This window comes from Arthrobacter cryoconiti, from assembly GCF_020905375.1.
Lineage (GTDB): Bacteria > Actinomycetota > Actinomycetes > Actinomycetales > Micrococcaceae > Specibacter > Specibacter cryoconiti.
The window spans coordinates 114,368-170,470 of record NZ_JAJJBU010000003.1; the positions used below are offsets into that span (position 1 = coordinate 114,368).

Annotated in this window: 56 protein-coding genes and 1 riboswitch (2 of these 57 only partly in view); of the genes, 30 read left to right on the forward strand and 26 right to left on the reverse strand. The window is 58.4% G+C overall.

Annotation, left to right across the window (positions count from 1 at the left end):
- Positions 1-131: the end of a thiamine pyrophosphate-binding protein gene (locus LOH53_RS00735; RefSeq protein ID WP_230065805.1), read on the forward strand. The gene continues 1,549 nt to the left of window position 1, outside the view; 131 of the gene's 1,680 nt are visible here — the last part of the coding sequence; its start codon lies beyond the left edge, outside the window; the stop codon is at positions 129-131.
- 126 nt (positions 132-257) lie between these two features.
- On the opposite strand, the gene LOH53_RS00740 is transcribed toward LOH53_RS00735, so the two are convergent.
- Together LOH53_RS00740 and LOH53_RS00745 are read right to left on the reverse strand one after the other, a co-directional pair.
- A complete protein-coding gene (locus LOH53_RS00740; RefSeq protein WP_230065806.1) occupies positions 258-1,007 on the reverse strand; it encodes a HEAT repeat domain-containing protein in 750 nt (249 codons plus the stop codon).
- A 37-nt stretch (positions 1,008-1,044) separates the two neighbouring features.
- Positions 1,045-1,335, reverse strand: coding sequence for an antibiotic biosynthesis monooxygenase family protein (locus LOH53_RS00745; RefSeq protein WP_230065807.1), 291 nt, complete (start codon positions 1,333-1,335; stop codon positions 1,045-1,047).
- A 112-nt stretch (positions 1,336-1,447) separates the two neighbouring features.
- Here LOH53_RS00745 and LOH53_RS00750 point away from each other — a divergent pair, with 112 nt between their 5' ends.
- Together LOH53_RS00750 and LOH53_RS00755 are read left to right on the forward strand one after the other, a co-directional pair.
- The gene (locus LOH53_RS00750; RefSeq protein ID WP_230065808.1) at positions 1,448-2,104 is read left to right on the forward strand and encodes a pyridoxine/pyridoxamine 5'-phosphate oxidase; all 657 of its coding nucleotides are present in this window, start codon (positions 1,448-1,450) and stop codon (positions 2,102-2,104) included.
- Between the two features lie 241 nt (positions 2,105-2,345).
- A complete protein-coding gene (locus tag LOH53_RS00755; protein WP_230065809.1) occupies positions 2,346-3,074 on the forward strand; it encodes a helix-turn-helix transcriptional regulator in 729 nt (242 codons plus the stop codon).
- Between the two features lie 23 nt (positions 3,075-3,097).
- Here LOH53_RS00755 and LOH53_RS00760 read toward each other — a convergent pair whose 3' ends face one another.
- Complete coding sequence (locus LOH53_RS00760; RefSeq protein ID WP_230065810.1) at positions 3,098-3,505, reverse strand: VOC family protein; 408 nt, start codon at positions 3,503-3,505, stop codon at positions 3,098-3,100.
- A gap of 191 nt (positions 3,506-3,696) precedes the next feature.
- On the opposite strand from LOH53_RS00760, the gene LOH53_RS00765 reads away from it, so the two are divergent.
- The 7 genes from LOH53_RS00765 (at position 3,697) to LOH53_RS00795 (ending at position 11,626) form a co-directional block, all read left to right on the forward strand.
- Positions 3,697-4,359: a TetR/AcrR family transcriptional regulator gene (locus tag LOH53_RS00765; RefSeq protein ID WP_230065811.1), complete on the forward strand. Its 663-nt coding sequence runs from the start codon at positions 3,697-3,699 to the stop codon at positions 4,357-4,359.
- The gene (locus LOH53_RS00770) at positions 4,356-5,246 is read left to right on the forward strand and encodes a TIGR01777 family oxidoreductase (RefSeq protein WP_230065812.1); all 891 of its coding nucleotides are present in this window, start codon (positions 4,356-4,358) and stop codon (positions 5,244-5,246) included. Before LOH53_RS00765 ends, LOH53_RS00770 begins: the two co-directional genes overlap by 4 nt.
- Before the next feature lie 84 nt (positions 5,247-5,330).
- The gene (locus LOH53_RS00775; RefSeq protein ID WP_230065813.1) at positions 5,331-7,346 is read left to right on the forward strand and encodes a DUF5107 domain-containing protein; all 2,016 of its coding nucleotides are present in this window, start codon (positions 5,331-5,333) and stop codon (positions 7,344-7,346) included.
- Between the two features lie 218 nt (positions 7,347-7,564).
- Complete coding sequence (locus LOH53_RS00780) at positions 7,565-8,272, forward strand: FadR/GntR family transcriptional regulator (RefSeq protein ID WP_230065814.1); 708 nt, start codon at positions 7,565-7,567, stop codon at positions 8,270-8,272.
- On the forward strand, positions 8,269-9,231 hold the full coding sequence (locus tag LOH53_RS00785) for an asparaginase (protein ID WP_230065815.1): 963 nt from the start codon (positions 8,269-8,271) through the stop codon (positions 9,229-9,231). The genes LOH53_RS00780 and LOH53_RS00785 overlap by 4 nt, the downstream gene beginning before the upstream one ends.
- 73 nt (positions 9,232-9,304) lie before the next feature.
- Positions 9,305-10,750, forward strand: coding sequence for an aspartate ammonia-lyase (gene aspA, locus LOH53_RS00790; RefSeq protein WP_230065816.1), 1,446 nt, complete (start codon positions 9,305-9,307; stop codon positions 10,748-10,750).
- Between the two features lie 189 nt (positions 10,751-10,939).
- A complete protein-coding gene (locus LOH53_RS00795) occupies positions 10,940-11,626 on the forward strand; it encodes an FMN reductase (RefSeq protein ID WP_230065817.1) in 687 nt (228 codons plus the stop codon).
- A 5-nt stretch (positions 11,627-11,631) separates the two neighbouring features.
- Here the strand turns inward: LOH53_RS00795 and LOH53_RS00800 are convergent, their stop codons facing one another.
- Positions 11,632-12,702: a hypothetical protein gene (locus LOH53_RS00800; protein ID WP_230065818.1), complete on the reverse strand. Its 1,071-nt coding sequence runs from the start codon at positions 12,700-12,702 to the stop codon at positions 11,632-11,634.
- Positions 12,703-12,830: 128 nt separating this feature from the next.
- Between LOH53_RS00800 and LOH53_RS00805 the strand changes: the two genes are divergently transcribed.
- Positions 12,831-13,553: a hypothetical protein gene (locus LOH53_RS00805; RefSeq protein ID WP_230065819.1), complete on the forward strand. Its 723-nt coding sequence runs from the start codon at positions 12,831-12,833 to the stop codon at positions 13,551-13,553.
- A gap of 138 nt (positions 13,554-13,691) precedes the next feature.
- Positions 13,692-14,510 (forward strand): SDR family NAD(P)-dependent oxidoreductase, encoded by an 819-nt coding sequence (locus tag LOH53_RS00810; protein ID WP_230065820.1) that lies wholly within the window; start codon positions 13,692-13,694, stop codon positions 14,508-14,510.
- On the opposite strand, the gene idi is transcribed toward LOH53_RS00810, so the two are convergent.
- From idi to LOH53_RS00825, 3 genes are read right to left on the reverse strand one after another with little or no spacing between them, the layout of a single operon-like run.
- Entirely contained in the window at positions 14,507-15,076 is a 570-nt protein-coding gene (gene idi / locus LOH53_RS00815; RefSeq protein WP_230065821.1) for an isopentenyl-diphosphate Delta-isomerase, read from the reverse strand. The two genes, LOH53_RS00810 and idi, sit on opposite strands and share 4 nt — an antisense overlap.
- Before the next feature lie 30 nt (positions 15,077-15,106).
- Positions 15,107-16,198 carry a hypothetical protein gene (locus LOH53_RS00820; RefSeq protein ID WP_230065822.1) on the reverse strand — a complete coding sequence of 364 codons (1,092 nt, stop codon included), beginning with the start codon at positions 16,196-16,198 and terminating at the stop codon, positions 15,107-15,109.
- Positions 16,199-16,258: 60 nt separating this feature from the next.
- Positions 16,259-17,356, reverse strand: coding sequence for a pyridoxal-phosphate-dependent aminotransferase family protein (locus tag LOH53_RS00825; RefSeq protein WP_230065823.1), 1,098 nt, complete (start codon positions 17,354-17,356; stop codon positions 16,259-16,261).
- Between the two features lie 224 nt (positions 17,357-17,580).
- On the opposite strand from LOH53_RS00825, the gene LOH53_RS00830 reads away from it, so the two are divergent.
- Positions 17,581-17,757, forward strand: coding sequence for a hypothetical protein (locus tag LOH53_RS00830; protein ID WP_230065824.1), 177 nt, complete (start codon positions 17,581-17,583; stop codon positions 17,755-17,757).
- Between the two features lie 94 nt (positions 17,758-17,851).
- Here the strand turns inward: LOH53_RS00830 and LOH53_RS00835 are convergent, their stop codons facing one another.
- The 5 genes from LOH53_RS00835 to LOH53_RS00855 all read right to left on the reverse strand — a co-directional run bounded on the left by LOH53_RS00835 (position 17,852) and on the right by LOH53_RS00855 (position 21,038).
- Positions 17,852-18,475, reverse strand: a complete 624-nt coding sequence (locus LOH53_RS00835; protein WP_230065825.1) for a copper resistance CopC family protein — start codon at positions 18,473-18,475, stop codon at positions 17,852-17,854.
- 9 nt (positions 18,476-18,484) lie between these two features.
- The gene (locus LOH53_RS00840; RefSeq protein ID WP_230065826.1) at positions 18,485-19,219 is read right to left on the reverse strand and encodes a YcnI family copper-binding membrane protein; all 735 of its coding nucleotides are present in this window, start codon (positions 19,217-19,219) and stop codon (positions 18,485-18,487) included.
- A gap of 234 nt (positions 19,220-19,453) precedes the next feature.
- Positions 19,454-20,080, reverse strand: a complete 627-nt coding sequence (locus LOH53_RS00845) for a hypothetical protein (protein ID WP_230065827.1) — start codon at positions 20,078-20,080, stop codon at positions 19,454-19,456.
- A gap of 186 nt (positions 20,081-20,266) precedes the next feature.
- Positions 20,267-20,671 (reverse strand): hypothetical protein, encoded by a 405-nt coding sequence (locus LOH53_RS00850; protein ID WP_230065828.1) that lies wholly within the window; start codon positions 20,669-20,671, stop codon positions 20,267-20,269.
- A 4-nt stretch (positions 20,672-20,675) separates the two neighbouring features.
- Positions 20,676-21,038, reverse strand: coding sequence for a hypothetical protein (locus LOH53_RS00855; RefSeq protein ID WP_230065829.1), 363 nt, complete (start codon positions 21,036-21,038; stop codon positions 20,676-20,678).
- A 180-nt stretch (positions 21,039-21,218) separates the two neighbouring features.
- Here LOH53_RS00855 and moaA point away from each other — a divergent pair, with 180 nt between their 5' ends.
- From moaA to purN, 5 genes are all read left to right on the forward strand, one after another.
- Positions 21,219-22,265 carry a GTP 3',8-cyclase MoaA gene (gene moaA / locus LOH53_RS00860; RefSeq protein ID WP_230065830.1) on the forward strand — a complete coding sequence of 349 codons (1,047 nt, stop codon included), beginning with the start codon at positions 21,219-21,221 and terminating at the stop codon, positions 22,263-22,265.
- A gap of 722 nt (positions 22,266-22,987) precedes the next feature.
- A complete protein-coding gene (locus tag LOH53_RS00865; protein WP_230065831.1) occupies positions 22,988-23,317 on the forward strand; it encodes a hypothetical protein in 330 nt (109 codons plus the stop codon).
- A gap of 405 nt (positions 23,318-23,722) precedes the next feature.
- Positions 23,723-23,926 (forward strand): cold-shock protein, encoded by a 204-nt coding sequence (locus LOH53_RS00870; RefSeq protein ID WP_038467205.1) that lies wholly within the window; start codon positions 23,723-23,725, stop codon positions 23,924-23,926.
- 313 nt (positions 23,927-24,239) lie between these two features.
- Complete coding sequence (locus tag LOH53_RS00875) at positions 24,240-25,541, forward strand: cell division protein PerM (RefSeq protein WP_230065832.1); 1,302 nt, start codon at positions 24,240-24,242, stop codon at positions 25,539-25,541.
- A 44-nt stretch (positions 25,542-25,585) separates the two neighbouring features.
- Positions 25,586-26,149 carry a phosphoribosylglycinamide formyltransferase gene (purN, locus tag LOH53_RS00880; RefSeq protein WP_230065833.1) on the forward strand — a complete coding sequence of 188 codons (564 nt, stop codon included), beginning with the start codon at positions 25,586-25,588 and terminating at the stop codon, positions 26,147-26,149.
- Between the two features lie 55 nt (positions 26,150-26,204).
- On the opposite strand, the gene LOH53_RS00885 is transcribed toward purN, so the two are convergent.
- The 4 genes from LOH53_RS00885 to murQ form a co-directional block, all read right to left on the reverse strand.
- Positions 26,205-26,507 (reverse strand): hypothetical protein, encoded by a 303-nt coding sequence (locus LOH53_RS00885; RefSeq protein ID WP_230065834.1) that lies wholly within the window; start codon positions 26,505-26,507, stop codon positions 26,205-26,207.
- A gap of 82 nt (positions 26,508-26,589) precedes the next feature.
- Complete coding sequence (locus tag LOH53_RS00890; RefSeq protein WP_230065835.1) at positions 26,590-27,918, reverse strand: MFS transporter; 1,329 nt, start codon at positions 27,916-27,918, stop codon at positions 26,590-26,592.
- A gap of 15 nt (positions 27,919-27,933) precedes the next feature.
- Positions 27,934-28,968 carry a serine hydrolase domain-containing protein gene (locus LOH53_RS00895; protein WP_230065836.1) on the reverse strand — a complete coding sequence of 345 codons (1,035 nt, stop codon included), beginning with the start codon at positions 28,966-28,968 and terminating at the stop codon, positions 27,934-27,936.
- Between the two features lie 79 nt (positions 28,969-29,047).
- The gene (murQ, locus tag LOH53_RS00900; protein ID WP_230065837.1) at positions 29,048-29,995 is read right to left on the reverse strand and encodes an N-acetylmuramic acid 6-phosphate etherase; all 948 of its coding nucleotides are present in this window, start codon (positions 29,993-29,995) and stop codon (positions 29,048-29,050) included.
- 128 nt (positions 29,996-30,123) lie between these two features.
- Here murQ and LOH53_RS00905 point away from each other — a divergent pair, with 128 nt between their 5' ends.
- Positions 30,124-31,008, forward strand: a complete 885-nt coding sequence (locus LOH53_RS00905) for a MurR/RpiR family transcriptional regulator (protein ID WP_230065838.1) — start codon at positions 30,124-30,126, stop codon at positions 31,006-31,008.
- Between the two features lie 75 nt (positions 31,009-31,083).
- Here the strand turns inward: LOH53_RS00905 and LOH53_RS00910 are convergent, their stop codons facing one another.
- The gene (locus tag LOH53_RS00910) at positions 31,084-32,022 is read right to left on the reverse strand and encodes an endonuclease domain-containing protein (RefSeq protein ID WP_230065839.1); all 939 of its coding nucleotides are present in this window, start codon (positions 32,020-32,022) and stop codon (positions 31,084-31,086) included.
- A 149-nt stretch (positions 32,023-32,171) separates the two neighbouring features.
- On the reverse strand, positions 32,172-33,833 hold the full coding sequence (locus LOH53_RS00915; protein ID WP_230065840.1) for a glycoside hydrolase family 3 protein: 1,662 nt from the start codon (positions 33,831-33,833) through the stop codon (positions 32,172-32,174).
- Positions 33,834-33,908: 75 nt separating this feature from the next.
- On the opposite strand from LOH53_RS00915, the gene purH reads away from it, so the two are divergent.
- Positions 33,909-35,579: a bifunctional phosphoribosylaminoimidazolecarboxamide formyltransferase/IMP cyclohydrolase gene (purH, locus tag LOH53_RS00920; protein WP_376991947.1), complete on the forward strand. Its 1,671-nt coding sequence runs from the start codon at positions 33,909-33,911 to the stop codon at positions 35,577-35,579.
- Between the two features lie 233 nt (positions 35,580-35,812).
- Entirely contained in the window at positions 35,813-36,127 is a 315-nt protein-coding gene (locus LOH53_RS00925) for a hypothetical protein (RefSeq protein ID WP_230065842.1), read from the forward strand.
- 115 nt (positions 36,128-36,242) lie between these two features.
- Here LOH53_RS00925 and LOH53_RS00930 read toward each other — a convergent pair whose 3' ends face one another.
- The gene (locus tag LOH53_RS00930) at positions 36,243-36,749 is read right to left on the reverse strand and encodes a ferritin (RefSeq protein WP_230065843.1); all 507 of its coding nucleotides are present in this window, start codon (positions 36,747-36,749) and stop codon (positions 36,243-36,245) included.
- Between the two features lie 168 nt (positions 36,750-36,917).
- Between LOH53_RS00930 and LOH53_RS00935 the strand changes: the two genes are divergently transcribed.
- From LOH53_RS00935 to LOH53_RS00960, 6 genes are all read left to right on the forward strand, one after another.
- Entirely contained in the window at positions 36,918-39,137 is a 2,220-nt protein-coding gene (locus LOH53_RS00935; protein WP_230065844.1) for an NADP-dependent isocitrate dehydrogenase, read from the forward strand.
- Between the two features lie 315 nt (positions 39,138-39,452).
- Positions 39,453-40,685, forward strand: coding sequence for a branched-chain amino acid ABC transporter substrate-binding protein (locus LOH53_RS00940; protein WP_230065845.1), 1,233 nt, complete (start codon positions 39,453-39,455; stop codon positions 40,683-40,685).
- Between the two features lie 142 nt (positions 40,686-40,827).
- Complete coding sequence (locus tag LOH53_RS00945) at positions 40,828-41,835, forward strand: branched-chain amino acid ABC transporter permease (protein ID WP_230065846.1); 1,008 nt, start codon at positions 40,828-40,830, stop codon at positions 41,833-41,835.
- Positions 41,832-43,052: a branched-chain amino acid ABC transporter permease gene (locus LOH53_RS00950; RefSeq protein ID WP_230065847.1), complete on the forward strand. Its 1,221-nt coding sequence runs from the start codon at positions 41,832-41,834 to the stop codon at positions 43,050-43,052. Before LOH53_RS00945 ends, LOH53_RS00950 begins: the two co-directional genes overlap by 4 nt.
- Positions 43,049-43,924, forward strand: coding sequence for an ABC transporter ATP-binding protein (locus LOH53_RS00955; protein ID WP_376991943.1), 876 nt, complete (start codon positions 43,049-43,051; stop codon positions 43,922-43,924). Before LOH53_RS00950 ends, LOH53_RS00955 begins: the two co-directional genes overlap by 4 nt.
- Complete coding sequence (locus tag LOH53_RS00960) at positions 43,911-44,624, forward strand: ABC transporter ATP-binding protein (protein WP_230065848.1); 714 nt, start codon at positions 43,911-43,913, stop codon at positions 44,622-44,624. The genes LOH53_RS00955 and LOH53_RS00960 overlap by 14 nt, the downstream gene beginning before the upstream one ends.
- Positions 44,625-44,809: 185 nt before the next feature.
- Here the strand turns inward: LOH53_RS00960 and LOH53_RS00965 are convergent, their stop codons facing one another.
- The 7 genes from LOH53_RS00965 to purU all read right to left on the reverse strand — a co-directional run bounded on the left by LOH53_RS00965 (position 44,810) and on the right by purU (position 53,023).
- Complete coding sequence (locus LOH53_RS00965; RefSeq protein ID WP_230065849.1) at positions 44,810-45,907, reverse strand: Gfo/Idh/MocA family protein; 1,098 nt, start codon at positions 45,905-45,907, stop codon at positions 44,810-44,812.
- Positions 45,908-46,038: 131 nt separating this feature from the next.
- Complete coding sequence (locus LOH53_RS00970; protein ID WP_230065850.1) at positions 46,039-47,136, reverse strand: substrate-binding domain-containing protein; 1,098 nt, start codon at positions 47,134-47,136, stop codon at positions 46,039-46,041.
- Between the two features lie 52 nt (positions 47,137-47,188).
- Positions 47,189-48,469, reverse strand: coding sequence for a multiple monosaccharide ABC transporter permease (mmsB, locus tag LOH53_RS00975; RefSeq protein ID WP_230065851.1), 1,281 nt, complete (start codon positions 48,467-48,469; stop codon positions 47,189-47,191).
- 23 nt (positions 48,470-48,492) lie between these two features.
- Positions 48,493-50,040, reverse strand: coding sequence for a multiple monosaccharide ABC transporter ATP-binding protein (gene mmsA, locus LOH53_RS00980; protein ID WP_230065852.1), 1,548 nt, complete (start codon positions 50,038-50,040; stop codon positions 48,493-48,495).
- Positions 50,041-50,170: 130 nt separating this feature from the next.
- The gene (locus tag LOH53_RS00985; RefSeq protein WP_230065853.1) at positions 50,171-51,430 is read right to left on the reverse strand and encodes an ROK family transcriptional regulator; all 1,260 of its coding nucleotides are present in this window, start codon (positions 51,428-51,430) and stop codon (positions 50,171-50,173) included.
- Positions 51,431-51,523: 93 nt separating this feature from the next.
- Positions 51,524-52,042 (reverse strand): gamma carbonic anhydrase family protein, encoded by a 519-nt coding sequence (locus tag LOH53_RS00990; RefSeq protein ID WP_230065854.1) that lies wholly within the window; start codon positions 52,040-52,042, stop codon positions 51,524-51,526.
- Positions 52,043-52,156: 114 nt separating this feature from the next.
- On the reverse strand, positions 52,157-53,023 hold the full coding sequence (gene purU / locus LOH53_RS00995; protein WP_230066213.1) for a formyltetrahydrofolate deformylase: 867 nt from the start codon (positions 53,021-53,023) through the stop codon (positions 52,157-52,159).
- Positions 53,024-53,116: 93 nt separating this feature from the next.
- Positions 53,117-53,204: riboswitch (ZMP/ZTP riboswitch) on the forward strand.
- A 243-nt stretch (positions 53,205-53,447) separates the two neighbouring features.
- Between purU and glyA the strand changes: the two genes are divergently transcribed.
- The 3 genes from glyA to LOH53_RS01010 all read left to right on the forward strand — a co-directional run.
- Positions 53,448-54,734, forward strand: a complete 1,287-nt coding sequence (glyA, locus tag LOH53_RS01000) for a serine hydroxymethyltransferase (RefSeq protein WP_326832729.1) — start codon at positions 53,448-53,450, stop codon at positions 54,732-54,734.
- 4 nt (positions 54,735-54,738) lie between these two features.
- Positions 54,739-55,611: a bifunctional methylenetetrahydrofolate dehydrogenase/methenyltetrahydrofolate cyclohydrolase gene (locus LOH53_RS01005; protein ID WP_230065855.1), complete on the forward strand. Its 873-nt coding sequence runs from the start codon at positions 54,739-54,741 to the stop codon at positions 55,609-55,611.
- 185 nt (positions 55,612-55,796) lie between these two features.
- Positions 55,797-56,103 carry the start of a hypothetical protein gene (locus LOH53_RS01010; RefSeq protein ID WP_230065856.1) on the forward strand. 323 nt of this gene lie beyond the right edge of the window, so only the first 307 of its 630 coding nucleotides appear in the window; its start codon is at positions 55,797-55,799; its stop codon lies beyond the right edge, outside the window.

Sequence of the window (56,103 nt, forward strand, 5' to 3'; positions counted from 1 at the left end):
TCCCGGCCCAGCGCGTCGCTCCCGAGAATGTCGGAGAAGCGCTGAAGGCGGGATTCGCTGCCGACGGGCCCAACGTCGTCGTGGTTGATGTGCTCTTGAAGATGTTTGGACCAACGCACCTGAATCTGTAGATGACGTGAGGCTGGAGAGCCTAAAAAAATTTGATGGGCGGTGAGGTCGCCGTTGAGCCAGGAACGGTTCGACGGCGGCCTTGCGGCATTCCGGACAGGTTCTTTAGGTGCGCAACCTTACGTCAGTCAGGTTGGGGTGGCAGTGCTCAGGAGCGGCTGTCTAGCCGCCAGGACCAGTGATCGCTGTGCTTCTTGGCGTATTTCTAGGACTGGAGAATCGTTAGTAATTTCCGTGAGCAGAGCAAGGGACTCGGGATGGTTGAAACTCTCGAGGGCACGCGCGATCTTCCACCGCGTCAGCTCATCGTTGACGTTGCTGCGGAAACAATCAATGAGGGTGTGCAGGGCCGTGATCTTCTGTGCGGGAGCCACAGATGCATACGAGCACATGAATCCCACTGCATCGATGACTTCTACGACCTCCTCACGGGCGCCGTCGCGAATGCACGCCAACAGAGTCGGTAGAACGTGGGGGTCCATTCGCCCAAGAATGCGGGCGACGATGTCCCGAGGCAACGGGTAGCTGCTTTTCTTGAAGGCTTCACGGGACGGGCGTTTATGTTGGTTGTTCCCGATTTTTCCCAGTAACGGAAGCAGCAACCGTGCGCTTGTTGCACCTCCGGTTTGAAGTGCCGCGCAGAGTTCGATCTTCGTGTAGAGCTTGGTTTCTCGTGAGAGCCGTTCCACGAAAAGACGCTGCAGTGATTCATCAGCTCCAGGCGTCAGCGCCAGGATGCGGACGGCCGCAGTTCTTTCCACGGCGTCGTCCGATTCAAGTAGGCGCATCAAATTCTTGGCAGGCTGTGAGCGGAAGCGCGCAAGGTCTTCCTCGCTGAGGAATCCTCGAGCAAGTAATTGGCTTGACTGGCTTTTCATCAGGCCCCAACCCTAACGTGATGACGGGCTCCGCGGCCTAGAAGACGTCCGTGAAGTGTTCCACGGCTGGGAAGGGATCATAGAAGTGGTGCAGTAGCTCGCGCCAAGTGCCGTATTGTGCTGATTCTCGAAATCCGACGGTGTGGTCTTCTAGCTGGTCCCAGTGGACAAGAAGCAGATATGTGCTCGGTGACTCGAGGGAACGTGACAGCGAAAGCTTGCGGAACCCTGGCATCGAAGAGATCAGGGACTTCGCGGTGGCGAATGCCAGTTCAAAGCCGTGTTCCTGACCAGGAATGACCGGCAAGAGTGCGTGTTCGGTAATCATCGACCAAGTCTCACACAAAGAACTTCGGGATTTCTGGCTTTCCAGTTCTACCCCGACGGGATTGTCCCAGCAATTCTTCCTGCTCCCATTCTTTTTTGTGGAGAATAGAAAGATGCAAACACTTCGTAGTCAGCTTCGGGCGATTCCGTCAATTACTGGTCAGTCTCCGGCCTTCGATTCGGCATCTGCACCGGAAGAGCCGCACGAGTTGTTCCTGGGATGGTTCCGATACGCGCTTGATGCCGGCGTGTCAGAAGGGCATGCGGCCACGCTCTCGACCGTCGATGAGTATGGCATGCCGGACGCGCGGGTGTTGATTGTTAAAGACGTGACCGACGACTGTGATTTCAAGATCGCTACAAGCGATGACTCAGCCAAAGGCCACCAACTTCGACAGAACTCAAACTGCGCCCTCACGTTTTACTGGAGCACGCTGGCCCGTTCGGTGCGTGTCCGGGGAAGCGCGCATCGGGCTTCCGCAGCAGAATCAGCGCAGGACTTCTTGGCCCGTCAGCCACAGGCCCGGGCGATCGCTCTGGCCGGGCATCAAAGTTCAGTCCTTTCCTCTGACGCTGTCCGGGAAGAAGCTATCGCCCGGGCCACGGCGGAGATTGAGGCTGATGACAGCGTTGTTCCAGCAGATTGGGGGGTCTGGACTATCGTGCCAAGCTCCATTGAATTCTGGCAAGGCGATCCCAACCGAGATCACCAACGCCTTCGTTATACCCGGCTTGGAGCCGGCTGGGACAGAGAACGTCTCTGGTCTTAAAGACGCGGAGCAGCCTGCTCATAGACGCCTGGAGCAACGTTAGACTCAACGCGGTCACACTAGCCCAACGTCCCAAATAGAACTGTGTGCTATCGCGTGAAGGCTTTCTAAATACGGGGCTGGGGAGACCGCAGAGCCAAAGATGGCCACGAGTTCCGCCCAAACCGAGGACGGCGCCCAACAGCCAACGTCTAGAGTATGGGCGAAGGAGTGTCAGGCGTGGCGGGTAAGGTCGAGGATTATGAACAGGACCGAGCGGCTGTATGCCCTTGTGGAGGAACTTCGGGCAGTTTCGCCGCGGCCGCGGAGTGTGCATTGGCTGGCTGCTCGCTTTGAAGTTAGTTCCCGCACGATCGAGCGGGACATAAACGCGCTCCAGCGCACAGGAGCGTCTATTTGGGCCGAACCTGGGCGTACCGGAGGGTACTGCCTTAACAGTGACCAGACCCTGCCTCCCGTTAATTTCACGCCACAGGAGGCAGCGGCCATGTCGGTAGCCCTGCAGAAGTTGGAAGGCACTCCATTTTGGATGGCAGCCAGCTCAGGGTTGCGCAAACTCGTCTCGGTGATGAAAAGCGAAGACGCCGCCGTCGCCCGTGACCACGCAGGACGCATTCACTTTCTCGGTGACGGCCAAATGAATGACGGCCAAACGACTGCTGGCGAAGCCCAGAGCCCTATCTCTCATCTCATCGCGGACGCGCTTTCCGCTGGACATGTCCTGCGCATTGGGTATACCGACAGCGACGGCAACACTACAAACCGTGAGATCGAGCCCGTGGGATATATAGGCTCCGCAACAGGTTGGTATCTCATCGCCTGGTGCAGGCTGCGGGATGGGGTTCGGGTTTTCCGCACGGATCGGATCACGACGGTGGTTGCCACGACTGAAAAGCCTGCGCGGCGCGAATTGAGCGCCGATGATCTAGACATTCGCTATGGAGAGCTCCGCCAAGCTACTTTGCACTGAACCGACCATAAAAGAAGGCGCCCTCACCTCTCGAAACGCGCGAACTTCGTGATGGCAACGGGAGTGATGGGGGTGAAGAAGTTCACCAGGTTACCGTCGGGGTCCCGGAACAAAACAGAGCGGTTTCCCCAAGGGAGCGTCGTCGGTGCACTGACAAATTCATCGACCCAGCCTTGAAGCTTCTTGTACTCGGCATCGACGTCCTCAACCAGGAACTCGATGATCACCGAATGGTTGTCGGCTGGGCGGGCAGCCCCTGGGCCGAAGAGGCCCACGGTACGAGTACTACCGATCGCCAAGGTGCCCTGGGGGGTTGCGAGTTCGGCAAAGTCTTCATTTGGCCGACTCGCTACAGCACCGGTGGCGCGCTCGTAGAACGTCACTAGACGCTGGACGTCATCAGTGATCACACGCAGGGAGACAAGATTCATGAGAGGCTCTTTCGACAAAAGTGGTGTGCAGCGGTCGCTGCCACCATTCACTATCCCGCCTCGCGACGACAACGCCCTGTCGGTGTTTACGAACTATTCGGGAACAAAAAGATGCGAACGGCGTCCTGCGTTATTGAACGCGTTCAAAATTTCTGTCATACTCATATTTGAACACGTTCAAATATGAGGAAGTGAACCACGTGGCTGGTGACAAGAGCGAGCAAACCAAGGATCTGGTCCTTCAGACTGCCCTCGGCATGTTAAGGACCAGGGGCTACGCGAAGACCACCATGCGGGCTATTGCGGCCGAGGCAGGGGTCTCGCTCGGTAGCGCCTATTACTACTTTGCGTCCAAAGACGAACTGGTCCTGGAGCTGTACCGCGAATCCGTTCTGGAGCAGAGAGCTGCGGCAAACACGGCATTGGCCGGCAGGAAGGGACTGTCCGATCGCCTGAAAGTTGCCTTGCACGCTGGCGTTCAGGCCTTGAATCCCTACCATCACTTCGGCGGGGCATTCATTGCCAGTGCGCTGCCACCCCATACCGCAGTCAACCCTTTTGGTGCAGCTTCTACACAAGCGCGGGAGGAAGCCATTGCAATCTTCGCTGACGTCATTGACGGCACCAAAATTCCGGCTTACCTGCGGTCCCAACTGCCGGAACTGCTGTGGCTGGCCTATATGGGTATCGTGCTCTTCTGGGTGTATGACCACTCAGAAGACCAGCGCCGAACTCACACTCTCATTGACGGTGCCGCTGCGCTCATTGCCAAGCTAGTGGCTCTTTCGCGATTGCCCGTCGTGAAGCCGCTGGTTGAAGAGGCCTTGGCGCTCAAGGCCAGGGTGCAATCATGAAAACGGTGATAATCGCAGGCGCATCCGGCTTTATTGGCCAGCATTTTCGTCGCGAGTTTGAAGCCGCAGGATGGCGGGTACGTACGGTGGGACGCGCAGCAGACGCCGTCTGGGGTGACACCGCTGGGATCACCAACTTGCTAGAAGATACCGAATTGCTCATCAATCTTGCCGGAAAGTCGGTCTCATGCCGTTATAACTTACGCAACAAAGCGGAGATTTTTCGTTCCCGTTTGGAGACCACGGAAGAGCTGGCCCTGGCGGTACAAGCGTGTCAAAACCCGCCGCGTGACTGGTTCAACGCCAGCACGGCCACCATCTACCGGGATGCGCGTGACCGTCCCCAAACCGAGGACGACGGCGAGCTCGGCTCCGGCTTTTCCGTGGACGTGGCCCGGGGCTGGGAAGCGGCACTAGATGCCGTCCCGACGCCAAAAACTCGCAGGATCCCGCTGCGAATGTCCATTGTCATGGGTGACGGCGGCGGTGTGATGCGTCCATTCGTCAACCTGGCACGGCTTGGCTTAGGTGGATGCATGGGCGACGGCGGCCAAAAATACAGCTGGATCCATGTGAGCGACCTGTTTAGTGCCGTGATGTTTATACATCAGCATCCACAGATGACCGGCCCCATGAACATTGCTGCCCCGGAAGCTGTGGCAAACTCTGAACTAATGTCCCAGGTCCGCACGGCAGTCGGAGTGCGGTGGGGGTTTCGAACTCCGGCATGGTTACTGTCCATGGGGGCCATGTTGATTGGTACGGAAACCGAACTTGTCCTCAAAAGCCGCTGGGTGGCGCCTGCCAAACTGCAGGACGCAGGATTCGAGTGGCGATATTCGTGCCTTCACGAAGCGCTCGCCGACATCCAGCCAAGGTCCCGCTGATATGGGCGTGGACGCGCACTAGACGCCATGGGCAGAACGGGCGTTCGGCGATTGCCTAGGAGTTCTTTCCGATAGGCTCTCACCATGACTGCTGCCTCTTCGATGACCGTGACTACCCGCAACGTCGAGATGGCAACGTTGGGACCGGAATCGCCGCTGCCGTCGGTGCAACCGTTGCTTGAAGGTCCCTATACGGTGGGGGACACCTTGCCGGCAGATATTGCTGGCGGTGCGCGGTGGGGGCATGCCGCCAACATGTTTCCGTATCCCCTGCAGGACGCCTACACGCGAGAGAGCAGCGCAACGGCGCTGACCGCCGTCGTACTTGAAAACGATCACGTGAAAGCGACGTTCCTGCCGCAGCTGGGTGGTCGGCTGTGGTCGCTCATTGATAAGGCCAGCGGCAAGGAGTTGCTGCACACGGGGGACCGCATTCAATTTGCCAACTTGGCGTTGCGTAATGCCTGGTTCGCTGGTGGGATTGAATACAACATTGGCACGCGCGGGCATTCACCCACCACCTGCTCGCCACTCCACAGTGCCATTGTGCGCACTCCGGAAGGCCAGGAAGTTCTGCGCATGTGGGAGTTTGACCGTCTGCGCGAAGTGGTGTTTCAACTTGATGCGTGGCTTCCCTCCGATTCCAAAGTGCTTTTCGTCGCCGTGCGCATCCAAAACCCCAATGACGTCACCGTACCTATGTACTGGTGGAGCAACGCCGCGATCCCACAGACCCCTGCGACTCGGGTAATCGCCCCCGCTACCCGCGCTTACGCCACCGATTATGACGGTTCAATGGCGATCGTGGAGCCCACATCGTTCCACGGGATCGATGCCACCTGGCCTGCACGCAATCCGCAAGCTGCCGACTTCTTCTTCGACTTGGCTCCGCAAGAACGGCGTTGGGAAGTGGCGGTGGATTGCGACGGCGACGGGCTTGGCCTCATATCCTCCTCGCAGTTACGGGGACGCAAGCTATTTGTTTGGGGCGAAAACACGGGCGGACACCGCTGGCAGGAGTGGCTCACCCCGTCCGACGGCGCTGACCGGCACTATGCCGAGATTCAGTCCGGTCTCTCGCAAACGCAGTTTGAACATCTACCCCTGCCCGCGGGGGAGTCGTGGCAGTGGGTAGAGGCATACGGCAATGCAGCCTTGGATCCTGCTCTCGCAGGAGGAAGCTGGAAAGCGGCCGTGGCCCATGGGGCGCAACGCGTTGAGGAGCTCCTCTCCGAAGCGGCTGTAGACGCCGCGCTCGCCAACGCCGCCGCGTGGGCAGATCTTGCCCCGGACGAGATGCTGGTCGCTGGCAGCGGTTGGGGCGCACTGGAACGTGAGCGGCGTGTGGCAGCCAAACTGGATTGGCTCGACGAAACCGGAACGCCCTTCGCAACGGAGACACTGACGGCCGCTCAGGCACCGTGGTTGGAACTGCTGAGAGCCAATGCCGGGATTGTGGAGAAACCGTTTGAACCCTCCGCAGCAGCAGTGGTGAGTCAGCCGTTTGCTGGGGCGGAGTCTTTTGTTCGCGGCCTGGACTGGGAAGATCTACTCACAGCCGGGCGGAATAAGAGTGCCGAGGCGCTGCTGCATCACGCCGTAATGGTCCATGCTCGGGCGGACGGCGCCAGCTTCGGCGACATGGGGACGGTGGCGTCACTTTACCGCCGTGCGCTGGCTGAGTGCTCCCTCGCCACGAGTAGTCGCGCGCTGGCTCGGCGCGGGCTCGGCTTGGCTCTGATCTCCTCAGGAGATGTGGCCGGGGGCATCGAAGCGCTCACGGAGGCGTGCGCCGTGGATCCAAGTAACCGTTGGATCTTGGTGGAAGCCATGACTTTGGCCATCGCCCACGGTTTCCCCGCGCAGGCGCTTGCTTTGGTGGAGCAGGCCCCCAAATCCGTGGTCGACGTCGGACGCGTGAAGTTCCTGAGCGCACTCGCACATGCTCGCAACGGCGAGGCGGAGTTCGCGGCCGAAATTCTTCGTGCCGGGGTAGAAGTTTTTGACCTTCGGGAAGGCGAAAACTCCATCACCAACTTGTGGCAGGAAGTGTGTCCCGGTGAAGACGTGCCGCGTGCGTACCAGTTCAGTATGCGCTGACACGGTGAACGGATAGCGAGCACACTTCCGACGGGTAGCGAGCCCTAGCAGTTGCTCGGGACTCTCCACCCCTGCGGACGCTCGGTTACTTTCGGGGCACTTTGGCCCAACGCTCGGTTAGCAAGCAACCGAGCGTTGGCCAAAACACCCCCGAAAGTAACCGAGCGTTGGGGCAGGGGGCTTTGACAACGCACCGTCAGCGGGGCATAGTCGAAACTATGAACTTGTCAGACAACTGGACAGCCGGACAGGCCCAAATAGTTCGAGTGAGTGCAGCCGAGGCTGTGTTCACCTCGATCCGTACGGCTATCGAATCTGGCGAGCTAGCCGTTGGTTCTAAGCTCAGCTCCGAAATTGCGCTCGCAGCCCAGTACGGTGTCAGCCGATCAGTGGTTCGGGAGGCCCTGAGATCCTGCACCGCATTGGGATTGACGGCTACGCAAACCGGCAAGGGAAGCTTTGTGCTGGCCAACAGAGCAGTGGGCGATCTTGTTTTGGGTCGGTTTTCTGCCCGCAGCCTCATGGAGGCTCGCCCGCACATTGAGGTGCCCGCCGCCGAGATGGCCGCCGCGCGCCGCACTGATGCACAGTTGGAGCAGATGCTGGGCATCGTCCGGACCATGGAACAAGAAGATGATCCGGAAATGTGGGTTGGTTTGGACGCCAGCTTCCATGCCGCAATCGCGGCGGCTAGCGGGAACGGCGTTTTTGAACAAGTCGTCACCGATATTCGCGATGCCATGGTCAACCAGTCCGAAACTATTAACCTCATCACCGGCCGTCAGAGCCAGTCCGATGCTGAACACCGATTGATCCTCGACGCGATCATCCGCGCCGATTCCGTAGGGGCAGGCCGCGCCATGACAGAGCATTTGGCCAAGGTTGAGACGGCACTGACCCTCATCATGGGAGAAACGAACGAATGATAATATCCCCTCTTGCCAACCATGAACCGCTAGCTGTGCAGACCCGCGGAGCCATTGTGGAGAGCATTCACTTTGGCTCATTGGCCGCCGTCGGGCCAGATGGTGGAACCCTCCTAACTCGAGGGGATCCAAGCGCCCCCGTGTACCCCCGGTCTGCTCTGAAGCCGCTCATGGCTGTGGCGATGCTGCGCGCCGGTCTGAAACTCCCCAGTGAGCAATTGGCACTCGCCGCTGCCAGCCACTCCGGATCGACGGCCCACCAACGTGTGGCGGCCGGGATTCTTGCCGGCGCAGGGCTCACGGAGGACCATCTTCATAACTCCACCGACATGCCGTATGGCGTGGCTGAGCGTGAGGCGTGGCTGCGTGCAGGCAAGGGACCCACTCGGCTCGCTCAAAACTGCTCCGGCAAGCATGCGGCCCTTCTTGCCACCTGCGTCGCCAACGGCTGGCCCTTAGAAAGCTACCTTGACCCCGCGCATCCCTTGCCGGCACTGGTCCGGGAGAGCGTCGCTGAGCTGACCGGTGAAGAACTGACCCAGATCAGCACTGATGGTTGCGGTACTGAGGTCTTCGCTCTCTCGCTAACTGGTATGGCCCGGGCGTTTAGCCATCTGGTCACGGCAAAGGACGGTACGCCCGAACGGCAAGTTGCGGACGCTATGCGAAGCCACCCCCTGCTGGTGGCTGGCGAGGGCCGTGATGTCAGTGCCCTCATGCTTGCAATCCCTGGATTGTTGGCCAAAGACGGGTTTGAAGGAATCCAGCTAATCGCGCTTGCTGACGGGCGCACTGTGGCTCTAAAAATATCCGACGGCGGTGATCGCGCCCGGATGCCGGCCGCGGTTCCTGCACTGCTGACGCTAGGCGTGGACGCCACCGCGTTGGAGCCTTTTAACAACCTGCCTGTTCTAGGTGGCGGCCACCCCGTGGGTACACTCTTCGGGCTCCCCTTCTAACTTATTCATTTCCGTAAAGACACTTCTCCAAATAACTACGGGCGCTCCGCAGCGCCCAACACCAAGGAGCACCATGACTGACATTGCCCTCGATCCCCTCTCACGCAGTTATGAAAATGATTCCTTCCCCGTGCGAAGCGAACATGATCTCATCGGCGACCGCGACGTCCCAGCAGATGTCTACTGGGGCGTGCATTCACTGCGCGCCGTAGAAAATTTCCCCATCACAGGCCAGCCGCTGTCCACAAACACCAACCTGGTCAACGGGTTGGCAATGGTCAAGCAGGCCGCTGCGCAGGCTAACCATGAGCTGGGACTGCTCGATGACGAGCGCGCCGCAGCCATCATTTTGGCGTGCCAAGAAATCATTGCCGGAAACCTGCATGAGCAGTTTGTAGTTGACGTTATCCAAGGAGGTGCCGGGACGTCGTCGAACATGAACGCCAATGAGGTCATCGCCAACCGTGCCTTGGAAATCTTGGGCCACAAAAAGGGTGAGTACCAATTTCTGCATCCCAACGACCACGTCAATCTGAGCCAATCCACCAATGATGTGTACCCCACGGCTGTCAACGTGGCTACGATCTTTGCTGCCAAGTCGTTGGTAAAGGCCATGGAATATCTGGGCGTCGCATTCTCTGAGAAAGCTGTTGAGTTCAAACACGTCGTGAAGATGGGGCGCACCCAGCTCCAAGATGCAGTGCCCATGACGTTGGGTCAAGAATTCAACACTTACGCTGTCACCCTGGGCGAGGACCGTGCCCGGCTCGCAGAATCTGCGTTGTTGGTCCACGAGATCAACCTAGGTGCCACGGCCATCGGTACTGGTCTGAACGCACCGGCGGGGTACGCAGAATTGGCCCGGACGCATCTGGCGGAAATCTCTGGACTTCCACTGGTGACCTCTTTGGACCTCATTGAGGCTACCCAGGACGTTGGAGCGTTTGTGCACCTTTCGGGTGTACTTAAGCGTGTTGCTGTGAAGCTCTCCAAGGTGTGCAACGATCTCCGTCTTCTCTCCTCCGGCCCGCGTGCAGGCTTCGGCGAGATCACCTTGCCGGCTGTGCAGGCGGGCTCGTCGATCATGCCCGGAAAGGTGAACCCGGTGATTCCGGAAGTAGTCAATCAGGTGGCCTACGAGGTTATCGGCAACGACGTGACGGTTACGATGGCTGCCGAGGGTGGACAGTTGCAGCTCAACGCCTTTGAGCCCATCATTGTGCACAGTCTGACCAAGAGTATGCGCCACCTGGAAGCAGCCTGCTACACGTTGGCAGATAAGTGCATTCGGGGCATCACCGCTCACGAGGACAAGTTGCGGGCCCAAGTGGAACACTCCATTGGTCTGGTGACAGCGCTGACCCCGAAGCTAGGTTATGCGGCCTCGACGATGATCGCTCTAGAAGCGCTAAATAGCGGTCGAGGAGTGGCGGAGCTGGTCCTGGAACACAAATTGCTCACTGTCGAAGAATTGGATGAGTTGCTGCGCCCGGAGTACCTAGCTAATCTCAGCGACTAAATAACTGAGCGGCAATGACGCAAGCAACGATTTCATTGAGCAGCTGATGCGGGTGTGGGGCGGGTAAACCCGCATGAGCTGCACAATGAATGGCGCAAGTGCCCTAGTGGGAATAGTTTCCCGATACTGCTAGTTGGAAACTATTAGATGCAAACGCATAAGTATCGCGGTGGCAAATAAGGAGTTGCAGTGCAGCGCACGATCATTGTTGTTTCAGCCGGTCTCGGCGTTCCCTCCACTACTCGCATGCTGGCGGACCAATTGGCCTCGGCAGTCCAGAACCAGCTGGGCGAGCTGGGAACCCAGGCCGTGATCGACGTCGTCGATCTTCGAGACCTTGCTACCGAGATCACCAACGCCATGGTGAGCGGTTACGCTGGGCCGGTTCTGGCGGACGTGATCGCTCGGGTTGGTAACGCTGATGCCATGATTGCCGTGACGCCCACGTTTAACGCCTCCTACAGTGGGCTCTTCAAATCCTTCTTCGACGTGCTGGAGCCCAAGTTTCTGGACGGCATGCCGGTACTCTTTGGGGCCACCGGTGGAACGTCGCGGCACTCGCTAGTGCTGGAGATGGCGATGCGTCCGCTGTTCAGCTATCTGCGCGCCCGGACAATGCCCACTGCCGTCTATGCTTCTCCCGAAGACTGGGGGCAAGGTGGTTCCGACTCCTTGGACCGTCGGGTTGCTCAGGCTGCCGGTGAACTTGCCGCTGTACTTGCTGTTGCGCAAGGTGCGACGTCGGCCGCGTCGGTTGGTGCGACGCCGGCAGACGGGTTCGCCCCGGATCACAAAGCAATACGAAGTGCCTATCAAGCGGAAAAGTTGTCATCCCTGCCGTTTGAGCAACTTCTGGAGCAAACCCAGCGTCGCTAGGGAGCTTAGAAGAACGACTGGATGGGCTTGGTAGTCAACGGTGGTGGGTCTAGCTTGTCCAAGATGACCGTCAAGGCTGTGCGGTAGATGTCCGGATGGATCTCCGGGCTCGCGTGACCGGTATGCGGGATGTCGTATTCGAACGTCGAATTGTGCACAAAGAGTGTCTTCCAGCCGGCAATAGCCAACCGCGCATTGACGATGAAATCCTCGGGGTCATAAAGCAATCCGATCCCGGTGCTGTGTGGAATATTTCCATCGTATTGGGCGGGGAATGACTGGAGAAAGGTGGCTTGAGTCGTGTCCAAGATCAGGGAATTTTTGAGCCCGTCGAAAGAGCTGTTGATTCCCGAGCGCGCGGCCTCATACATTCCTTGACCGTTGGGGTTGCTCAGCCCACTCCACACGCCCGCGCCGATGCGCCCCAGCACGCCCAGATACGGAACCACCCTCCCGGCTAAGGAAATGTACTCTTTGCCGGGGTCTAGGACGTCGCGCACATTGCTCGGGCTAGAGCCCATCACGATGATCTTGACGTGGATCCCGTTTTCTTCCAGCAGTGAGGCCAGCACGACGGCGGCCATTCCGCCGAAGCTGTCCCCGTAGAAGTAGACGGTGTCGATCTTGCGTTCGTAGGTGTCGCGCTGAATAGCAATGAAGAGCTGGGCAATGTCGATGCCACCGTTGGAATAGCCGATGTAGGAGGCCGGAGCGCGCTCATTCATGGTGCGTTGAAGCGCTTCCAGCTTCCGGCCCGTGTCCCTGTAGCTAACTCCGAATCCACCCAATAGGTACCACGTCTTGCCTGGGAACCTGTTGGCTGCCGTCTTGTTGTCGTCATTATCCGGGGTCGTGACACGGAACTGTGCCCGCTCTGTCAGGAGGTAGTCCACGGCAATGTTCGCTTTGAACGCGGTGGCTGCGGCGGCCAATCCCACGGAGGCGATGGCTGCCCGGCGTCGAAGATAAATCGGCTCCCTAGCTTTGCTCTGGTGCTGGTTGGACTTGTGGGCAGGGTGATGAGCGCCGTCGTCGGACTTCGACGGGAGGGGACGGTTCTTCTTTTTCGCTGCCATAATGTATCGCTCTATTCTTTCACGGCAGGACTATGAAGCGCGCACCGCCCACTAGCACCCTGATGAAGTTGATGAAGTGGGCAAGCCAAGAACTGGCTCGTGGCTAAGATGGGTGGCACGATTAGAGAATGCAAGATTTCTGGCACTTCGCAGGTAATTTTTGGTGGCTGGCGTTCCCAGTTGCGGGTATCTTGGGCGGCTGGGGGCGGGCCATCTCCAAGGCTAATGAACGCCGGCATGCGCAGAGGATCGAGATGTACAAGCTCCAACATCCCGAATTGGCGTCGTCGAAGGGTCCGGAACTTTACCCGCCGTTGCAGGATCCAGGCGCATTCACGGAGGTGGACGTCGAGAAAGCGATGGATGAGCACAACGGCGTGAACCGCCGCTGGCTGGACTATGAACTGGACGTGGGGAAGCTCATTGATTTTCCCATGATGACCGATGTTCGCCAGCCACTGACGGTAGCGTTCCTGCGGGCCAAGCGCGACGCCGATGCCCTCAAGCCGGTGTCCGCATCCGAAGTGACGTCAAAGTCCCGTTGGGATGATTATCGTAACGCTGTCAACGCCTACGGTGTGGCTTTTGACGTTGCGGAAAAAGAGGCTCAGCGCGTCAAAGATTCAGCATTCTCCGAGCCTGAGCGGCAAAGGCTAGGCACTGCACGCAAACTTGTGAATATTGCACAAGATGAGGCAGCAAGCTCCGCTGAGCGCCAAACCGCCTACAAGCGGGCTCGTAAAGAACTGGACGGGATACTTCTGCTCCCGGACGTGACGGTCGCCGCACTTGAGCAAAAAGTGGCACGTATGATCGACGTCGCAAAACGGGCTGACACTCCGAACTACTAAGGCGCAGAGCCATCCGGCAGAGAGTGAAGAGCATCGCCGCCGCGGCGTGCTCCGTTGGAATACCCTGACCGGGTCTATCTTTAGATGACAGCATCCCGCTGGTCGCAGAGCGCTGGTCGCAGAGCAAGGACGCAAAAGATGTCACGCACAGTTGTAATTACGGGCGCCAGCAATGGCATTGGCGCAGCAGCAGCAAAAATGTTGGCGGAACCTGGGGACACGTTGGTCGTCGTCGGGCGTTCCCCGAAACGGACTCAAGCGATTGCGAAGGAACTGGAAGCGGACTTCTTCATCACCGACTTCGCAGAGCTAAAACAGGTGCGCGAGCTTGCGGCCAATTTGCTGGATCGATACCCCCACATCGATGTTCTAGCTAATAACGCGGGCGGTGTCATGAATAAGCGTGAGGTGACGGTGGACGGTCATGAGAAGACGTTCCAAATCAATCACCTGGCACCATTTTTGCTGACTACATTGATGATCGATCGGCTTACTGCAAATCGGAGCATCGTGATCAACACTTCCAGCGCTGCCAATAAGGTGATGGCTCGCTTCAACATTGATGATCTGGAATCGCAGCAGGACTATTCGGCCGCGCGAGCCTACGGAAATGCGAAGTTGGAGAATATCCTCTTCACCCGTGAACTGCAGCGTCGATACGGTGATCACGGCGTCACCGCTGTGGCTTTCCATCCTGGAATTGTCGCTACCGGCTTCGCCGCCGAATCCACAAACCTCATGAAGGCGCTTTATTCAGGGGTAGCAAGACGCCTATTGCTCTCCTCAGAGCAGGGAGCAGACACCCTGGTGTGGCTTGCGACCACCACACCAGGCACAGACTGGATACCGGGGGAGTATTACAGCAAGCGCAAGGTGGCCAAGGCCAGCAAGCTTGCCTATGACCCCGAGCTGGCACGCCAGCTTTGGGACCGGAGTGCAGCCATGGTGGCTCGCTAGTTCAATGCATTGCCCAGAGTTCCGGCCAGCGCTCCGCCCGTGTAGATTCCTTGTGCAATTTGCTCCACAAGCCACGGGCTGAACGCGAAAGGTGTCGCGGTCGCAGACTCTTCGAGATCGACGATCTCGATCCAAGCGACCTCGCAGGCTTCCTCTGGGTTGGCCCTGACGTCGCCGTCCCCTACATAGACCGCAGTGTAGACAGGGCAGACTTCGTTCTCCACGATCCCGGACGCGTCCACTGCACGGTATTGGAAGTTGGGCAGGGCCGGGCGGATGTCGGTGACTTCCACGTTAAGTTCCACGGCGGCTCGACGCCTGATGGCGTCCTCGAAAGTCTCGCCAGGGGCCGGATGGCCACAGAACGAGTTGGTCCACACTCCGGGCCACGTCTGCTTGCCCAGAGCGCGCCGGGTGGCCAGTGTGCGGCCCTGACCGTCGAGTAGGTGGCAGGAGAACGCTAAATGGAGGGGAGTGTTGGTGCTGTGGACCGTCGATTTGTCCGCGGTGCCGATGTGCCTACCGTCGTCGTCGAGTAGGGTGACCAATTCTATGGCAGAAGACATGGCGTCCTTTCAAAAGAGCTCATGGACAGTCTAAGGTTTCAGAACTTTGCGTGTGGACGCTCGCCGTCGCGCTTGCCACGGACCGATCTGAAGCACCGTCCGCCAACCCTCACCAGAGTTATCAGAAGGTTGTTCGGAAGCCGTTTTAGACGCTGGGAAACGCGCAGTTGTAGCAAGGGATTCTGCGGCTATTTGCTCGCGGGCACCATCGATGATGCGCTGACATTTTTCTTCCGTTTCGTTGACGATGAATTCCTTCCGTGCAGCCAGCGCCACTTTACTGAGTTCGCAGAACCACTGAGCCGCAAGTGTGGCAACGCCCAGTACGCCAGCCGCTGCCCAGGTCAGGACCACCTCCGCGTCGCGGACGCCGTCGGGCGGGGCAAACAGCTCTTGGAGGGTGAACCCGAAGGAGAATAGCGAAATGATGGCCAGGGGCACCAGCCATTTTCCGGCGGCCAACTTGTAATTCAGGAAGAGGCGTTTCAAAAGATATCGCGTACGTGCAGGCCTACGGGCGTCGTTTTTCAAATACGTCAACTGTTCCATGAGCGTGGGTCGCGCCAGAGACTCGTGCACCGTGAAGAAAGCGTTGAATGCTTTGTCCGTGTGCGCCTTGGCTCGACGAGCGCGCCGAGATACCCGCAATTTGTCTAATTCCACGCAAAAATAGGAAATTCGTTGCAGATTAAGCGTCCCCAATCGCTGGGCGTCGGAAAGATCCGCCAGCAATTCTGGGAGCCCCACATGGGCGTCCCGCAGGAATAGGTTGTAGATGATGGCAACGGCCACCATATACAGCAGCAAGAGAATCACAGTGGACAGGACGCCCGGAACGAAGAAGGGGTCAAAAGGCAATTTTGTGGTTGAAAGATACGTGGCAGCGAGGCTGGACGTCACACCCATTACGTAGTTCGCAATCAGTGTCAATAAACCAAAAATTAGCACCGTATGGAAAAACAGATGACTCTTTTCTCGCGTTTGCTGGTTGGGTCCAGCGTCGGCGGAGAGCTTCCTGCGTTGGCGCGCATTCTCAGGAATCTGGACCGAAATAGACACCAGTGCAAGCACCAGGAAAAAGATTACGACCCAGGACGCTGGGCCCTCTAAGACGATCTCCACAGCGATAACTTTCCCTTGAGAGCTGATAGAACTGCGGCATTTTCAGTACGCTGGGACGCGCTATGCCTTAGCAATGGCCTCTTTCAGAGCACCGAGCACCAAAATCACTGATGCAGGGTTGGCATTAGGTCCCATCATGCCAATACGCCACACTGAAGACGCAAATTTACCCGCGCCGGAACCGATCTCAAGACTGAAATGCTCCAGGAGATACGCCCGCACCGCCGCAGAATTCACACCCTCCGGTACGCGCACGGTGGTCAGGCTGGGCAGACGGAAGCCTTCCGCCGCGAAAAGCTCCAGCCCCATTTCCTGCAGGCCGTTCTGAAGTGCGACGCCGGCAGCCGTGTGGCGGGCCTGAACTGCTTCGAGTCCTTCATTGAGGAGGTGACCCAAACCAGCCTCCAGGCTGGCGATCATGGCGACCGGAGCCGTGTGGTGGTAGGTGCGGGCAGTGCCGCTGGCGGCACCCACATATCCGCCCAACAGTCCTAAATCCAGGTACCAGGATTGCGGATTTTTGTTGCGGCGCTCGAAGGCGGCATCGGAAATCGTGAACGGAGACAGGCCAGGGGCAACACCGAGGCACTTTTGCGTGCCGGCGTAGCCGACGTCGATTCCCCAATCGTCAGCGCGTAGTTCAAGACCGCCAATGGAGGTGACGGCGTCGGTGATCAGCAGCGCATCCCCCTTGAGTTGGCCCAGCGCAGCAATATCGGAGCGCACTCCCGTGGACGTTTCAGCGTGCACTGCGGCCATCACCTTGGGGCTCGGGTGAGCCGCAGCGACGCGTTGTGGATCGATCGGCTGGCCCCACTCGTGGTCCACGCGAACCACTTCGGCTCCCGTGCGCCGGGCAACCTCACACATGCGTTCACCAAAGAGACCGTTGACGGCCACGACGGCAACTTCGCCGGGGGAGAGCATGTTCACGAAAGCTGCTTCCATGCCGGCCGAGCCCGTTCCGCTGAGCGGAAGCGTCCGAGCATTGGCGGTACCCCACACCTGACGTAGCCCGTTGCACGTGGCATCCAGGATTTCGATGAAGAGAGGATCGAGATGTCCCAACACAGGGTGGCCCAGCGCTGCGATGGCTTCCGGGTAACAATTGCTTGGGCCAGGGCCGAACAGATGCCGGTAGGTCAGGGACTGGCTCACGGAATGCTCCTTTGCGCGGAAATTTTAGACTCATCGTCAGCATAAGCCAGCACGGCACACCTTTCGAAAATGAACGCGCCATGCGTGAAGTGGCTTCCTTGACCGCCCAGCCTTACTCGCCGCTTCGTGAGAACATGCGTAGGTCGCCGGCATCCTCCACTTTGAAGCTGGTATCAGGCTAGACACAGTCCCTAGCGAAGATACCGGTCCGGACAGAGACTGACATGCGGGAATTTCGTGCCGTGGTGGCGACTAGCAGAGAAGAAGGAAAGCTGGTGGGCGCCGGAAAGGTGGTCTCCTTAGTGCACCTTGTGGGCCGGGCAGCCGTGGGTGAAAGCGCTCCCTGCCGCTGTCCCGAATGCGTGCTGGGTCAAGGTCACGGAGCCGTTGTGGAGGACTAGCCGCTGGTGCGCACCGGCGATACCACGCAGGCGAAACCGGCTGCCTCCGCTATCATCCGGAAGGACATGCTGCGGAGGCAGCCGGCGTTCACGTTTACTCTGGAGTCTTGTTCAGAACCCTTTTGGCTACGAACAATCCGACGACAATCAGCACTAGAAGCCCAGCTCCGGCAGCGATGATCCCCCACGGGACGCTTGAATCTGAGGTAGTTACCGCTGCGGTATCCGTCGGGGACGCCGCAGCGATCACCGCAGCGGAGGCTTCCCCTGTGGCGGCCGCAGTAGGCGCCACTGCGGAGCCCACCGCGGCGCCAGTCGCAGGGGCTGCGGTCGTGAAGGAGAAAGTGCCCTCGATCGGGTGCGAATCCGAAGAGACTATCCGCCATTGAACCGTGTAATGCCCTGCGGGAGCACCAGGCTTGACGCCTTGGGACACGTCACTATCGACAATACCTACGGGACCTTGGGCCCAGTTTGTTCCGGCATCATCGTTGATCAAGATCTCCGAGCCGATCTCGATGGGTGTGTGGCTGAAAGTCAGCCCGATCTTCTCCGGCATGACCTGAACCGTGGAACCGTCGGTCGGGCTCGTGGTTTCTATTTGATCGTGCGCTTGCGCCGCAGCCATGGGGACCATAAATGCGGCGAGAGCCACGAACGCCAGCAACATTCGTGTCAGTGGACGCATCCGCTTTCGTGCTTGGACTGGATGACTCATGAGAACCCCTTACTTCGCGTTTTCTGGCTTGCGGCGAGCCGAGATAACAAGACCCAGCGCGATTCCACCCAGCAGGAGTCCTGCCGCACCAAGGGCGATACCCCAGACACTGAGTGCGGAGACGTCACTGCTGGCAGCTGTAGTAGAACTGGCCGCACTCGGTGCTGCGGCAGCAGTTTGGGAGGCCGGCTCGTCTTTAGTTGTCGTGACAAAGGATGGCGCCGGGTGCTTTGGCTCCTCCTGGCCCGCTACGCTCTTTTGGTCCCAGTTGGCAACTGTCCCATCCGTATACGTTTGGGCAGTTGGGAGGGTGACCGTAGTCCCGCTGGCGGGCAGCTTTCCTAATGACAAAGAAAACGTTTGGTACTGGTTCGCTCCGATTTCATGCGCCGCGTCGGCGATCCACTCCACAGAAGTGGCGGCCTTCGTCACCGTACTGCCACCAACCGTGACGGGCTTAGGCAATTCAGAGGTGATCACAGTGGCAGTCCAACCATCCAATGGCTTGACGGAAACCGACGTGAAAGGTTCGTCGGTCGGCAGTGTGACAGTGATTTTGCTGGTCTTTGCGGTGGGTGATTCATTAGGAACATTAAAGGTTACGTGGGTATAACCGCCGGCTGTGGTGGCATCCGGAACGGCCTTCACGTGTGCGGACGCTGATGCGGCTCCTGCAGCAAGGAAGGCAACGGCTAGGACCCCGGTTGTTACGGTCTTAAAGGTGCGGCGTGATGAAGTTTTCATGGTGGCCTTTCAGAGGCAATCTGTCGAGAAAAGTATGGGTGCACCAGCCCGGCCTGTGTAAACGGACTGCTGCCGACCCGAAAAAATGAGTGGGTGCCAGCACAGCCTGAAGGCTGGCCGGTGGCAAAAAAGTGGCATACGGGTGGGATAAAGCTGCACGAGTAGACGCCCGCGAGCAAAGTTGGTGCTCCAGAAGTCACATGGTTTCGAGAAGTCTTACGCTCTCGAGATGTTCTACAGCGCAGCGGCGAGTAGCGGAGGCCCTCGGTGATGCCGCACGGGCAAAGGAATGTCCAGGCCGATTCTCATGGGAAGCCAGAGCGTGGGTGCCGCGTAAATGCGGGACGGTGCGGCAATGGGGACAATGACCAGTCCCACAATGGCAGTAATCTGCAAGCGCAATGCATCAATTAACTTCATGGTGCTGGCTTCGCCGTGGCGCAAAAAGATGATGGTCAAGACGGCAGCCGCTGCGTGGCTGACCCACATTAAAGCGCTGAGGCCCGTTCCGTGACCAAGCGCAACTTGCTCCGACAGGCCAGGGAGGAGGCCCATGTTCATCCCACAATGGTCCCCGGAGGCAATAACCGACGCCGGCATCGACATGGGCTGACCTGGGGAAGGACTAAACAATAGATGGAAGAGTCCCTGGCTCAGCACGACGGCGGCCACAAGGTTTTTGCGGGACAACACCCGTCCGGCGAGTGCCACACAAACAACTGCTGAGATGGACAAGGAGAGCAGGAGTAGCAGTGGATGCGGGGCGGCGCCGCCACCCATTACGTGGGAAAGAGCTGCGACAAAGGTGGCGAATGCAGCCGCGGTCCAACCGCGGGCAAGGCGCACTCCCCCCTTAGTCATGCTCTCTCCTTACTCCACGCCTTTTGGCACACGTCATTAGTTTCACCATCATAATCGTTCTACGCAGTGTCGAAAAACGGTGTGCTGGTCGTCCGCCGAAAGAGCCTCTACTTGCGCTCGATCGCTCGCGGCCTATCGCCGATGCCACGCGCAAAGCTAATCCCACAAGCTAATCCCACAAGCGATTTAGGCTAGGGGCACCAGCCATTCCACAATGACATAAACGACGGCGGCAATCGAGAACACCCACGTGATGATGGCAGCAATCCACAGTCCGCGGCGTCGAGTGGTGAGCGCCAATCCTGTAAACAGTGGCGCTGCTGCCATGGAGGCCACGGCAATCATGCCGAATAGCCCAGCTATTACGGAGCTCGCAGTGGCGGGATCATCGGTGCTGCCGGTGATGAGTATGTAGGAGATCAGGGCGAGGAGTGCGGCGGGGTAAACCAGGAGAATCCAGCCGATTCCGGTGATCCCTACCGCCCAAAACCGGGAGCGTGCCGGTTTGGCCGGCGTCGTCCGTGAAGTGGTGGCCGAGGAAACGGACAAGGGGAGGCGTTGGGACGGGATGGAATGGTGACGGCGGCTCATGGGTTTAGCTATTCAACAACCAACGGAACACGAGGTAAAGGATCACGCCAACCGTGGGTATCCCCGTCCATAACGCAGCCTTCCACAGGGCGCGTTCGCGGTAAATCACTGCCTGGCCCATCATGTGTGGCGTGATGACCATGCAAAACATGAGAAGTACGCCGAGGATGATCAACACGACCTTGCTAATCGTGGCAAGGCTGGTGGACGGATTCGTGACGGCAGCAAAAATGATCAGTGCCATCCCACACATGGGCACGATCACAACGATCCAAGCGAGCAAAGACACCAACGTGCCCGTCATTTGGGAGCGCTGGGGTCGCAGTGGATCGCTCCTGACGTCAGGGGTGATGCTTGGATCTGTCATAGGTCTATTTCTACCAGCTAAGGCTATGACACGGTAACGTGCCCCACATTGCTTACCCGACCCGGCGGTTCCCCGGGCTTAACCGTCACGGCGCGCGCAACCCGCCTCGACGCCGTCGTCCGTCAGGGCCTACGCTGGAGGGTAAGGGTCGGTTATCTCCAGCCCAGCAAAGAGGCCTAAATGACATCTGAATCACCTCTCATGGTGGACACGCTCAACCGCCCGCTGCGGGACCTGCGGATTTCAGTGACGGATCGGTGCAATTTCCGCTGCGTTTACTGCATGCCGAAGGAAGTTTTTGGCCGCGACTTTGTCTTCATGCCGAAGGAAGAACTGCTCAGTTTTGAGGAGATAACCCGGCTGGCCCGCATTGCCATGGATCATGGTGTGCGCAAGATCCGGCTCACCGGTGGGGAACCCCTGCTGCGCAAGGGCGTTGAAGACTTGGTGAGCATGCTTGCCGCCCTGCGCACGCCGGAAAATGAACCGCCTGACATTGCAATGACTACCAACGGCACCGCCTTGGCGCAAAAAGCACACATACTCAAAGCTGCCGGGCTGGACCGCGTGACAGTGTCCTTGGATTCCATGGACGACGCCGTCTTCCAGTCAATGAACGACGTCGCCTATCCCGTGGCAAAAGTGTTGCAGGCGGTAGATGCGGCTCAAGAGGCCGGGCTGGGGCCTGTCAAAATCAACATGGTGCTCAAGCGCGGGTTCAATGATCACAGCATCGTGGACATGGCCCGGCATTTCCGTGGAACCGGGTTGATCCTGCGTTTCATCGAGTACATGGACGTGGGCCATTCCAACGGTTGGAAGATGGATCAGGTGGTGCCCTCGTCTGAGGTCATTGCCCGGTTGAATGAGGTATTTCCGCTAGAAGCCGTGGGCGCCAACTATGGCGGAGAGACGGCTAAACGGTGGCGTTATAAGGATGGGTCTGGAGAAATCGGTGTGATTTCCAGTGTCACTCAGGCATTTTGCCGTGGCTGTACCCGTGCGCGCCTTTCCGCTGACGGAAAACTGTACACATGCCTTTTCGCAACCCGGGGGACGGACCTGCGGGAACTGTTGCGCGGCGGAGCGGACGACGCTGAAATGACAAAGGCGTTGCAAGTTCTCTGGGGTGCACGGGCGGATCGGTACTCTGAGCTTCGCAGCGCCGCGACACCCGAATTGTCCAATCCCAAGGACCGGATCGAGATGAATTACATCGGTGGATAAGGGTTCGTGGTGACAACCCCTGTGCTGGAGCGTGGCCTGCGCCGACGGTTCGCGCTGGCTCAGCATGATGGCTCGGCTGGGTGCTCTGTGACATGCGCCAGTTGCCGCGCAGCTTAATTTAGAAACGTGCGACGACGACGGGGCGAGCGTGCGCCGGACCCTCGCCACAGTTTCGGGCCCCGTCGCGCTGGTGGGTTGGACTTGCGGTGGTTGGTGCGGCAGCCAAGGGTGTTTCGTAGGTCAAGGCTCTGCCCTGGGTTGCAGCATCTACGCCCGCTGAGTGAACTGGCTAGACGTCATCCGGGGAGTCTGATCCGCGAACATATTGTGGCGGCCGGGGACTACGCATATCTAGATCGCTATCACTTTGGCGAAGTGATGGCGGGGGAGTTGTCTGTTACGAGTGCCGCCCTTGGGGACGGCGTGCAAAAACCAACCCGGAATGGTCTGGATCGCGTGCCCGTGGGCAGCCGGCCTGGCTTGATCTGCCATCGCGCTACCTCTTGACCACACAGGATATGGCTTTCGCATTCGGACGTGGTTCTTGCTAGCGCGGAACCGGGGCCCAGTTTTGCGCCAGGTGCACTATGCGCCAAACTCCCCGTGAGTTGAGCGCCCACGCAAAGTCACCGCTTCAGATTTGTGTTCTGCGCCCTCCTTATTAATGGCCCGTCCTGCTGAAAGCAGACGTCGTAAACTGGGTCTACGAGGTGGTGATGCAAATGAAGCGAGTCTTGTTGGTCAGCGCATGCTTGATCTTGCTAACCGGTGTGGCCGCATACTCTTTCATGGATCCGAATGGCATGCGCACAGTGGTTGCCGGCGTCGTCACCGTCTTCGTAATGGCCGTAGTTTTCGGCATCGCCGTCAGATTCGCGAAGTCCAAGCTCGGAAACAGGGTGCGTTCTGCGTTGTCACCGCTCGTCGGAGCCGCAGAGACCTATCAGTCAATGCTGTTAGGGCAGCCAACCATGACAGAGACTATTCATGACGCAATCCGTCGGGGGGCCCTAGATATTTACCCTGAAGATCACTGCGCCGATGATTCTTAAGTGCCGCAATTGATTATTAAGTACTCAAACTCTTGAATGCGCAAACGAAGCATTGGAACTATTTACAGCGAAGAACTCACAGATGCGCGGATGAACATCAGATGAACCCGCGGAGGTGAATGAGTGACACGTCACTCTTGGGGTGGTGCACATCCGCTAGATTTAGGCGGTTTGCTCCAGCTAGTGGAGGAATAGAAGTCAAAGAGTGACGCACCTCTCAATACGTAGTGGCATTCAGCAAAGAGATATGTATACTTGGACGTAGTTGTAGTGTTGCGTTTTTTGTAGTTGAAGCGACGCCATCCTTCGGGACGACGTCGCTTTTCTGGAGAAGCGGACTTACACCGTAAAACAGGAGGCCCGAAGGTCGGGCGGAATCTCCAACTTCAGAAGGAAATAGAAATAATGGCAACAGGTACCGTCAAGTGGTTCAACGCTGAAAAGGGCTTCGGCTTCATCTCCCCCGATGACCAGTCCCAGGATGTGTTCGCACACTACTCCGCAATCAACTCTTCGGGCTACCGTTCCCTCGAAGAGAACCAGAAGGTTTCCTTCGACGTCGAGCAGGGCCCCAAGGGTCCTCAGGCAGTCAATATCCAGGCCATCTAATTTCTAAAGAAACCGCGCGGGTAACCGTGCACATTCTTTAGTCCACAGGGCTGGAGCAGATAGGGTCCGGGTTTTCCCGGGCCCTATCTGTCGTTTAAGTCAGTCGTTATTCTCGCCCCGGCATCCGCCTTCCTCGCCTCCAGTGTAGGGACACTCCTGTCCACACATTCTTGCGGCTAACCCCGTAACCCCTTGCCCCGGTCTGCGTCACGCCTTCACGAGGGCGCACCCAGGTCTGCGCCAACTGGCGGAAGGCATGATCTTCGGCGCTTCGAGCCTTCCGGCAGCTCTGGGTATGGCACGATGGAAGACGATGAATACGAAAGTGGCCCGCAGCCAACGCGACGGATTGCCAATGCCGCTGGGGCTCCAGGGCGCACTGGAATCTGCCCAAGTCATTCTCATCTCAGCCTTGGCAGTGATTATTCCCTTAGCAGGAGTGTGGTTTTCCGGCGGTTTTGCGGAAAAGGACTTGTCAGTCACTGCCCGCCTCGCTGGACAGATATGGCTTGCCATCCACGGTGTTCCCCTCGATCTCACCTTCGCCTCAGGTCCCAGCTCGGCATCCGTGATGACGGGCGTGTATGCCTTGCTGCCTCTTGGTTTGGCGCTCATACCGTTTCTTTTGTCTTGGCGGGCTGGACGGCGCCTGGCCAGGGCTTCCTATACCGATCAACTCTGGCAGCCCCTCGTCGGAGCTTTGGTGGTGTACTCGGCTGCCGGGTTAGCCACAGGATTCATCTGCAGCATCCCCGGTGAAGTCGTAGCCCCCCTTATGGCCAGTATGTTGATCCCGCTCATTCCAGCAGGTCTGGGCTTAGTCATAGGTGCACGGCTGGAAGCCGGCTCTTGGGGGCGTCTCATTGGTGTTAACGCGGCGGACTGGATCGCAAAGACTAGCCAAGATCAACGCTGGACGGGTTCTTACGTGTGGAGCGTGGTTCGATCTGGATTTGTTGCACTGGCGACGGCATTTGCGTTGGCCTGCGGCTTACTGGCAGTTAATATCGCAGTGCGGTGGGCGGACATCGTTGGCGTGTATCAGTCACTGCGGCCCGGCGCACTCGGTGGTACCGGGCTCACGCTGGCACAGTTGGGCTTCATGCCGAATCTGGCAGCCTGGTCCCTGGCGTGGTCCACTGGAGCGGGGTTCTCCTTGGGAGTGGGCTCCGCCGTCACGCCGATGGCGACTGCCGTAGCCCCCGTTCCACCCATTCCACTGCTTGCTGCTCTCCCTGCTGGAAATTTGAACTGGGGATTTGCGGCACTCTTGATCCCAGTACTCGGCGGCATGCTGGGCGGTTGGTTCTTTGTTCGTGCTGGAGAAAATCACTTTGACGAGTGGCTGTCGCGGAAAGTGAGTCCTCGCTGGCTTTCGCTGCCCGCCTCTTCACTCTTTTTGGGCGTCGTCATCGCGGCTGTCGCAGCGATCCTAGCGTTCGTGCTTTTCTGGCTTTCTAGTGGATCCCTGGGTCTTGGCCGGCTCACAGAGATTGGGCCAGAGCCACTGCTAGCATCATTGTGGCTCGGTGCGGAGGTGGGGATCGGTGTTGTTATTGGATCCTTGCTGGCGCCTTGGATAGAACAAGAACGGCGCTCCACTTCCTCGACCTGAAACAGGGAGTATTAGATTGCCTTCTTTATGGATAAAATCATCCAATGCGCATCGTTGTTTTAGTTTCTGGGACCGGGTCCAATTTGCAGGCAGTGATCGACGCCGTTGTCTCCGGGGGCTTGCCCGTAGAGATTGTGGCGGTGGGGGCGGATCGGGCAGGCACTTTTGGCGTTGAGCGCTCCGCCGCGGCAGGCCTTGAGACCTTCGTGGTGGATTTCAAGAAATATGCCTCGCGCGCCGATTGGGACGACGCACTCTTGGAGAGGGTGGCAGGGTACAAGCCCGACTACGTAGTTTCCAGTGGCTTCATGCGCATTGTGGCGGCGTCATTCATCGATGCCTTTGACGGTCGCTATATCAACACTCATCCTGCCTTGTTGCCGTCTTTCCCGGGTGCCCACGGAGTTCGTGATGCTCTGAACTATGGGGTCAAAGTGACTGGATGCACGGTTCACTTCGCGGACGCCGGCGTGGATACAGGACCCATTATTGATCAAACGGCTGTGCGCGTTCTGGCCCAGGACACGCAAGAATCCCTCCATGAGCGCATCAAGGTGGCCGAACGCGAACTACTCATCAAAGTTCTAGGGGACTTGGCCCGGCTCTAAATATCAAGATTCCTGCGCCGCGATGTTGACAGTGGAGCGCAGCGCAGGCGAAAAGTTACTTGCGTTTACGTCCGCAAGCCAAAGAAATGATGGCCACGGCACCTGTGAGTGAAAATACGGCTGGCCAAGCACCGATCTTCTTGGCTAACGGGTGGGAGATGCCGAAGGCCAACAAGTACGTAGTAGTCAGTGCTGTGGCAGTGCATGCGCCCCGGTTCTTCTTCCAGCCAAAGAATGCGGCAGCGCCAGCCGCAGCTAATACGGCACCTCCCAGAGGACGGTTTTTGGTGGCTTGGGCGGTCTTGAATCCGCCAATGAGACCGGTGGTTGAGTAAACGGTGGGAAGCAGCGCGCTCATGGAAACTCCTTGAAAATGGTCGTTGTGACTTCCAATCAGCTTAACCAGCCAAGATGGGCGGTAACTGGGAAGCGTGCTGGGCTTATTCGAGGACGGCGCCCTTGGTTTCAGGAGCGGAGAATGCCATCGCGATCACCGCAATAAGCACTAGTCCACCGGTCAGGGCAAAGGTTAGCGGAAGGCCCAAAACCGGCCACAGTAGTGAGCCGAAAATGAGCGGAACCAGCCCTGCTCCCACCCGGGAGATGGTGGAGGCCCAGCCAAAACCCGTGGCACGCAGATGGGTCGGGTAGAGCTCCGAAACGTAGGTGTAGAGGACTGGGATGGCTACCTGGATTAGAAAACCGAAGATGAGAAGCCATAATTGGGCTGTGACCGGGGCATCTAGGACGAGCGCGAAAATTACCAGTGAAAGCGCCGCGAGGGGTGCACTCACGGCCAAGATCCACTTCCGTCCCACACGTTCCACCAGCAACGCTGCAGCCACCACACCCAAAAACCCGATCGCCGTCATGGATGCCGTCGCCATGAACGCCTTGTTTTGCGCGTAGCCTGTAGCCACCAAAATGGACGGCATCCACGTCAAGGCTCCGTAGTAGACAAGCAGGATCGTCAAGAATAGGGACCACGCGATGCCGGTGATGCGCCAATTGAAGCGCCAAAGCCCGGCTAACTGGTCGGTGACCTTGCCCAAAGAGAGCCGCGGGGCATCGGCGGGATCCGGCAAACGCCAGAGGCCGACGTCGGCCCCTGTGCGTCTAATTAGTCCTTCGATGACCTTCCGCGCCTGCTCTGGCTTACCTGCCCTGACCAAATACAAGGGCGATTCGGGCACATGCGTACGCACCCAGAAGACGAGCATGAGTAGCCGCCAGTCTCCGAACGCGCTGATCAGCACGGCAGAGATTACTCCGCACAGGGAGGCGCCGATGGGCCACCACGCATCCATGGCAGTCAACACGCGGCCACGGTGCTTGCGCGGGGTGAACTCTCCCACCAGTGCGTAGTCAACCGGGATACAGCCACCGAGCCCGAATCCTGCCATAAAACGGAAGACACAAAAAAGAACAAGCTCATGGGAAAGCGCGCCGAGCACCGTGAAAATGGAAAAAATCAGGAGTGTGAGTGTGAATGCCGTTTTCCGACCAATCACATCCGCGATGGAGCCCCACGCGAAGGCTCCCACGGCCATGCCAATCAGGTTTGCTGTGCCGATCCAGGCCGCCTGTCCGGGGGTCAAACCCCATTCCTTCGAGAGCAAGGGGATGAGAAAACCGTTGAGGGTGACATCCCAAGCGTCAAACATGAAGCCGAGCCCGCCAATGAGGAAAATGCTGCCCTGCACGCGCCAGCGCCACGGTAGTTCCTGGACCACTTGGTCGCCGGTGGGGAGGGACGTAATGGTGGTCATGGCGGCTAATCCTTCTTAGTTAAAGTCATTTCTACTAGAATAGACGACGTCGGACACGGCTGTGCGCAGTCCGCTCGCGTCATCTCCGTCCCGGCTAGGGCAAACCCGGTTACTCAAGAGGGAAATGGTGATGCCGTGTACCTTATCCACCAGAAGCGAAGTGCCCGTGAAGCCGCCGTGGCCGCGCGCATGTTCACCCAAGGTTCCCATCCATGGCTGCTGATTGATCCGCAATCCCAACCCGTGGCCAAAGCTAGGGCTTGCCGCATTGGCGTTCGCACCTAGAAGTTGCGGAAGTTGACTGCGCCACATTTCGGCAGCCAGCGCGGGGGAGAGGACTCCGGTGAGCCCCGTTCGGAGGGCCTCGCCGAACTCCGCCAAGCCGGCAGCCGTAGCGAACATGCCGGCGTTGCCGCTGAGTCCACCCAGCGACCAAGCTGCTTCGTCGTGCACTATGCCTTGGATCAAGCCTCGGCTTAGCGTGGGTTGAAATTCGGTCGGTGCACAATCCTGTGCGCGAGGGGAGCCAGTGATGGAGCCCGTCGGCAACTTCGAGAGCACCTGACTTTGAACTAGCTGAGCCCACTTAATCCCTGTAACGTGCTCCGCCAGCGACATGACCGTATTGAAGCCAGCACACGAATATTCAAATCGTGTACCGGGAGCGGCCTCCAAATCCATGGCGAGTAGGTTCTGAATGAGGGCAGTGCGATCAAACGGCTGGCCTTCGATGAGCGCTTGCTCCCAGCCCCGCCATTGAGAAGGCAGCCCGGATGTGTGGGTGAGAAGTCCGCGCAGCGTGACGCCGGTCTTCTGGCCGTGCCGATACTCCTGAAAAACTCTGCTGATGGGCGTGTCAAGGTACATTAGGCCGCCATCCACGAGAGCCAAGACCGTAACCGTTGTGAAGAGTTTCGTGACGGAGGCCAAATCAAAGAAGGTTTCCGCTGTTGCTGCCCCTGCGGTAACCACCGGCAGTCGCTGTCCGCCCAGGACGACGGCGCAACTGGCCGCCGGTGCCACGCCGTTCGCAACTGCACAGTCCAGCAAACGTTGTATCTCCTGGCCCAGGGGCCCATGGGCGGAAATCACTGGCGCGTGCCGTCGTCGTACATCATGTTCTCGTGCATCAAGTTAGCTTCGAATTTTTTGCTGCGGCGATGGACGCGGGAAGGAAGCCGTTGTTCTGAACCAAGAGTGCTGTGGCCAAGTCCGGGGAAAGTCCGGTCAGGATGGTCAGGATAGCTGTTTTTACGTGGCCGTCCGTGGCAGTGAGGGCGTTCAGCGCGGTATCGGCATCGCATCCTGTGACGCGCATCAGTGTCCGTTCGCTGCGGGCCCTTAGTTTGGCGTTGCTGGCGCGCAGGTCCACCATGAAGTTCTTATACGTTTTGCCCAAGCGAACCATGGTGATGGTGCTGATCATATTCAGCACCAGTTTCTGACATGTCCCTGACTTTAGGCGTGTGGAACCGGTCAAAAATTCCGGACCGACCTCGATTTCCAGAACCGTCTCTGCGGCTGCGCCCAACGGAGAATTCGCGTTGCAGGCGAAACCGACGGTGTACGAGCCCTGGGCGCGGGCTGCCTCAATGGCGGCGAGCACATACGGTGTGCGTCCGGATGCGGCTATCCCGATGACGCAGTCGACTCGGGTGAGTTCCAAAGCTGCCATGTCTGCCCGGGCAGCATCTGCGTTGTCTTCTGCATTTTCCACCGCTTGTTCTACAGCTTGTTCGCCGCCTGCGATCACACCAACCACGACGGATGGGTCCGTGCCAAAGGTGGGTGGACACTCGCTTGCGTCCAGAACACCAATGCGCCCCGGGGTCCCGGCACCCACATAAATGAGCCGACCGCCGCTCTTCATGCCGTCAGCCACGCGATCAATGATGGCCGCGATGCTTGGCAGGTGCGCTGCGATAGCCTGGGGGACCAGCGCATCCTCACCATTCATTGCCGCAGTGAGTTCTTCCGTGCTTAGCTGTGCAAGATCGGGGTAGCGGGCGTTGGAGGACTCGGTGAGGAGGGTTGTCAGCTCATGACGGACGGCGTCGCTGGATTCGCGAGTACTCATGGAGGCCCTTTCTGGAATGAAAACTTGATCGGTAGTTGAAATTCTAGTCAGCTGTAACGATTGTAAATTATTTACGTCCCTTAGGGCATGGAACCATAGACTGGGCATTCGTACTTCAGGAGGACACGTTGAGTATTCAGTCCGTCATACACGCTAAACGCGGCCAGCTCACGCCCGCGACTAAACGGGTGGCTGATGCGATCATCGCCAACCCAGCGGTGGTCCTCAGCCATACGGTGAGCGAATTGGCTGCACTGTGCGCCACCTCCGACCCTTCCGTCGTGCGTTTTTGCCGTGCAGTTGGACTTTCTGGCTATGCCGAACTTCGCTTATCGATGGCCACAGAGTTGGGAAGGGAAACAGCAAGCGTTGGCGAACACAACGAACCCGATTTTGGGGACGACATCAGCCCCGTGGAGACGCTGGCTCAACTGGTGGCGAAAATCCGCTTTACGGAGATCATGGGGATAGAGGAGACCACGGCCAACCTTGATTTGAGCATCCTCGCTCGGGCGGTTGAACTGCTCACTACTGCGCGTCGCATCACCATTTATGGTGTTGGTGCCGGCGCCATCGTCGCGGAGGACCTACGGTACAAACTTTTTCGGATAGGGCTGTGCGTGAGCGCATTTGCCAACGCTGACAATGCGTTGATGGGTGCGGCCTTGATGAAGCCCGGGGACGTGGCCGTTGCATTTTCACACGGTGGAAAAACAGCGTCAGTGGTGGAGTTTTTGAAGGTGGCTGCAACGGCCGGTGCCGCAAGAATTTTGGTGAGCAATGCGCCGTCGTCCCCTGCCGCGGAGAATGCTTCGTTGTGTTTGGCCACTATGGTGCGGGAGAGCGCGTTTAGGGCTGGTGCCATGTCCTCGCGGATATCCCAGCTGGCGGTCGTTGATTGTCTGTTTGTGGCCGTGGCACAGGGACGCTATGAGCTCTCGACCGCCGCACTGCGCTCTACGCGCCAAGCCGTAATGGGCAATGGAGCTGACACGGGCACTTCGATTGCCTGATCCCCTGGCCCAACTGACCCGCAATTAACGCTGAAAATATGGCAAATCGGCTACTTTTTGAGCATCTATTGCGGGCTAGTTGGGGGTGGGGCGCCAACCGCGACTGTAAAGGGCTGCACTGATCTTCTGGAGCGCCGCCTTCGCGTTATCGCCCATATGCTGCTTGCTGATTCGTACTTCTAGCCAACCATGGTTCGTGAAATCCTCCGAACGGGCGATGTCCTTCTGCACTTGCCAAGGATCGCTGTGGGTGCCGCCGTCGTACTCCACCGCGACGCGATACTCGGGGTAAGCCTGATCTGGCGTGCGCTCAATGCCCGGTGCCAACTGGATGGGGACGTTGATCAAGGGATCGGGGAGTCCCGCGTACGTCACGGCCAGGCGCAACAAACTTTCTGGTGCCGAATCCGAGCCAACCCTTGCCAACTCCAGGGCTTGGCGAGCCTTCTGGATGCCAGGAGTCCCTTTATGCCGTTCAAGGATGGCCGCAAGTTCGCCCAGAGACGCGTATGGCTGAGATCTGAGCTCAAATTGGGGCCGCGGAATCCGGACCAGATGATCTGCCACCACGACCAATTGATCAACGCTCATCTGGCGGGAGCAGTCCAACCATGTCCGCACCCGCGAAGTGATCCACAGCCCGTCCAGGCATGCGAGTTCCTCGTCCCAAAGATGTGTGGTGTGGCCCTGGACGCCGCGGCGCCGGGGTTCGTCATACGGGGCCTGGCGTGAGACATGGATGAGAGTGGAATCCCGTGCCGGCATGAAGCCGGGGAAGCCCCAGATCTCGAATGCGGTGGCATGGGAAACTGCAGAATGGCCGCTCACCTGCGAATAAGGCCGCGCCAACAATGCCAGGGACAGTGCAGCGGGGTTGACGGTCTTGATTCCACGGCTCAAAGTGAGGATCTGGCGGTGACGGAGTTTGCCCAAACTGACGCCAAGCGCCATCGCTTGGCCCGTGGTGAACGGACCAGAGCGAAGCTCAGCGGGAAAAGTCTCCGGGTGGAACATGCCTTCATTGTGGCAACTTTTACGAGGCCGTGCAGAAGTTATCCACAGCTGTGCCCCGCAGCGGCATCTGACCCGCAATAGTTGTCGAAAAAAGGGGGATTTGACGATATTTCCAGCGTTAATTGCGGGTCAGTTGGCAAGGTGGCCTCTCAGATGCCGACGAGCCGTGCCACCGCCTGCGCCGTAACGGCACTGAAGCCGTGGCAGTGGATGGTGGTGAGAGCAGTCCCTATGGCAGGCCCAGATTGCGGCGCTAGTCCGGTATTGATGCATACGGCGTGAGGGGCGACGGCGGCCACCTGAGCCAAGGTGGCCTGCTGGTTCATGGAAAGCAACGAATCCACCATCACGAAGACGGGCTCGCCCAGTGATTCCTCGCAGCTGACCAAATCTGAGAGATTCTCCGCGTTCAGCGAGGAAGCGCTGACGGCATTGACCCGATGGCGTTCCATTAGCGCTTGAGCCATGAAGTTATCAGTTGGTCCAGCAGCCATGTTATGCCCTGTCCGCGCGTCAATCAGAGTGAGAACAGCATCCGGATCCGCCAATTCCACAGCGCCCGTACCTTGATCAATGCGGCAGGCGCGCGCGGCAACATCTACCCAGTCGATGCTCGCATCCGCTTCGGCGGAATCGAAGCCATCTGTTTGTGCAGCATGGGGAGTTTGCGCGGACCATTGCGCAAACGTTTCTACGCGCTGAGCAGCACGACGCAGAACGGGGACGGGCAGACGCCCCGATTCCACGGCAGCCATGAGCGCATCAAACACTTCTGTGTAACAGGACTCGTCGTCACGGCCACTCGTATAGGCATTTAAGGGATTGCCCACGCACAGCAGATCTGCCCCGGCCAGAAGTGCCAACACGCCGCCTTCCCCGGGCCCAACGGTGGCGCGCACAGCGGCCATATCGAGGGCGTCGGTGATCAGCAATCCGTCGAAACCCATGTCCCGCAGCAATGCCCCCGTCAAGGGGTTGAGAGTGGCCGGAGCCTCGCCCAGCTCCGGGATGATGATGTGCGCGCTCATCATCGCCGCCACTCCGGCGTCAATGGCTGCCTGAAATGGGGGAAGGTGGTGTGCGCGCATCTGCTCCATCGTCAGCGCCACACGCGCCACGTCCATGTGAGAGTCCGCAACAGTGTCCCCATGGCCGGGGAAATGCTTGGCACACGCACCGACGCGCAACTCTTGGATGCCGGATACGGCAGCGGCTGTGTGCACGCTCACCAACTGCGTATCGGAGCCAAAAGCGCGCACGCCGATAACGGGGTTGAGCGGGTTGGTATTAACGTCCGCAACAGGGGCGATGCTCAGATTCACCCCGGCAGCCCGACAAAGGCGAGCGATCGCACGGCCCGCAGCAGCCGTCGTCGCCGGTTCATCCAGGGCTCCTAACACGGCAGCGCCCGGGATGGCGGAACCGTCACGCGCTTGCAGGCGAGTGACGTTCCCGCCTTCCTCATCCACGCCGACGACGGCGGACGGGTTGGCTGCGCGGATCGCGGCAGAGAGTGCCGCCACCTGTCCGGGGATCTGTGGGTCTATGTTGTGACTGAAATAGACGACGCCGGCCAGACCGTTACGTAGGGCGCGCTCCAGCCACGTCGGAACCGTGGTGCCGACAAAGCCTGGCCAAATGACTGCGTTGACCAGGCGCGCCAGCTCGGGGGAAGGAATTGTTTCGAGGGATTTCTCCGTCTGCAGGGAGTCCGGAATGCCTGAGGTGGCAAGCGGCTGGGCTGTTGTGGCCGATGAAGGCGATGGTGCACCAGAGTGCGGGGGCAAGTGGCGGGGGTCACTGGAAGTCATGCCTGAAAGCCTACCTAGTGGAAGTGGCCTAAACTTTATATGTCGCCATCATCGAGCCACCCCTGGAGAATTTCTGTGACCAGCTCACCCCTTAACCGTGTTCCCATCCGCCGGGCTTTGATCTCGGTCTACGACAAAACCGGTTTGGAGGAGCTGGCCATTGGCCTGCACGCCGCCGGTGTTGCCATTGTTTCCACTGGCTCCACCGCCGCCAGGATTGCTGCTGCCGGCGTCCCCGTGACCGAAGTTTCTGAAGTTACGGGATTCCCTGAATGCCTCGATGGACGCGTAAAAACTCTGCATCCGCTAGTGCACGCCGGCATTTTGGCGGATCGCCGTCTTCCTGACCACGTCCGTCAGCTAGAAGAAATGAACGTTGAGCCCTTCGATCTGGTGGTGGTGAACCTCTACCCGTTCGTGGAGACCGTCAAATCCGGAGCCGGCCAGGATGCTGTGGTCGAGCAGATCGACATTGGCGGCCCGTCCATGGTGCGCGCCGCAGCAAAGAATCATCCGTCCGTGGCCGTCGTCGTCGATCCCGCTAAGTACGGGGCCGTCATTGACGCAGCCCAAGCCGGTGGCTTTGAACTGGTAGCCCGTCAGCGCTTGGCCGCTGCGGCCTTCGCCCACACGGCGGCATATGACAACGCTGTGGCAGCATGGACGTCGGCACAGTTCCTGGATGAAGACGGGGACGGTGTTATTGACTGGCCGTCTTACGCTGGCTACTCGCTGGAGCGCTCTGAGGTGCTGCGTTACGGTGAAAACCCGCACCAGCAGGCGGCACTTTACGTGGACCAAGGCGCTCCGGCGGGGATCGCCCAGGCCGATCAGCTCCACGGCAAGGCCATGAGCTACAACAACTTTGTGGATGCCGACGCAGCCCTGCGCGCAGCCTTTGATTTCGCCGCACCGGCCGTTGCCGTCGTCAAACATGCCAACCCATGCGGTGTTGCCGTGGCCTCAGAGGGTGCCAAGGACCCGATCGCCGATGCGCACCGCAAGGCTCATGCTTGCGATCCCGTTTCAGCTTACGGTGGAGTCATCGCTGCAAACCGGACCGTCACTGCTGCCATGGCCCGGACCGTGAAGGACATCTTCACCGAGGTTGTGATCGCCCCCGACTTCGAGCCGGAAGCGGTGGAGATCCTCTCCGCGAAGAAGAACATCCGCCTGCTGGCTCTGCCCGAGGGCTACGGCCGCTACCCGGCTGAGGTGCGTCAGGTTTCCGGTGGCATGCTCGTGCAAATGAGCGACAAAATTGACGCCGACGGTGACACTCCCGCTCACTGGACGCTCGCTGCGGGCCCAGCCGCGGATGAGGCAACTCTGGCCGAGCTCGCGTTCGCGTGGCGGGCTGTGCGTGCCGCCAAGTCAAACGCGATCCTGCTCGCCAAAGACGGTGCCACAGTGGGTATCGGAATGGGCCAAGTCAACCGGGTCGACTCCTGCAAACTTGCGGTGGAGCGGGCCAATACGCTCGGCGTCGCCGTAGAATCTAAGGTTGATGCGGCGGGCGGTGCCTCTGGCGCGGGAGCAGCACTCTCCGAAAAGCGCTCAGTGGGTTCGGTGGCTGCCTCAGACGCATTCTTCCCGTTTGCCGACGGCTTGGAAATATTGCTCGACGCCGGCGTGCGGGCAGTGGTTCAGCCCGGTGGTTCCATCCGCGACGAGGAAGTCATTGCCGCCGCCAACGCGGCAGGCGTCACCATGTACTTCACCGGAGCTCGCCACTTCTTCCACTAGGAACGACCGCGCGCTGACCGGGCCGCGCTACCGGTGGTTGTCGGGTTGCTTTAACGGCCTCAGCGTTCGACGGCGGTTGGTACTTTTCCCCTCGAAAGGTACCGACCGCCGTCGTTCTTTAACACGGCTATATTAATACGCAACGCCCGGAGTGAAGGGCTAGCCCGCCGCAGCCCAATATGGCATGCTCGTAGGGCACCTGAACTGGACTACATAATGGGGGAGTGCTTCTAATGAATCCGGACAATCCGTCAGTCGGCGGCTGGTTCGAGGGCTTGCTGTCTTCGGAAACTTTCTTCATCATCTTCTTCGCCGTGATCGCCGTTTTCATCGTTGTCGTCATCGTGTTCGTGATTGTGCAGCTGATCCGCGGCCGGGGCCGGCGTAGATACGTCATGATGGAGATTGACGACGACGGAACCATGCGTCCTGCAAACATGCGAGGGCCGGGTTCAGGGCATAACGCCGGGCTCGATGCGCACAATGCCGCACATCAGCAGGCTATGCGTCAGGCGCAGAACCAGCAACAGTTCCCGCCGGGTATGTAGCCAGGCACGGGAAGTAACCGCAAGCGCAGGTTCTTAATCCAGTGTGGGCGAACCGCCATGGCGGTCCGCCCACAAAAAATACTCGAAATCTACGGTTCTGCCGGTTTTCCCGGTTTTACTCCGCTGCGCCGGGTTCCCTGGCGCCAAGTTCGGCATCCAAGCGCAGTAATCCGTTTCCATCTGTGCCGATCAGACCCACCCGGCCGATGATTTCAGCCACTGAAGCCTCCTCCTCAAGCTGCTCACTGACAAACCAGGTCAGCAAGGGCAAAGAATCAATGTCGCCTTGTTGCTGGGCCAAACGGTACAAGCCGCGGATGGACTCCGAAACTTTTTGTTCATTGCTCAGCGCTGCTTTGAAAGCGTCTAGAACCGTTGTGATCTGCAGGTTCGCTGCCGGAATGGCTCCGATCCTCGGGTGAGCGTCCCTGTCGGTCATGTGGCTAATGAACTTCTGTGCGTGGACCAGTTCCTCGTCAGACTGTGCCAGGAACCAGCGCGAAATACCCGGCAAATCTTGGACGTCCATTTCGACAGCAAGCTGGCGGTAGACCACTGCTGCTTCGATTTCCATGGTTACTTGGCTATTGATGGCGGTTTCTAGTTCTCCGGTTAGCTTCATACTTCAACGCTACTCAAAGTAGGTGCTGTTGTCAGGTACCGGTCACAAAGGGGTGCCCGGACTGCGCCGATACGCGTCAAAGGGGACCTCTCGGGTAAGTTGGAGGGGAAACAAATCTCACCAGATTCGCAGATATCCGTAGAATTTTCGTAGGAGACGCCTCACCCCATGGCAAAAATTATCTACACACACACCGACGAAGCGCCAGCTCTGGCCACGTATTCGCTGCTGCCGATCGTTCAGGCTTTTGCCTCGACCGCAGGCGTCGATATTGAGACGCGCGACATCTCCCTCGCTGGGCGCATCATTGCGACCTTCGGCGACTACCTCACTGAGGACCAGCGTGTCCACGATGCCCTGGCGGAACTGGGGGTCCTGGTTAAGGACCCTGACGCTAACATCATTAAGCTGCCGAATATTAGCGCGTCCATCCCGCAGCTAAAAGCTGCAGTCGCCGAGCTTCAGGGCAAGGGCTATGCTCTGCCGGATTATCCGGATGACCCTTCCACCGACGAAGACAAGAACGTTCGCGCCCGCTACGACAAAATCAAGGGCAGCGCTGTAAACCCGGTCTTGCGCGAGGGTAACTCCGATCGCCGTGCCCCATTGTCAGTGAAGAATTACGCCAAGGCTAACCCCCACAGCATGGGCGCCTGGTCCAGCGAGTCCAAGACAAATGTAGCAACGATGGCCACTGGCGACTTCTGCCACAATGAGAAGTCAGTCATCATCGAAGCCGACGGTAAAATCAAAATTCAATTCTTGGCTCAGGATGGTACCGTCACAGTCCTCAAGGACGCCTTCCCTGTTCTGGCCGGCGAAATTGTTGATGGCACGCTCATGAGTGCCGCCGCTCTGGACGAGTTTTTGGCCGTCCAGATTGCCCGTGCCAAGAAAGAGGGCATACTCTTTTCCGCACATTTGAAGGCGACCATGATGAAGGTCTCCGATCCCATCATCTTTGGCCACGTCGTCAAGGCTTTCTTCCCGGAGCTGTTTGCTCAGTACGGCGATGCCTTGACCGCCGCTGGCCTGAGCCCCGCCAACGGGCTGGCCTCCATCCTGAACGGTCTCAATACGTTGCCAAGCGACGTCCGCGAAGGCATTGAGTCAGCCATCAAGAAGGGTTACGCAGACGGCCCAGCTTTGGCTATGGTCGACTCGGATAAGGGCATCACCAACCTCCACGTCCCTTCGGACGTGATCGTTGACGCGTCCATGCCTGCCATGATCCGCACGTCCGGACACATGTGGGGCGCGGATGGTCAAGAGCACGACACCCTCGCCGTGCTGCCTGATAGCAGCTACGCCGGTGTTTACCAGGCCACCATTGATGACTGCCGCGCACACGGTGCCTTTGACCCCACCACCATGGGTACTGTCCCCAACGTTGGCCTCATGGCCCAGGCCGCTGAAGAATACGGCAGCCATGACAAGACGTTTGAGATCGCTGAGTCCGGCGTCGTGCAGATCGTTGATGCTGCAGGTACCGTTTTGATAAAGCACGACGTCGAAGCTGGTGACATTTGGCGTGCCTGCCAGGTCAAGGACATCCCCGTCCGGGACTGGGTCAAACTCGCCGTCACCCGTGCCCGCGCGTCGTCCACTCCTGCCATTTTCTGGCTGGACCCAACCCGCGCACATGACCTCAATGTCATCGCCAAGGTTACCGAGTACCTCAAAGACTTCGATACGGATGGCCTGACGATCAAGATCATGTCGCCCGTGGAGGCCACCGCGTTCACACTGGAACGCATCCGCCGCGGCGAGGACACCATCTCCGTGACCGGCAACGTGCTGCGTGACTATTTGACGGACCTGTTCCCCATTTTGGAGCTCGGTACCAGCGCCAAAATGCTCTCAGTCGTCCCGTTGATTGCAGGCGGCGGATTGTTTGAGACCGGTGCCGGTGGTTCGGCCCCGAAGCACGTCACACAGTTGGTGAAGGAAAACCACCTGCGGTGGGACAGTCTTGGCGAGTTCTTGGCACTGGCCGTTTCTTTTGAGCACCTAGCTGTGTCCAAGGGAAATGCGCGCGCGCAGATCTTGGCGGACACGTTGGATCGTGCCACCGGCACCTTCTTGTTGGAGAATAAGTCGCCTAAGCGCAAGGTCGGCGAGATCGACAACCGTGGCAGTCACTTCCACCTTGCCAAGTTCTGGGCACAGGAGTTGGCCGCCCAGAGCGTAGACGCAGAGCTCGCCGCAGCATTTGCCAGCGTCGCCGCTGACTTGAGCGAAAATGAGGACGTCATCATCGGCGAACTCGCCGCTGTTCAAGGCTCACCTGTGGACTTGGGTGGGTACTATCTTCCGGATGCTGCGAAGGTGGCCGCAATTATGCGCCCGTCGGCCACGCTGAACCACGCGATCGACGCTCTCTCCTAGCACCACCCAACTGGCCCGCAGTAAACGTCGTAAAACGCGCTTTTTGGCGCGTTTTACGACGTTTACTGCGGGCCAGTTTCGTTTTGGGCTCCGGCATCATTGCTAATGAATGATCCGAAAGGCGGACGAGATTTGCCGATAACGTCTTGATAATTGCGGTTTAGTCGTGGATATCACATCTGTTATCAGATCTTTACGTATAAATGTGTCCTACGCCACTTCAAGCCGGGTAGTGTCAGCTTTCGTGAAGCGCTCGGAAACCGGTGGACGAAGATGTTCCCCCGGGCCCGGCGACATAGTCCGGAAGGCAAATTTATGTACCGTAAGAAAGTTATGACCACGTTGGCTGCAGCAGCCACCCTTGGCATGCTGCTGGGCGGTTGTGCGAACCAGGCCGCCGCTCCCGGAGGCAGTACTTCGGAAGGAGCAGCGGGCGCAGTTAACATCCCGGCACTGACCTCGGTGGAAACCCCGAAGGATGCTGTACTCCCGGCAGGCGATGGCAAGGCCAACTGCCCGGCAACCACCACACTGGCCTACGTAGGTGCAGAAACCGGTGCGAACGCGCAGCTGGGTATCAACATCTTCAACGGTGTCCAGTTGGCAATCAACGAGCACAATGCAGCCAATCCAGGCTGTCAGGTCCAGTTCAAGAAGTTTGATACTGAAGGTGACCCGAACAAGGCCACTGGCCCCGTTACCCAGGCCACCAAAGAAGAAGGCATCATCGGCGTTGTGGGTCTGCCGTTCTCCGGCGAATCTAAATCAACGGGTAATATCTTCGAACAGGTCAAACTCGTTCACATCACGCCAGCTGCCACCAACCCGGCATTGACTGACAATGGTTGGACCACGTTCTTCCGCGGCTTGGGCAACGACGCCGTTCAGGGCCCGGCAGCAGCGAAGTTCATCACGGGCAAGCTCCAGGCCAAGAAGGTCTACATTGTCCAAGACGACTCCGAATATGGCATCGGCCTGGGCAAGACCACCTCTGACGGTTTGGGCTCCGCCTTGATCGGAACAGACAAGGTCACCACCGGCCAGAAGGACTTCTCGGCCACGATTTCTAAAATCATGAACTCGAAGGCTGATGCGGTATTTTACTCCGGCTACTACGCTGAAGGCGCACCGTTCGATCAGCAGCTGGTGGCAAAGGGCTACACCGGTACGTTCGTAGGACCGGATGGTTTGAAAGATGACCAGTTCATCAAGCAGGCCGGCGACGCATCGTCCAACTCGTACTTCACCTGCCCCTGCATCCCCGGCGAACTGATCCCGAGCTTCGAGAAGGCTTACAAGTCTCTGGCAAACATGGAGCCCGGTACCTACTCGATCGAAGGCTACGACGCGGCGACGGTACTGCTTTCGGGTATCGATGCCGGTAACCAGGATCGTCCGTCGCTGCTCAAGTGGGTCAAGAGCTACGACAAAGATGGTTTGAGCAAGCATTACAAGTGGAACGACAAGGGCGAACTTCAGGCCCCGACCGTTTACGGCTACAAGGTTGAGAACGGAAAGATCGTTCCCATCGGTGCCATCGGGGAGTAATCCTCGGCACGTAAAAAATGTTGTGGGGCGGGGTTTTCACGCCCCACAACATTTTCACGTGTACCTCTTTCTAGCCCACACGAATGATCCGGGAGCCGCGGGCAAAATCTGACCCGGCACCCCGCAAGATCGGACAGTACTTATGCTTCCAACCATCCTCTTGGCCGCTCCGGTGTCCAATGACTGGATCACCCTCGATTTCCCTTCTCTCGCACAAAATTTTTGGTCAGCCACTTTTGACGGCCTGACCTTTGGCTCCATCTACGCGCTGGTGGCCCTCGGCTACACGCTTGTTTACGGCGTGCTGAACCTCATCAACTTTGCTCACTCCGAAGTGTTCATCATGGGTTGTTACGGGGTCTGGTTCACGCTTAGCTTCCTAGGCTTTGGGCCATCAGCTCCTAACCTTGACATCGGCCAGATCATTGTGAATCTGCTGCTCGCATTTATAGTGGCCATTGCTGCCTCGGCTCTTACGGCCTTCCTGCTGGAGCGGCTCGCTTACAAGCCATTGCGTAAGCGCAATGCTCCTCGCTTGGTCTTTTTGATCACCGCGATCGGTGCTTCTTTCACCATCCAGTACCTGATTTTCATCTGGCGTGGCCCGGTGCCAGAGCAGGCGCTGACTATGTTCAAACCGACGCCAATCTTTGACGTCTTTGGCACCATCATCTATTCGGATCAGTTGATCATCGTCTGTGCAGCCGTCATCATGATGGTCGTCACTGATCTGTTCATTAGTAAGTCCCGGACCGGCCGTGGTATCCGTGCCGTTGCGCAGGATCCGGACACGGCAACCTTGATGGGTGTCAATAAGGAACGCATCATCATCACGACTTTCGTGATTGGTGGGATCTTGGCAGGTGCGGCGGCTTTGTTCTACGTTATGAAGATTCCCTCCGGTGTTGTTTACAACGGTGGGTTTATCCTCGGCATCAAAGCGTTTGCCGCAGCAGTCCTCGGTGGAATTGGTAACGTCCGTGGAGCGCTGCTCGGAGGCCTGCTGCTGGGCTTGATCGGCAACTACGGCCAGATCCTGCTCGGCAACTCGCAGTGGACCGACGTCGTCGCATTCATGGTTCTTGTTTTGGTGTTGCTGTTCCGTCCCGAGGGCATCCTTGGAACGTCGCTGGGAAGGAGCAAGGCATGAGCATGTCAGATGGGCCTAAGCCCCTGCACACAGCCAAGTCCGAGCAGATTGACGAAGACCGTGAGGCCGTCGGCACACCGCCCGGATCCAGTTCCGCGGCGCGCCGAAAGGGCAAGCTGTTTGGTGCCTGGAGTGATCGTTGGGCGGCCCTGCCCCGGCAAAAACAATGGCTATTTTTGATTGTTGTTGTCGCGTTGGCCTATCTCCTTCCGGTCATCAATCCGCCGTTTATCAGTACCGAGCCAGGTAACGATTTCCCCCTCGCGTGTCAGCTCATGGCAATTTATGCTCTGGTAGCTGTCGGTTTGAATATTGTGATTGGTTACGCAGGTCTGTTGGACCTGGGGTACATCGCGTTCTTCGCTGTTGGTTCCTATACAGCGGCCATGTTAACAAGTCCGGACTCCGCGTTCATCAAAATCCCATACTTGTGGACAATCCCTGTCGCTATGGCCGTCACGATGTTTGTTGGCGTTCTGTTGGGTCTGCCAACGTTGCGTCTACGTGGTGACTACTTGGCGATCGTAACGCTCGGCTTTGGCGAGATTGTACGTATCCTAGCGACCATCATCCCCGCAATGAAAGGCCAGGTTGGTTTCCAGAACGTTGGTCACCCACCCGGTGTCGGTGCTGATGGTATTCCGATCTTCGCGAACTCCAACGGCACCCCGTGGTACTGGCTGACGCTGACTATTTTGATAGTCATCTTGTTCTTGGTGGGCAACCTGGAGCGTAGCCGTGTGGGCCGCTCCTGGATCGCCATCCGCGAGGACGAGGACGCCGCCGAGACCATGGGTGTCCCAACGTTCAAGTACAAGGTCTGGGCATTTGCCATGGGCGCCGGGATCGGCGGTTTGGCAGGAGCCTTGATGGGTGGTCAGGTCGGCTTCGTGAACAACCAAAAGTTCGACGTCGTCACCTCCATTTTGTTCGTCGCCGCCGTCGTTCTCGGTGGTGCAGGCAATAAAGTTGGCGCGATTATTGGTGGGGCCCTCGTGGCATACATTCCGCTGCGGTTTACTGCCGTTGCCGAATACAAGTTCCTGATCTTTGGCTTGGCACTGTGCCTGATCATGATCTACCGTTCGCACGGTCTACTTGCGGCCCGGCAACAGTTGCTCGCTTATGGACAGAAAGCGTATGCGGCAGTGAAGAAATCCAATGACGCAAAGAACGCCCAGCCGGCTACCAATCTCGGAGAGGAGCTTTCCAAGTGAGTGAATCTGCCGAATTAACTGGCCCACGGACTCGTATCCCTTCGGAGGGTGTAGCAGAAACCGCAGCCTCCGAACGTGACATTGGGGTCAAGGTTGGAGATAACTTGGTGGAGGTGAAGAACCTCACCGTGAAGTTTGGTGGCCTACTGGCCATGGACGACGTCAGCTTCAATATCAAGCGCGGGGAGATCCTGGGGTTGATCGGCCCTAATGGGGCTGGGAAGACTACGTGCTTCAATGCCATGACGGGGGTTTATAAGCCAACAAGTGGTCAGGTGCTCCTTGAGGGCAAGTTGCTCAACGGAATGAAACAGCACAAAATTACTCGTGCCGGGTTGGCACGAACCTTTCAGAACATCCGCCTTTTCGGCGAGATGACGGCACTGGAAAATGTTGTGGTGGGATTGGACGCACGGCACAAGACGTCCGTCGTTGGCGCGCTGCTGCGCCTACCTCGACACATCCGGGAGGAGAAATCTGCCATTGAGCGCGGAATGGCCCTTCTGGAATTTGTTGGCATCGCTGATCAGGCTGCAACACTTTCTAGGCACTTGCCGTATGGTAGCCAGCGCCGGCTCGAGATCGCACGCGCGTTAGCGACTGATCCGAAGGTGCTGTGTCTGGATGAGCCGGCTGCCGGCTTCAACCCGGCGGAGAAGGAAGAGCTGATGCAGCTCATCCGCATCATCCGCGACGACGGCTACACCGTCCTCTTGATTGAGCACGACATGAAACTGGTCATGGGTGTCACCGATAGGATTGTGGTGCTGGAGTTCGGGAAGAAAATTGCCGACAACATTCCATCAGTGATCAGGGAAGACCCCAAGGTCGTTTCCGCTTATCTAGGGGAGCCCGAAGATGACTTTGCTTGAGCTAAAAAACGTTTCCGTCCACTACGGTCGGATCCAGGCGATCAAGGAGATGTCCTTCACAGTGGAGGAGGGGGAGATCGTCTCCCTTATTGGTGCCAATGGCGCCGGCAAGACCACCACGATGAAGACCATTTCGGGTTTGCTGAATCCGACCAGTGGCACCATCAAGTTCATGGATGAAGACATCACCAAGATGAAAGCCCACATCCGGGTGGTGCAGGGGATTTCCCAGGCGCCGGAAGGACGAGGGATTTTTCCTGCCATGACCGTGCTGGAAAACTTGGATATGGGTACGTTTGGGCGGAAGAACCGTTCGGGCGTGCCGGAAGATCTGGAGCGCGTGTTCACGCTTTTCCCTCGGCTGAAGGAACGAGAAAGGCAGTACGGTGGCACCATGAGCGGTGGTGAGCAGCAGATGCTCTCCATCGGGCGGGCCCTGATGTCCCGGCCTAAACTGCTGCTGTTGGATGAGCCGTCAATGGGTCTGGCTCCGCAGTTCATTCGCCAGATCTTCAAGATCGTGACCGAAATTAACAGCCAGGGAACCACGGTGTTGTTGGTGGAGCAGAACGCCAACCAGGCTCTGGCGAGGGCACACCGGGCCTTCGTCTTGGAGACCGGGGAGATCACGCACAGCGGTACCGGTAAGGAATTGCTGGCAAATCCCGCCATCAAGGAAGCATACTTGGGCGTCGGTTAGACGGATAGCAAAGTACGACGGCGGTTCTTTCCCTCCGCACAGAGGGCGGAGGGCCGCCGTCGTACTTTCATAGGACCCCACCTACTTAGACGCTCGGTTACTTTAGGGGCAGAAATGCCAAACGCTCCCGCAATAGCTGCGGGAGCGTTTGGCATTTCTGCCCCTAAAGTAACCGAGCGTTGGGGTTAGAGGTCCGTGCGTGAGTCGTTGGGGTAGCTGATGCCCATCTGGCGGCGCGCTTCATCGAAGAGTTCCATGATGGCCAGGCTGTCATCCAACGCCATGGTGGTACTTTCCGACAGCCCATCTTGGATGCAACGAGTCACCTCGCGCAACTGGTAGGTGTAACCGCTGCCGGGGTAGTCAAAGGTTTCGTTCCGCTCGTTCTCCCAGCCCACACAAATGCGTAGGCCCTTCGGGTTGTTCACTGAACCCACAGTCTCGATGTAGCCTTTGGAGCCGGAAATGGTTGCCGTGCGAGGTCCATGGGAGGTCAGGTAGCTGATCAGCTGTGCTTGGGCGCCGCTGTCATACGTGAGCGTGAGAGTATTTTGGCTATCTACTCCCAGAGCCGTCAGCTCGCCGGTCGCGGACACTGCATCAGGCCTGCCAAGACAAGCCCACGCCCAAAGCAGCGGATAGACGCTGATGTCCAGGAGGGCACCGCCGCCGTCAGCCGGAGCCCAAATACGGGCAGTGTCATCCTCAGGCGCCGGAAAGCCCAAATCTGCCCGAACCCACTTGATGTCTCCGATTTCACCCGAGGTGATGATCTCAAGCGCGCGTTGGAACCCCGGCACAAAACGGGCCCATACGGCTTCCATGAGGAATAGCTTTTTTGCCCGGGCTAGTGCGATGAGGGAACGCGTCTCAGCGGCAGTGATGGTCAGGGCCTTCTCGCACAAGACGTGTTTGCCCGCTTCCAGCGCCGCTTTGGCAATATCGTAGTGAGACGCGTGAGGGGTGGCAATATAGACCACGTCGATGTCGGGATCTGCCACCAGCTGGACGTAGCCGGGGGCACCGAGGCCGTCAGGACCGCCGTCGTAATAGCTGGTATGGAAACCGAACTGCTCGGCAAAGGCCACTGCACTGTCCGCACTGCGTGAACTGACAGCCTGCAAAGTGGCGTCCTCTAAAAGAGCCAGATCTGCCGTGACTGTCTTCGCAATGTTGCCGGTGGCCACCACACCCCAACGCAAGGTGGTGCCAGTGGCGGCAAGGGTCTGCGGGTTGAAACTGGTGTACCAGTCGGGCTGGCCAACGTAACGTGGGATGCTCATCACCCTAGTCTGCCAGTTCCGGGACGTCCGCGCGGAAATGTTTGCGGACGCAACAAAGGCCCCCTGACCTCGGTTCGAACACCTCAAAAGGGGGCGTACGTACCGAGACCAAGGGGCCTCTGCCATGGGTTCTACTTGGTCAGCGGACCAAGTACCTTGTCATTGGCGTATTCCTCAGCGGCGTTCGCCTTCGTCACGATCTTGGGAACCAGCAAGAACGCCGGAACAACCTTGACGCCATTGTTGTAGGACTTCGGGTCATTGATCTCCAAAGACTTGCCAGCCTGCAGATCCTTAGCCATCTCGATCGCATGGTTCACCAGCGCTGTGGTGTCCTTGTTGATCGTGGAGTACTGCTCTCCGGCCATGATGGACTTCACAGACTCAACTTCAGAATCCTGACCGGTGATGGTCGGAACGGACTTTCCTGCAGCCTTGACGGAGGTGATAACTGCCCGGGCCAGAGTATCGTTCGGGGACAGAACGCCATCCAGCTCGGCGCTGCCGTAGCTGCCGACCAACAAAGTGTCCATACGCTTCTGCGCGTTCTCTGCCTTCCAACCCTGCGTTACGGCCTGCTCGAAGCTGGTCTGTCCGGAGACAACCTTAAGGGTTCCGTCGTCAATCTTGGGCTGGAGAACCTTCATGGCTCCGTCAAAGAAGACCTTCGCATTGGCGTCATCGGGGGAGCCGGCAAAGAGTTCAATGTTGTACGGGCCCGTTGGCTTCTTAGCTTTCATACCGTCAAGGAGTGCCTGCCCCTGGAGCTCGCCAACTTTGAAGTTGTCGTACGCCACATAGTAGTCAACATCGGGGGTGTTCGTCAGGAGGCGGTCATAGGCGATAATCGTTGCCCCAGCGTCCTTGGCCTGCTTGAGCTGAGTTCCAAGCTGGCCGCCGTCGATGGCGCCGACGATGATGACCTTGGCGCCCTTGGCAACCATGGCGCTGATCTGGTTCTGCTGCTCAGAAACACCAGCGTTGGCGAACTGGACGTCACCCTTGAAGCCAGCCGTCTTGAGGCCGTCGTTGAAGAGTTTCTCGGCCAGAACCCAGTTTTCACTGGTCTTCTGCGGCAAAGCGACACCGATGACGGAGTCAGCGGCGAAGCCAGCAGCGGCACCAGAGGCAGCGGGAGTGGTTTCTGCACGGCCGCAACCGGTCATTGCCAGGGCGGAGACTGCCAGGATGGCAGCCACAGACGTGACGGCCTTGTGGAGCTTGATCATGGGGATCACTTTCTCTTGGTTATTCATGAAATGGTGCACAGTGAGTGAAAGTTTAAGCTTGAGTGGAAACTGTTTCCTTGAGAGGTTCCGCAGTCGAGAGCCCAGATTCGTCCTTGCGGCCAAGCCGCTTTGTCATAAAGCCAATGAAGGACGGCTTGCCCTGGGATTTGTTGTAGACGTCCAGGACGACGGCGGCCAGCAGTACCAGACCCTTGATGATCTGGGTAAGGTCCGAGCCGATTCCCAGAAGTTGGAGGCCGTTGTTCAAAACTGCCATGACCAGCCCACCGATCATGGACCCGACCACGGTGCCGACGCCGCCGGTGACAGCTGCTCCACCGATGAAGACAGCGGCAATGGCATCAAGTTCCCAGCCAACGCCGTCGTAGGCGCCGGAAGCATTGGACCGGGCGATGAACATCATGCCGGCGAGACCAGAGAGGACCGCCATGTTCAACATGACCAGAAAATCGGTGCGCTTGCTCTTGACACCTGAAAGTGCCGCGGCGTGCCTGTTTCCGCCAACCGCGTAGATGTGACGGCCAATAGTAGTGCGCGAGGCGACGAAACCGTACACAAGAATCAGGACACCCAAGATGATGCCCGGGACGGGGAATGAGGTGCCGGGACGGCCTGTAGCGAAAAGGTACGTGGCGTAAAGGATGACGGCGCTAATGAGCACGAGCTTGAAAATGGTGACCCAGAGCGGCTTTACGACAGCACCCAAGCGCACGGCCTTATTGCGGCTGTGCATTTCACCCCAGACAATGGCGACAACTGCCAGCAGACCGATCAAGACGGTCAGGTTGTTGTAGCCGGTGCTCGGGCCGATCTCAGGCAAGTACCCGGTGCCAATGAACTGAAAGTCGACGGGGACGGGGACTGTCAAGGACTTTCCGAAGAACTGGTTCGCGCCACGGAAGAGCAACATGCCCGCCAATGTGACAATGAATGCCGGTATTCCCACGTAGGCCACGAAGAAGCCCTGCCATGCCCCTATCAGTGCCCCGAGCACCAGACCGACCACGACCCCCATGTACCACGGGATTCCCCAGTCACGCATGGTGAGCGCGACCACGATTCCCACGAATGCTGCGATGGATCCCACTGAGAGGTCAATGTGTCCGGCGATGATGACAAGCACCATACCGATGGCCAAGACCAAGATGTAGGAGTACCCGTTGACGAGGTTTATGAGGTTTTCCGGGGTGAGTATGAGCCCGTTGACAAGACCGCCGGTCTTGACCTGAAAGAAGAGGATCAAGGCGATTAGCGCAAAGATCATCCCGAACTGGCGGGTGTTACCGCCGAAGAGTTGTTTGATGGCGTTCATGGTGGGGTCCTGTTTCCCTTGGTCTAGGCAGTTTTCTTGACAGCGGTCATGCGTTTCATCAACGTTTCTTGGCTGGCTTCGTTTTTGTTCAAGACGCCCGTGATGGCGCCTTCAAAGATGGTGTAGATGCGGTCGGAGATGCCAAGCAATTCCGGTAGTTCCGAGGAAATAACAATCACGCCTTTTCCTTGGTTGGCAAGTTCTTGAATGATGCCGTAGATCTCATATTTGGCGCCCACGTCAATGCCACGGGTGGGCTCGTCAAGGATCAAAAGGTCGGGGTCGGCGAACATCCATTTGGCCAAAACCACCTTTTGCTGGTTGCCACCGGAGAGCTTGGAAACGCCCTCATCGACGCTGGGGGTTTTGGTCCGCAATTGCTTGCGGTACTTTTCTGCGACGGCATATTCCTCGGTTACATCCACAACGCTGAATTTGGAGATGGATTCAAGGTTGGCGGCGACGGTAGTGGTTTTGATGTCATCGAGCAGATTCAGGCCCAGCGACTTACGGTCTTCGGTGAGGTAGCCGATCCCGTGCTTGATCGCCTGGTGAACATTGCGGAGCGTTACTTCCTTGCCATCCTTGATGATCGTGCCGGAAATATAGTTCCCATAGGAACGGCCAAACAATGAGCGGGCAAGCTCGGTGCGGCCTGCTCCCATGAGGCCAGCAAAGCCAACGATCTCTCCGCGGCGGACATTAAACGATGAGCCCTTGCAAACAAGGCGGTCTTGGACTTGAGGGTGCCGAACTGTCCAGTTCTTGACCTCGAAGAACACCTCGCCGATCTTGGGCGTGTGATCCGGGAATCGCGATTCCAAGGTGCGTCCCACCATGCCCTTGATAATGCGGTCCTCGTCAACGCCGTCGGCCTTGACGTCGAGAGTCTCGATCGTCTTCCCGTCGCGGATGATGGTGATGGAATCTGCGACCTGTTCAATTTCATTGAGCTTGTGGGAGATCATGATGGAGCTGATGCCCTTTGACTTCAAGCCCCGAATGAGGTCTAGCAGGTGCTGGGAGTCGGCTTCGTTTAGGGCTGCTGTGGGTTCGTCAAGGATGAGCAACTTCACCGACTTGTTCAAGGCCTTGGCGATTTCCACGAGCTGCTGCTTACCGACGCCGATCTCCTTGACAGGAGTGTCAGGGTCCTCAATCAGACCCACTCGTGCTAGCAGCTCTACAGCACGAATGCGGGCCTGTGCCCAGTTGATGACACCAAACCGTGTCGGTTCATTGCCCAGGAAGATGTTCTCCATGATGGACAGCTCCGGGATCAGTGCCAGTTCCTGGTGAATGATCACGATGCCGGCTTCCTCGCTGGCGCGGATGTCTTTGAACTGGCAGACCTCGTTCTGATAAACGATGTCCCCGTCGTAGCTGCCAAAGGGATAAACACCGGAGAGGACCTTCATCAGGGTCGATTTACCGGCACCGTTTTCGCCGCAGATGGCGTGGATCTCGCTGGCACGCACTGTGATGGAGACTTCAGAAAGAGCCTTGACGCCGGGAAATTCCTTGGTGATTGATCGCATTTGGAGAATGATGGGGCTTGCTGCGGGCAACATGTGCGGTCGCTTTCCAAGACGGACGTCTTTGTCTTTGCGTCACAGACGCATCAGCTGGTGGATCGGGTGGATCGGTCCGAGGTGCCACCTGGTGATGTGGGGCACAACGGTTTTTTGGTACTGAAGAAATTCAACTCGGTTGCGGCATTGGCGTCAAGCCTTTAACGCAACGAGATGGTAACGGTTTAGGAACTTTAACGTGAGGGAGATCTTGGAAGACCAGCGAAACGGCGCCTAGAGCCTCAGATCTGGACGTCAGGGATGAGGTGGCCAGGGTGGTATTTTCGCCAACGACAGGCACTGCATGGCGTAGAAGGCCACGGCGTATGGGTCCGAGGAGAATCTCACCCAGGGTTGCGAGTGGACCTCCGATGACAATCACGTCAGGGCTCATGATGTTTGAGATATTTGCGAGTGCGCGGCCGACGGCGGTGCCAGCGTCTTCGAGTACGCGCAAGGTGGTTGCATCCCCGGCCTTGGCACGGCTGACGATGTCCTCGGTAGTGACAGCATCCGGACGGTCGCGGCTAAGCAGGTTGATCATGGTGGCAGTTGAGGCGATGGTTTCTAGGCAACCACGATTTCCACAGCGACAGATGAGGCCCGATTCATCGATCGTGACATGACCGATTTCACCCGTAACGCCTAAGCTTCCCGAATACAGGGATCCATTGATGATCAGGCCGGCGCCGATTCCCGTTCCGATCTTGACGAACGCCAAGTTGGGGACTTCGGTGAAAGGGCCCCACGTGATCTGAGCCAGGGCACCCAAGTTTGCGTCATTTTCAATGAAAACAGGTAATTGAAGCGCCTTTTGAAGACGTTCATGAAGGTTGATTCCCACCCATTCTGGCAGGATGGCGCCTTGGATTACCTTGCCTGTGCGCTTGTCGATGGGGCCGGGAATTCCAGCTCCTGCACCCACCAAAGTGGAACGGTCGATCCCTTCTTCGGTGATGAGTTCTTCCAGCAATTGGGCGGCGGCAAAAATTCCCGCTGTGGCGTCGTGGCCCACGGGCAGGGGAATCTGGCGCTCTGTGATCACCTTGTATGAGCGGTTGGCCAAAACTACGCGAACGTGGCTACGGCCGAAGTCAATACCGACGGCGAGGGAGGTGTCACCTGTGTAACTCACGGAGTGGGCGCGCCGGCCAGAACTCGTGGTGGTGGTGAGGGTAACCAGACCAGCCTGCTGCATGCTTTTGACGATGTTGGAGACTGTTGCGGTGGAAAGGCCGGTCAGCCGTGCCAGCTCGGCTTGCGTTGCGGGGCCCCCACGCAACAGTTGTTCGGTCAGTCGGAGCTGATTGCGCTGACGCAATGCCGACTGAGAGCCGGGGCTCGCTGATGGGTGGGTGCCAGGAGGCAGGCTGGCGTCGTCGTCGAACATAAGTAGTAGCGTGCCCTATTTCTACATTGAGGTCAAGAACTTAACGCTAAAATGTTCAATTACGTTAATGTGTTCGATCCAAGTGTGGATCGACTACCCGTGGATCTCTTTGTGCTTGCGGGCCAGCTCCACGTAGTGAGTTGCGTTGTCGCGCACGTGTTCGCGTTCTTCCTGTGTTAAACCGCGACGAACCTTGGCCGGTACACCCGCAACCAGAGAACCAGGCGGGATGATGGCCCCTTCTAGTACGACGGCGCCGCCAGCGACCAAGGAGCCCTCGCCGATGACGGCTCCGTTCATTATGGTTGCCGACATGCCTATCAAGCAGTTGTCCTCTACCGTGCAGCCATGGACCACGGCGTTGTGGCCCACGCTGACGCCGTCGCCAATGCTGGTGGGAAACCCGGCGTCGGCGTGCAGCACCACGTTGTCTTGGAGGTTGGAGCCGGATCCGACCGTAATCGAGTTGGTGTCTGCGCGCACCACCACACCGTAAAAGGCGCTGGACCGCGCTCCGAGTGTCGCCTGTCCGATCAGCGTTGCCGACGGCGCTACAAAAGCACTGCTGTCAACAGCGGGCGTATGTCCGTCAAAGGGGAAAAACTGGTTCATGGTGTCTCCATATCTGTTGTGAGAACGCTGCGGCGCGAAACTCGGTGCGAGTTCTGCGCCTGGTCGACTATGCGCAAAACTCGTACCGGGTTTTGCGCCAGCCTAAAGCGGGCATTAGTCAAAGACGACAGTGCGGGTGCCGTCCAAGAGAACTCGGTGTTCGGCGTGCCACTGGACGGCTTGGGCCAGGGTTCGCGCCTCCACGGCCCGTCCCATGGCAACGAATTTTTCCACCGAGTGGCCGTGATCCACCCGGATCACCTCCTGCTCGATGATGGGGCCCTCATCCAAAGCGGCCGTTACATAATGGGCGGTCGCGCCGATGATCTTTACCCCCCGCGCATGAGCCTGGTGATATGGCTTGGCGCCCTTGAAGGAGGGCAAGAACGAATGATGGATATTGATGACGCGTCCGGGAAGGCTCTTGCAGAGTTCATCGGAGAGCACCTGCATATAGCGGGCCAAGACAACAAGCTCAACATCGAGCGCTTCAACGAGTTCCATCAGCGCAGCTTCGGCCTGTGCCTTCGTTTCGAGGGTAACCGGGATGTAGTAAAACGGTATTGAATAAAACTGCGCCAATGGTTCCAGATCCCGATGGTTTGAGACAATTGCAGGGATTTCAATGGGCAAAGTGCCGGAGCGTTGGAGAAACAACAGATCGTTGATGCAGTGGGCTGCTTTTGAGGCAAGAATAAGGGTTCGCACGGGGGCGCCGGCTCGGTGTAACTGCCAGTTGAGCTCAAACTCTGCGGCCACCGCGTCGAGGTGTTCGCGCAGAAGGGTAAAAGTCATAGCCGTTTCAACGGCAACGCGCATGAAGAAGGTGCCTGTGTCCGGGTTTCCGTACTGCTGGGAATCGATGATGTTACACCGCGCTTCCAGAAGTGCTCCGGCTACAGCATGGACAATACCCGGCTGGTCGGCGCATGAAAGCGTCAGTACGAATCCGTCGCAGGCAGGTGCGGTGGGTGCGTTCAGGTTGGAAGCGTCCGTGCTGGGCGAGGGTGCGGAGGGGGAGCGGAAGTCAGTCACCGGTTCAACGTTACCGGCAGTTGCGGGCTTGTACTAGAATTGTTGTGTTGCAACTGGCGATGAGGTGGGACACCACCGGGGAGCAGCACGATGCTAGACCTGCGGATCGTACGCCTGGGACCGTGGTCACGAACGCCGCTTAATGATTAACGTCTGATTTCGTCCCGTCCTCAGCTATGCAGCACACTTGTGTTTTGTTGTGATCTCGTTCCGCCCCTGATATTTCCAAAGAATTTTTACTCAATTCCACGGGAATCTCCACAGGGATCACCACCAATTAACACAGCGAAGCATGCTGCGCATCGGACGCGTTCTGCGGATAATCTGGCATAGAAGAGTATTTTTCGTGTCGTCCACCCAGGAGTCTTCAGTGTCCTTTAGCCCCACCCAATCCGTGACCAATGCCCCGCTCTCCGAGCTGGACCCCGAGATCGCCGCCGTCCTCAAGGACGAGCTGGGTCGCCAGCGTGACACGCTGGAAATGATCGCATCAGAGAACTTTGCTCCCCGCGCAGTACTTGAAGCGCAGGGCTCCGTCCTGACAAACAAGTACGCCGAGGGCTACCCCGGCCGCCGCTACTACGGTGGATGCGAGTACGTTGACGTTGCCGAGAACCTAGCCATCCAGCGGGTGAAAGACCTTTTCAACGCCGAGTACGCCAACGTCCAGCCGCATTCAGGCGCCCAGGCAAACGCCGCAGCACTCGCAGCCATGATCAAACCGGGTGAGAAAATCCTGGGCCTCTCACTGGCTCATGGTGGCCACCTAACCCACGGCATGAAGCTGAACTTCTCCGGGAAACTGTACGACGTCGCCGCCTACCAGGTAGAGGAAGACACCTTCCGGATCGACATGGACAAACTGCGTGAGCAGGCCATCGCGGAGAAGCCTCAGGTCATCATCGCGGGCTGGTCTGCCTACCCGCGTCAGCTGGACTTTGCTGCGTTCCGCTCCATCGCCGATGAAGTTGGGGCGCTGCTCTGGACGGACATGGCACACTTCGCCGGCCTTGTTGCAGCTGGCCTACACCCGTCCCCCGTGCCCTACTCCGACGTCGTGACTTCTACAGTGCACAAGACCCTCTCCGGCCCGCGCTCCGGCGTGATCTTGGCCAAGAAGGAATGGGCCAAAAAACTCAATTCGGCTGTGTTCCCCGGGCAGCAGGGCGGCCCGCTCATGCACGTTATCGCGGCCAAGGCAGTGGCATTCAAGGTTGCTGCGGGTGCGGAGTTTAAGGAGCGCCAGCAGCGTGTTCTGGAGGGCGCCAAGATCATAGCCGAGCGCCTGAACGCACCGGATGTTGCTCAAGCCGGGGTGTCCGTGTTGACCGGTGGCACCGACGTCCACCTGGTTCTTGTGGATCTGCGAAACTCCTCGCTGGACGGACAGCAGGCCGAAGACCTTCTGCACAGCGTTGGCATCACCGTCAACCGAAATGCCGTTCCGTTTGATCCCCGCCCGCCGATGGTCACCTCGGGTCTGCGGATTGGCACCCCGGCTCTGGCTACGCGTGGGTTCGGAGCTAAGGAATTCACGGAGGTTGCAGAGATCATCGCCGCCGCGCTGAAGGGCGGCGCCGACGTTGACGCTCTGCGCGCCCGCGTCAAGGTCCTCACTGCTGACTTCCCGCTATACCCGGGACAGGAAGAGTGGTAGGCGCATGAGCGCACAGATTCTCGATGGAAAGGCCACCGCGGCGGCTATCAAGGCCGAGCTAAGCGATCGGGTTGCTGCGCTGGCCGCACGGGGCATCACGCCGGGGCTGGGCACTATTTTGGTGGGTTCGGATCCGGGATCCCAATGGTATGTGGGAGGCAAACATAAGGACTGTGCGCATGTGGGCATCAAGTCCATTCGCATTGATTTACCGGAAACTGCCACCCAGGATGAGGTTTTGGCGGCGGTGAAGTCGCTCAACGAGGACCCAAGTTGCACCGGCTACATCGTTCAGCTTCCACTGCCGGCCCACATTGACCAAGACGTGGTGCTTGAGGCCATCGACCCGGCCAAGGACGCGGACGGTCTGCACCCCATGAACTTGGGTCGCTTGGTAGGCAATGTCAACCGGCCCATGATCTCCCCACTGCCGTGTACTCCCAAGGGCTGCATTGTGTTGCTTGAGCGCCACGGGATTTCACTGAACGGCAAGCGTGTGCTCGTTGTGGGGCGCGGCGTGACCATTGGCCGGCCCATGGGCTTGCTGCTCACCCGCCGCGATATCAATGCCACCGTGGTGTTGGCTCACACGGGCACGTTAGATTTAGCGGCCGAGTTGCGCAACGCCGATGTGGTGGTTGCCGCTGCTGGTGTTCCGCACATGATCAAGGCGGCTGAGCTCAAGCCGGGCGCCATTGTTCTCGATGTTGGCGTCAGCAGGGTCGACGACGGCCATGGCAAAGCAGTGGTCACCGGCGACGTCGAGCCCGCTGCCGCTGAAGTGGCCAGTTGGATATCTCCTAACCCGGGAGGCGTGGGACCGATGACCCGGGCCATGCTGCTGGCTAACGTGGTCGAGGCCGCAGAGCGCGGCTGATTTAGCCGTTCCGGGCCACAGGCTTTGGGCGGACGACGGCGGAACTCACCTTCCGTCGTCGTCCGCCCTTTTGCGCGGCCCAATTTGCGAGACCCCGCAACCACGTTCGGGACCCGCACCAGGGAGCCGTTCGCCGGTGGTGGAAGAGTGGTGCAGGAGCATGTCTGGTTTGAGAGAATAGAGGCATGACTTCTCTTGGATCCGGCAAAATGACCAAACCCGGCAAGTTCACAGGCCTTGGCACGATCGTGCTGGCGATCGTGTTCTTGGTGGCAATTGTGTTTGCAGCCAATAACAGCACAGTGCTCGGCTGGGTCATCGCCGTCATTGCGTTTGGGTGGTTGGCCCTCTCCACAGCCGTCTACATCGGCGTGCACAAGGCTGCAGCGTTTGGTGCGCGCCAGGTAGCGCTGGCTCAGGCGCAGATGGCCCAACAGCAAAGCGCCCATGACGCGAGCAGTGCGGGAACTCGCCTTGTGAGCGAGGAATCCG

Bases quoted from the DNA above. Each gene is read 5' to 3' on its own strand.
- LOH53_RS00740 (WP_230065806.1), bottom strand. From the start codon at position 1,007: ATGAAAAGCCAGTCAAGCCAATTACTTGCTCGAGGATTCCTCAGCGAG.
- LOH53_RS00745 (WP_230065807.1), bottom strand. From the start codon at position 1,335: ATGATTACCGAACACGCACTCTTGCCGGTCATTCCTGGTCAGGAACAC.
- LOH53_RS00750 (WP_230065808.1), top strand. From the start codon at position 1,448: ATGCAAACACTTCGTAGTCAGCTTCGGGCGATTCCGTCAATTACTGGT.
- LOH53_RS00755 (WP_230065809.1), top strand. From the start codon at position 2,346: ATGAACAGGACCGAGCGGCTGTATGCCCTTGTGGAGGAACTTCGGGCA.
- LOH53_RS00760 (WP_230065810.1), bottom strand. From the start codon at position 3,505: ATGAATCTTGTCTCCCTGCGTGTGATCACTGATGACGTCCAGCGTCTA.
- LOH53_RS00770 (WP_230065812.1), top strand. From the start codon at position 4,356: ATGAAAACGGTGATAATCGCAGGCGCATCCGGCTTTATTGGCCAGCAT.
- LOH53_RS00775 (WP_230065813.1), top strand. From the start codon at position 5,331: ATGACTGCTGCCTCTTCGATGACCGTGACTACCCGCAACGTCGAGATG.
- LOH53_RS00780 (WP_230065814.1), top strand. From the start codon at position 7,565: ATGAACTTGTCAGACAACTGGACAGCCGGACAGGCCCAAATAGTTCGA.
- LOH53_RS00785 (WP_230065815.1), top strand. From the start codon at position 8,269: ATGATAATATCCCCTCTTGCCAACCATGAACCGCTAGCTGTGCAGACC.
- aspA (WP_230065816.1), top strand. From the start codon at position 9,305: ATGACTGACATTGCCCTCGATCCCCTCTCACGCAGTTATGAAAATGAT.
- LOH53_RS00800 (WP_230065818.1), bottom strand. From the start codon at position 12,702: ATGGCAGCGAAAAAGAAGAACCGTCCCCTCCCGTCGAAGTCCGACGAC.
- LOH53_RS00805 (WP_230065819.1), top strand. From the start codon at position 12,831: ATGCAAGATTTCTGGCACTTCGCAGGTAATTTTTGGTGGCTGGCGTTC.
- LOH53_RS00810 (WP_230065820.1), top strand. From the start codon at position 13,692: ATGTCACGCACAGTTGTAATTACGGGCGCCAGCAATGGCATTGGCGCA.
- idi (WP_230065821.1), bottom strand. From the start codon at position 15,076: ATGTCTTCTGCCATAGAATTGGTCACCCTACTCGACGACGACGGTAGG.
- LOH53_RS00830 (WP_230065824.1), top strand. From the start codon at position 17,581: ATGCGGGAATTTCGTGCCGTGGTGGCGACTAGCAGAGAAGAAGGAAAG.
- LOH53_RS00835 (WP_230065825.1), bottom strand. From the start codon at position 18,475: ATGAGTCATCCAGTCCAAGCACGAAAGCGGATGCGTCCACTGACACGA.
- LOH53_RS00840 (WP_230065826.1), bottom strand. From the start codon at position 19,219: ATGAAAACTTCATCACGCCGCACCTTTAAGACCGTAACAACCGGGGTC.
- LOH53_RS00845 (WP_230065827.1), bottom strand. From the start codon at position 20,080: ATGACTAAGGGGGGAGTGCGCCTTGCCCGCGGTTGGACCGCGGCTGCA.
- LOH53_RS00850 (WP_230065828.1), bottom strand. From the start codon at position 20,671: ATGAGCCGCCGTCACCATTCCATCCCGTCCCAACGCCTCCCCTTGTCC.
- LOH53_RS00855 (WP_230065829.1), bottom strand. From the start codon at position 21,038: ATGACAGATCCAAGCATCACCCCTGACGTCAGGAGCGATCCACTGCGA.
- moaA (WP_230065830.1), top strand. From the start codon at position 21,219: ATGACATCTGAATCACCTCTCATGGTGGACACGCTCAACCGCCCGCTG.
- LOH53_RS00865 (WP_230065831.1), top strand. From the start codon at position 22,988: ATGAAGCGAGTCTTGTTGGTCAGCGCATGCTTGATCTTGCTAACCGGT.
- LOH53_RS00870 (WP_038467205.1), top strand. From the start codon at position 23,723: ATGGCAACAGGTACCGTCAAGTGGTTCAACGCTGAAAAGGGCTTCGGC.
- LOH53_RS00875 (WP_230065832.1), top strand. From the start codon at position 24,240: ATGAATACGAAAGTGGCCCGCAGCCAACGCGACGGATTGCCAATGCCG.
- purN (WP_230065833.1), top strand. From the start codon at position 25,586: ATGCGCATCGTTGTTTTAGTTTCTGGGACCGGGTCCAATTTGCAGGCA.
- LOH53_RS00885 (WP_230065834.1), bottom strand. From the start codon at position 26,507: ATGAGCGCGCTGCTTCCCACCGTTTACTCAACCACCGGTCTCATTGGC.
- LOH53_RS00890 (WP_230065835.1), bottom strand. From the start codon at position 27,918: ATGACCACCATTACGTCCCTCCCCACCGGCGACCAAGTGGTCCAGGAA.
- murQ (WP_230065837.1), bottom strand. From the start codon at position 29,995: ATGAGTACTCGCGAATCCAGCGACGCCGTCCGTCATGAGCTGACAACC.
- LOH53_RS00910 (WP_230065839.1), bottom strand. From the start codon at position 32,022: ATGTTCCACCCGGAGACTTTTCCCGCTGAGCTTCGCTCTGGTCCGTTC.
- LOH53_RS00915 (WP_230065840.1), bottom strand. From the start codon at position 33,833: ATGACTTCCAGTGACCCCCGCCACTTGCCCCCGCACTCTGGTGCACCA.
- LOH53_RS00925 (WP_230065842.1), top strand. From the start codon at position 35,813: ATGAATCCGGACAATCCGTCAGTCGGCGGCTGGTTCGAGGGCTTGCTG.
- LOH53_RS00930 (WP_230065843.1), bottom strand. From the start codon at position 36,749: ATGAAGCTAACCGGAGAACTAGAAACCGCCATCAATAGCCAAGTAACC.
- LOH53_RS00935 (WP_230065844.1), top strand. From the start codon at position 36,918: ATGGCAAAAATTATCTACACACACACCGACGAAGCGCCAGCTCTGGCC.
- LOH53_RS00940 (WP_230065845.1), top strand. From the start codon at position 39,453: ATGTACCGTAAGAAAGTTATGACCACGTTGGCTGCAGCAGCCACCCTT.
- LOH53_RS00945 (WP_230065846.1), top strand. From the start codon at position 40,828: ATGCTTCCAACCATCCTCTTGGCCGCTCCGGTGTCCAATGACTGGATC.
- LOH53_RS00950 (WP_230065847.1), top strand. From the start codon at position 41,832: ATGAGCATGTCAGATGGGCCTAAGCCCCTGCACACAGCCAAGTCCGAG.
- LOH53_RS00960 (WP_230065848.1), top strand. From the start codon at position 43,911: ATGACTTTGCTTGAGCTAAAAAACGTTTCCGTCCACTACGGTCGGATC.
- LOH53_RS00965 (WP_230065849.1), bottom strand. From the start codon at position 45,907: ATGAGCATCCCACGTTACGTTGGCCAGCCCGACTGGTACACCAGTTTC.
- LOH53_RS00970 (WP_230065850.1), bottom strand. From the start codon at position 47,136: ATGATCAAGCTCCACAAGGCCGTCACGTCTGTGGCTGCCATCCTGGCA.
- mmsB (WP_230065851.1), bottom strand. From the start codon at position 48,469: ATGAACGCCATCAAACAACTCTTCGGCGGTAACACCCGCCAGTTCGGG.
- mmsA (WP_230065852.1), bottom strand. From the start codon at position 50,040: ATGTTGCCCGCAGCAAGCCCCATCATTCTCCAAATGCGATCAATCACC.
- LOH53_RS00985 (WP_230065853.1), bottom strand. From the start codon at position 51,430: ATGTTCGACGACGACGCCAGCCTGCCTCCTGGCACCCACCCATCAGCG.
- LOH53_RS00990 (WP_230065854.1), bottom strand. From the start codon at position 52,042: ATGAACCAGTTTTTCCCCTTTGACGGACATACGCCCGCTGTTGACAGC.
- LOH53_RS01005 (WP_230065855.1), top strand. From the start codon at position 54,739: ATGAGCGCACAGATTCTCGATGGAAAGGCCACCGCGGCGGCTATCAAG.